The sequence below is a fragment of the Micromonospora sp. M42 genome (genome assembly GCF_000568915.1).
GTDB lineage: Bacteria > Actinomycetota > Actinomycetes > Mycobacteriales > Micromonosporaceae > Micromonospora > Micromonospora chalcea.
Map to the genome: position 1 here is coordinate 905,540 of NZ_KK037233.1, position 40,556 is coordinate 946,095.

A 40,556-nucleotide genomic window follows, 5' to 3' on the forward strand; every position below is an offset into this window, starting at 1 on the left:
CGGGCGGCGCAGCCCCGGCGGCAAGGACCGTGCGGTGGTCGCCGCGCGCGGCGTCGAGCTGCGACTGGTGCGTGAACAGGCACTCGCTCAGGTCGGCGCCGCGCAGGTCGGCCCCGCGCAGGTCCGCGCCGGTCAGGTCGGCCGCGCCGAGCCGTACGCCCCGCAGGTCCGCGCCGATCAGGCAGGCGCCGCGCAGGTTGGCCCCGGCCAGCGGGGTACGGCGCAGGTCCACAGCGATCAGCGTCGCGCCCCGGCGGTCCGGGCCGGCCTTCCCGGCGCGGGCCTGTTCGGCGGCGCGGGACAGGAGCCGGTTGGCCCGGTCCCGGTGCGCGTCGACGTCGAGCGCGAGCAGCTCGTCAGGGGTGCCGTCGGCGAGCCGGCCGGTCTCGTCGAGCGCGGCGGTCAGCTCGTCGCGCAGCGGGCCGGGCGGGGTCAGGCGTACCGCCTCGGTCAGATACCAGAGCAACTCGTGCAGGGGCCGCAACACCGCGAAGGTGTCGAACATCCGCGCTGCGGTGGCCGGGTCGGCGCGCCAGTCGCGGCCGGCGAACGTGTGCCGGGTGAGGTGCTGGCCGGCGCCGAAGCAGTCGAACACGGTGCATCCGGGGAAGCCGCGTTGCCGCAGCTCGGTGTGGATGCCGCAGCGGAAGTCGGCGCCCAGGTTCGGGCAGGGCCGTCCGGCGGGCTTGTCGATGGCGAAGTCGGCGGACGCGGTGAACGCCGGCGCGACGCAGCAGACCCCGGCGCAGCGCGAACAGTCCGCCCGCAGCTCCCGCCCGCCACCGACCGTGCGCGCCTCCACAGCACCCCCGTCCACCCGCACCATTCTCCGCACCCACCCCACCCCCACCCCACCCACCCCACCCACCCCGTCGATCATGAGGTTGACGGCGACAAAACGGACGGCAACCGCCGCCAACCTCATGATCAACCAGAACGAGAGGGGAGGGTCAGAAGGTGAAGAGGGAGGCGGTGGTGCGCTGCATCAGGCAGGGGTTGGTGAACGTACGCGTGTAGGAGACCGGGCGGGCCTGCCAGAAGCCCACGGCGCGGGCGACGACCGGGGCGTACTGGGAGGTGCAGGGCGCGCCGTCCACGTCGAGCGCGTCCAGGTCGCCGTCGACGCGGGCGACCAGCCGGCAGGCGGTGATCGGGTCGGGGTGCAGACCGCCGGTCGGCCCGCAGGTCAGCACCGTGGCGCGTACGCCGGCGCCGTCGTCGACGGTGAGCAGCAGCACCGATGGGGTCTGCGGGCCGGGGCGCGGCGCGGCCTGCGCGGGGGAGGCCGCCGCGCCGAGGGTGCCGAGCGCGGCGACCAGGGCCAGTGCGGCGGTACGTCGGGCGAAGGGCATGGGTGGTCCTTCCGTCGGGGCCCCGGGGTGCGGGGCCGATGGGTGGCCCGGTCCGTCGTGCGTAACCGGGCCGCCGAGAACCCTAGGTGGACGGTGTGAACGCGAAGGGTCACGAAGTGTTACGCCAGCCGACCGCGTCGCACGTTCGGTGTGACATCGGCGTACGGGAATGCCCGAACGGCTGACAACCGCTTCCGCGCCTCGCGTAAACGCATTCCGAATAAGCGTGACGCCTGCCTGAAAGGCTGACAACCAAATCGCCTCGTTATTGCGCCGATGCATTCCGTACGCCGGATCGTTGTCAATGGATGACAACCGGAACGGCCGTTACCGTAACGATTCTTTCCGGTGCTCCGTATCCCTTTACCGTCGGGTGGCAGGGCGTTTTCGCCCCCGTCGGAGGGACTGTTCATGAGCGATCTCTCACACCCGCCGCCCCGGACCACGGCCGCCGACGCGACCATTTCCGTCCCGGAGATCCAGGCCGGCCCGGAGCCCGCCGGCCGGACCGCCGAGTTCGTCGGCCGGTCACCGAACCAGCTCGCCTGGCTGCGGCTCAAGCGGGACCGTACGGCCCGGGCCAGCACCCTGACGCTCCTCGTCGCCGCGGTGGTGGCGCTCGGCGCGCCGCTGCTGGGGCGGCTCACCGGAATCGACCCGACCGACAAGTTCGTCGACCGTTTGAACGATTTCGGAATGCCGATCGGGTATGCCGGCGGGATCAGTTCCGATCATTGGCTCGGCCTTGAGCCGGGCAGCGGCCGGGACATCCTGATGCAACTGGTCTACGGTCTTCGAACGTCGCTGTTCATCGCGTTCACCTCGGCGCTGCTGGCCTCGTGCATCGGCGTCGCGGTCGGTGTGCTGGCCGGATGGGCCAGAGGCTGGCTGGACAGTCTCGTCAACTGGCTGATCGACCTCACGCTGGCGTTCCCGTTCCTCATCTTCGCGCTCGCGGTCATCCCGATCCTGCAGGATCGCTTCTACTCCGACCGGGAGGCGCCGTCGCCGGCGTTCCGGGTGGCGCTGATCGTCGCCACCTTCGGCCTGTTCAGCTGGACGTACACCGCGCGGCTGGTCCGCGGGCAGGTGATCTCGCTGCGGGAGCGGGAGTTCGTCGACGCGGCCCGGGCGGCCGGCGCCGGCACCGCGCACATCCTGCTGCGGCAGCTGCTGCCGAACATCTGGGCGCCGATCCTGGTCACCGTCTCGCTGATGGTGCCCCAGTTCATCGCCATCGAGGCGGCGCTGGCGTTCGTCAACATCGGCGTCACCGAGCCCACGCCCGACCTGGGCCGCATGATCTTCAACAGCATCGGCTACGTCGCGAGCGACCCCTGGTACACCCTGTTCCCCGGGTTGACGATCTTCCTGCTGGTCCTGGCGTTCAACCTGCTCGGCGACGCGCTGCGCGACTCGCTGGATCCCCGCTCCACCCGGTAGTCCCTACGGCCATCACACGCCCGGCCGGCGGGGGCCGCCGGGCACGAAGGGAGCACACCGTGCGCGCACGAACCCGGACACTGACAGGTGTCCTCGCCGCGGCGGCGCTGGCCGCCGCCGGCTGCAACCCCACGCCCGACGACAGCGGCGGCGACGACCAGAAGACCAAGACCCAGAGCGGCTCGATCTCGTACGAGGCCGCCGACAACCAGGGCCCGGCGAAGCCCGTCGACGGCGCGTCCCGGGGCGGCACCCTCACCGTCATGCAGCCGGCCGACTTCGAGCACCTCGACCCGGCCCGCAACTACGTCAACGTGCAGCAGGTCGCCGGCGGGATGCTCTACCGCCCGCTCAACGGCTACAAGGAGGACGGCACCGGCAAGCTGCTGCTCGTCGGCGACCTGGCCACCAACCCCGGCAAGGACGTCGACGGCGACTGCAAGGTCTGGGAGTTCACGCTGCGCGACGGCGTGCGCTACGAGGACGGCACGCCGGTGAGCAGCAAGGACGTCGCCCACGGCATCGCCCGCTCGTTCGCGGCGAACCTCAACGAGGGCCCGCACTACATCCAGCAGTGGCTCTACCCGGGCGGGGCGTACAACGCCACCTACAAGGGGCCGTACGACGGCGGCAAGCCGGTGCCCGACGGCGTCACCACCCCCGACGACCGGACCATCCGGTTCACGTTCCCGCAGCCGCACTGCGACATGCCGTACGCGGCGGCGCTGCCCACCAGCGCGCCGGTGCCCGCCGCCAAGGACACCCGCGCCAACTACGATCTGCGGCCGTTCTCGTCCGGCCCGTACCGGGTGAAGTCCTACCAGCGCGACGTGTCGCTGGAGCTGGAGCGCAACCCGAACTGGGATCCGGCGACCGACCCGATCCGCAACGCGTACCCGGACACGGTCCGGATGACGTTCGGCCTGGAGCAGGCCCAGATCGCCGAGCGGCTGGTCGCCGACGGACCGGCCGACCAGGCGGCGCTGAGCTGGTCGGACGTGCCGCCGTCGGTGCTGCCCCGCACTACCGGCGCCGGCGTCGCCGACCGGGTCGTCCGCGGCCCGACGCAGTACAACTGGGTGCTGAGCATCAACACCCAGCGGGTCACCGACCTGAGCGTACGGCGCGCGCTGAACTACGCGGTCGACAAGGACGCCCTGCTCAAGGTGCTCGGCGGTCAGGCCGCCGGGACACCCGCGACCACGCTGATGTCACCCACCACCGCCGGGTTCGTGCCGTACGACGTGTTCAACGCCCCGGTGACCGGCGACAAGGCGAAGACCGCCGAGCTGCTCGCCGGAAAGCGGCCGAAGCTGGTGCTCGCCCACTCCAGCCTGGAACTGCGTACCCAGCAGGCCGAGGCGCTGCGCAAGAACCTCACCGACATGGGGTTCGACATCGTGATGAAGCCGATCGACAACAGCAGCTACTACGACGAGGTGGGCCGCAAGGACAACCCCTACGACCTCTACCTCACCGGCTGGGGCTCGGACTGGCCCACCGGCTCCACAGTCATCCCGCCGGTCTACGACGGACGGGAGATCGTGGCCGAGGGCAACCAGAACCTGTCGTACCTCGACGAGGCGCCGGTCGGCGCGGAGATCGACCGGGTCCGTGCCCTGCCCGCCGCGGAGCAGGACGCCGGCTGGATGGCGCTCGACCGCATGATCATGGAGAAGTACGCGCCGGTGGTGCCCTGCTACTACGACGCCACCTACGAGCTGCACGGCTCGAAGGTCGGCAACGCCTTCCTCAGCGACGCGTTCGGGATCATCTCGCTCAACGGCATCTACGTGAAGAAGTGACAGCCGCGCGGGGACGGCTGCCACGGCGGCCGTCCCCGCGCCCCACCCGGGGGAGGTGCTCCCGTTGCTCCGTTTCGTCGTCCGGCGGTTGCTCGTCGCCGCCCTGACCCTGGTCGTCATCAGCCTCGTCACATTCGGTCTCTTCTTCGCGGTGCCGAGCAGCCCGGCGAAGGTGATGTGCGGCAAGAACTGCACGGCCGAGGACATCGCCCAGGTCGAGCGCCGCCTCGGCATCGACCAGCCGCTGCCCCGGCAGTACGCGGACTTCGTCGGCGGCGTCTTCGCCGGCCGTACCTACGGCGAGGGGGACTTCCGGCAGGACTGCCCGGCGCCCTGCCTGGGTTACTCGTTCCGCAACAACCAGCCGGTCACCGAGATCGTCGCGCAGCGCGCCCCGGTGACGTTCAGCATCGTCCTCGGCGGCGCCGTGCTCTGGCTCGGCCTCGGCATCTCGCTGGGCATGGTGTCGGCGCTGCGCCGGGGTACGGCGTTCGACCGCGCCGCCATCGGCGTCACCCTGGCCGGCGCGTCCATGCAGGTCTACTTCTTCGGTCTGATCCTGCTCTACCTGCTGGTCTACTCCACCGGGCTGCTGCCGTTCCCCAGCTACACGCCGCTGACCGAGAGCCCGGCCCGGTGGGCGGCCGGGCTGCTGCTGCCCTGGATGACGCTGGGTTTCCTCAACTCGGCGCTGTACGCCCGGCTGTCCCGGGCCCAGATGCTGGAGACCCTGTCGGAGGACTTCATCCGTACCGCCCGGGCGAAAGGGCTGCCCGCGCGGCAGGTGCACACCCGGCACGCGCTGCGCGCGGCGATCACGCCGATCGTCACCATCGCCGGGCTGGACATCGGCACCAGCCTCGGCGGCACGTTCATCACCGAGACCATCTTCGGCCTCCAGGGCCTCGGCAAGGCGACAGTGGAGGCGGTGCAGTTCCTCAACCTGCCGGTGGTGATGGCGACGGTGCTGCTGGCGGCCGTGTTCATCGTGGTCGCCAACATCGTCGTCGACGTGCTGTACGCGGTGATCGACCCACGGGTCCGGCTGGGCTGAGGAGGAGGAGACGGACATGGTGGAGCTTCCGGCGCCGCGACGCGGCGAGGACCCGTACCTGCGGGTCACGGATCTGCGGGTGCGGTTCGACACCGAGGACGGTGTGGTGCGGGCCGTGGACGGGGTGTCGTTCGCTGTCGAGCGGGGCCGCACGCTGGGGATCGTGGGGGAATCGGGTTCCGGTAAGAGCGTGACGTCGCTGGCGATCCTGGGTCTGCACAACGTGAAGCGGACGACCGTTTCGGGGGAGATCTCGGTCGGTGGGCGTCAGTTGGTGGGTCTGCGTGAGGAGGAGATCCGCCGGTTGCGGGGCCGGGACATGGCGATGATCTTTCAGGATCCGTTGTCGGCGTTGCATCCGTACTACTCGGTGGGCAGGCAGATCGCGGAGGCGTACCGGGTGCATCATCCGAGGGCTGGGCGGCGGGAGGCCCGGACGCGGGCGGTGGACATGCTGGGCCGGGTGGGGATTCCGCAGCCGGGGAAGCGGTTCGATCAGTTTCCGCATGAGTTCTCGGGTGGGATGCGGCAGCGGGCGATGATCGCGATGGCGCTGGTGAATGATCCGGATCTGTTGATCGCTGATGAGCCGACGACGGCGTTGGATGTGACGGTGCAGGCGCAGATCCTGGACCTGCTGGCGGATCTGCAGGCGGAGTTCCGGTCGGCGATCATTCTGATCACGCATGACCTGGGTGTGGTGTCTCAGGTGGCTGATGACGTGTTGGTGATGTATGCGGGTCGGGCGGTGGAGCACGGGAGTGTGGAGCGGGTGTTGCGGGCGCCGCAGCATCCGTACACGTGGGGGTTGTTGTCGAGTGTGCCGTCGTTGCACGGTGACGCGGACGCGGACCTGGTGCCGATCCCCGGCAACCCACCCAGCTTGATCAATCTGCCGTCGGGGTGTGCGTTCCATCCGCGGTGCCGGTGGGCCGGTGTGAACGGTGACCGGTCCCGCACCGAGATCCCGGAGCTGGGCCCTGCTGGTGCGCCGGGTCATCTGGTGGCGTGTCATCTGCCGGTCGCCGCGCGGGAGCGGATCTACCGGGACGAGGTCGCGCAGGTGGGGGTGGCTCGATGAACGGTGTGACGAACGGGCAGGCGGCGGTTGCGGGCGACGCCGGCCGGCTCGCGGGCGAGCCGCTGCTGTCGGTGCGGGGACTGACCAAGCACTTCCCCGTCCGGCAGGGCCTGCGTAGCACGGGTGCGGTGCGGGCGGTCGACGGGCTGGACTTCGACGTGCGGCCCGGCGAGACGCTCGGCCTGGTCGGGGAGTCCGGGTGCGGGAAGACCACGACCGGGCGGATGCTCGTGCGGCTGCTGGAACCCACCGCCGGCAGCATCACGTTCGCCGGGCGGGACATCACCCACGGCGGACGCCGTGAGCTGCGTGCGCTGCGGCAGGACCTGCAGATCATCTTCCAGGACCCGTACGCCTCACTGAACCCCCGCCACACCGTCGGGCGGATCGTGGCCATGCCGTTGCAGGTCAACGGCATCACCCCACCCGGCGGCGTGAAGAAACGCGTCCAGGAACTCCTCGAACTCGTCGGGCTGAACCCGGAGCACTACAACAGGTACCCGCACGAGTTCTCCGGCGGCCAACGACAGCGCATCGGCATCGCCCGCGCCCTGGCGTTGAAACCGAAGCTGATCGTCGCCGACGAACCCGTCTCGGCGCTGGACGTGTCGATCCAGGCGCAGGTCATCAACCTGCTCCGCGACCTGCAACGCGACCTGGACCTGGCGTTCGTGTTCATCGCCCACGACCTCGCCGTCATCCGCCACTTCTGCCACCGCGTCGCCGTCATGTATCTCGGCAAGATCGTCGAAATCGGCGACCGCGACGACATCTACACCCGGCCCCAGCACCCCTACACCCGCGCCCTGCTGTCGGCGATTCCGGACGTCTCCACGCTCGGGCCCGCCGGCCGGATCCGCCTCACCGGCGACGTCCCCACCCCACTCAACCCGCCATCGGGCTGCCGCTTCCGTACCCGCTGCTGGAAAGCCACCGACCACTGCGCCACCGAAGAACCGGCGCTGACCACCCGGGACGACGGCGGGCAGCTCACCGCCTGCCACTACCCGGAGAGCGGACCGGTCGGCGTGCCGACCGGCGAACCCGGCAGCAACGAACGCACCTGACCCACGACGGGGTCGGGGACGACCCTGCCCGGAGCAGGGACCAAGCCTGACTGCCCTGAGCCGGGCACGGTCGCCCCCGGCCGCCGATGCCGGAGTCCGCGCCGGTGACGATCGCGACCCCGGTCGTAGTGCCCGTATCGCTGGGGCATGACCGAGCACTACCCGCGCGCCGCGACCTCAACCGGGCGGACGACCTCGACTCGGCCGCCGGTTTCGTCGGAGGCGGTGGCTAGGGTACGGACGTGATAGCCGATGAGTCCGATGCCGTGACCGTTCGCTTCCTGCGCATGATGAGCGCCGAGCTGCACGCCGAGCGGGCGGGCGACGACTCGCTCGGCCGCACTGTCGAGCTGGCCCGGCAGTGGTGGGGCACCGCCGACGACCGGCTCGCCGACGCCCTGCGCGAGCTGCACGGCGAGCCGTCCGAGCCGGCGTCAGGCGGTCCGGACGGGCACGGCGAACTCCGGGGCCTGCGAGGTGAGCAACGCCGTCCGTGACGGCACGCGCCACTGCTCGGCCAGCGCCGCCGCCAGTTCGTCCAGCATCCGGCGTACGGTCGGCGCCGCCCCGGCGTGCATCGCCTCGATGACCACGAGGACCTCGACGGTGTCGGCCCGTACCGCCGAGGCGCCGCTCTGCCGGTGGCACCAGCGCCGGGCGTGCGCGTGTCCGCCCTCGTCGGCGAAGATCACCTCGCCGGGCGCGGGCTGCTCGGACTCCCCACCGAGGCCGAGATAGGACTCGGTGCCGTCGGCCGGGCGCACGGTCAGGTCGCCGTCGATCCCGGCCAGGTCGAGCACGGCGACCGGGACCGCGTACCCGACGGAGAGCGCGTTGCCGAGGTCCACCAGCGGGTGCAGCCGGGGCAGGTCGCCGTCGCGGCGCAGCCGGCGCAGCAGTGACTCGGCCGCGCAGCAGTAGCGCGTCGGCGGGCAGCCCATCCGGGTGAACGCGCGCCGCCACGCCTGGATCTCCGGGAAGCCGCCCTCGGGTGCGGCGGCGAGCCGGTCGCGGGCTACGTCGAGGTGACCGGCGAGGCGCGGCGTGACGTCGGCGTCGGGCGTGATCCCGGTGGCGTGCAGGACGCCGCAGGTCAGCTCGGGGAAGGACGACCAGATCTCGGGGGAGTGCCGGAAACGCACTGGTGAACTCCTTGTCGGCGAGTGCTAGGCGGCGAACGCGAGGCCGAGGCCCAGGGCGAGGAAGCTGCCGGCCACGGCGTGCCGCAGCAGCGCCCTCAGCCGGGGCCGGGCCAGCACGCGGCGGCGCAACGCGCCGGCGAGCACCGCGTACCCGGCGAACACCAGCAGCGTGACCAGCATGAACACCAGGCCGCAGGCGAGCATGCGGACGGGGGCGGCGGGCGTGCCCGGGGGTACGAACTGCGGCAGGAACGCCACGAAGAACACCGTCACCTTCGGGTTCAGCAGGTTCAGCAACACTCCGTCGCGGAACACCGCCGACGCCGGGCGCGGCGGCCGGTCCGCGTCGACGGTGAACGCGCCCCGGTCGCGCCACGCCGACCAGGCCATCCAGAGCAGGTACGCCACGCCCAGCCAGGTCACCACGCGGAACGCCGGGGTGCCGGCGCGCAGCAGCGCGGCCAGGCCGGTCACCGCGGCGATCACGTGCGGAACGAGGCTGAGCGTGGCACCGGCCGCGGCGGCCAGCCCGGCGCGGCGTCCGGCGGTCACGGCGGTGGCGAGCGTGTGCGTCACCCCGGTGCCCGGAGTGACGGCGACGACGAGTGCGGTCAGCAGGAAGGCGATGGTCACCCGTCCAGCCTCTGGCCATAATGGTCCGGTGGACAGGGCCAAAGCCGTCGTTTCCGAGAGGTCCAAATCGGTCGGCGCGGACTTCCTCCAGCTCGATGTGGGCGAGGCCCCGCCCGGCGGCCGCGCGGACTGGCTGGCCGCCCGGCTGCGCTCGGCGATCGCCGACGGCCGCGCGCCAGTAGGCACCCGCCTGCCACCCAGCCGGGTGCTCGCCGCCGAGCTGGGCGTCTCACGCGGCGTGGTGACCGAGGCGTACCAGCGGCTGGGCGAGGACGGCCAGGTCGCCGGGCGCGGCCGGGCCGGCACCGTCGTGGTGGCCACCCCGGCCGCCGTGCACGCCCGGCCACCCGAGCCGAGGAGAGCACCGGAGGTGTTCACCGGCCGGCCCGGCCTCGACGTCTTCGAGGCGCTGCGCGCCGCCCCCGCGCGGGTGGACCTGACGCCCGGCGTACCCGATCTGGCGGCATTTCCCCGCGCGGCCTGGCTGCGGGCCGAGCGGGCCGTGCTGCACCGGGCCACGCCCGCCGCGCTCGGCTACGGCGACCCGACCGGCACGCCCGCGCTGCGGCGGGCCGTCGCGAACTGGCTGGCCCGCAACCGGGGCATCCGCGCCGACCCGGCCGAGGTGGTGGTAGTGGCCGGGGTGTCCCAGGCGCTCGGCCTGCTCGCGCGGGTGCTGCACGAGCGGGGTACGCGCACCGTCGCGGTGGAGGACCCCGGCTCGCTCGGCGTGCGGCAGCATCTGACGTACGCCGGGATGGCGACGCCGCCGGTGCCGGTGGACGACAGGGGCCTGCGCGTCGACGAGCTGGAGCGGTCCGGCGCGCCGGCCGTGCTGCTCACCCCGGCGCACCAGTTCCCGACCGGGGTGGTGCTCGACGGTGAGCGGCGTCGCCGGCTGCTGCGGTGGGCGCGCGACGGCGGCCTGGTGCTGGAGGACGACTAAGACGCCGAGCACCGCTACGACCGCCCGCCCGTGCCGGCGCTGCGCGGCATGGCCCCCGACCGGGTCTGCTACACCGGCAGCATCTCCAAGCTGCTCGCCCCGGCCCTGCGGATCGGGTGGACGCTGGTGCCGCCGTCGCTGCACGCCGACGTGGTGGACGCGAAGCGGACGGCGGATCTGGGCAACGCGGCGCTGCCGCAGCTCGTGCTGGCCGAGCTGATGGAGTCGGGAGCGCTGGAGCGGCACCTGCGGAAAATGAACCACCGGCACGTACGCCGCCGGGACGCGATGATCCGGGCGGTCCGCGCGTACCTGCCGGGGGCGGTGGTGCACGGCGCCGCCGCCGGGCTGCACCTGACGGTCACGCTGCCCGGCGACGTGGACGACCTGGCGCTCGCGGCGGCGGCGCTGCGCCGGGGCGTCAAGGTCCACCCGCTGTCCTGGCACGGGCAGCGTCCGCAGCCGCCGGGCCTGGTCCTCGGGTACGCGGCCACTCCGCCCTCCGAGATCGACCGAGCCCTGTCCACAGTCGCCGAGGCCCTCCACACCCTCCCCTGAACCCGCTCACCGGGGGAGAGGTGGGGGGTAGAGGGCGGCCAGGGCGGTGGCGGTGGCGGCCAGGCGGGCGCGCAGCTCTTCCGGGGACAGGACCTCCACGTCGGCGCCGAGCCGCAGCAGGTCGCCGTGGGCGTGGGTGAGCGACTCGATCGGGATGACCGCGCGCACCCAGCCGCTGTCGTCGGGCGGGCCGGCGCTCGCCTCGGCGGCGGCCACCACCACGTCGCTGCCGATCTCGCGCAGCCGGGCGAACCCGCGCGGCGACAGCCGGATGTGCGCCTCGTCCCGGTGCAGGCGCGCCCGGAACTGCACCACGTGGGCGCGCCACCAGGCCGGCAGGTCGAACTCGGGCCGCTCGAACGTCTCGTCCAGCGGGGTGAGGTCGAGGATCTGGCTGACCCGGTAGGTGGCCGGTCCGGCGCGGTCCGGGCGGGCGGCCACGAGATACCAGCGCCCGCCCTTGAGCACCAGCCCGTACGGTTCGAGGACCCGGGTCGTCTCGCCGCGCCATCCCCGGTAGCGCACCCGGATCCGGTGCTCCCGCCACACCGCCTCGGCGGCCTCGGCCAGGTACGGCGACGGGTCGCCGTCGGAGTACCAGCCCGGCGTGTCCAGGTGGAACCGCTGTTCCAGCCGGGCCGCCCGGTCGGCCAGCGGCGCTGGTAGCGCGGCCCGCAGCTTGAGCTGCACGGCGGTGACGACCGACTGGTAGCCCAGTTCGGCGGCCGGTCCGGGCAGCCCGGCGAAGAGCAGCCGGTCGGCCTCCTCGGCGGTCAGCCCGGTCAGCCGGGTTCGCCATCCCTCCACGAGCCGGTAGCCGCCGTCGTGTCCGGCCTCGCCGTACAGCGGGATGCCGGCGGTGTGCAGCGCCTCGACGTCCCGGTAGATGGTGCGTACCGACACCTCGAGGCGGGTGGCCAGGTCGGCGGCGGTGAGCCGGCCGTGCGCCTGCAGGAGCAGCAGGATGGACAGGAGTCGACTGGCCCGCATTCCGCTGACACTAGCTGTCAGGGGACCACCCCTACCGTCCCGATCATGGCTTTCCACGACAAGGAGCTGACGGTGCCGGGGACGATCGAGGTCGCCGGCCGGCACGTCAAGCGCTACCACATCGACCAGCCGGACCGCCGCCTCGAACCACGTGTGGTCGAGGCCGCGTACGCGTACCTTCCCAAGCTGCTGCCCGGTCCCGACGGCGGCACCCCGCCGGCGAGCTGGGTGGTGCTGCACCGGGGCGCGGACAGCGGCGCGTACCTGCTGGCGTACACCTGGTTCTTCGACAACGTGGTCGAGTGCCGCATCGCGATCGCCGGACAGTCCGCCCTCGACTGCCCGGACGACGATCCGGCGCGCTTCGTGGACCTGGAGCGTCCCGGGGTGGGCTGCGTCTGGGAGCTGGGTGTGCTGGAGCACGAGCGCGCCGCCTGGATCCGGCACGTGCTCGCGCCGGACGAGCCGGACCTGGCTGGCTACCTGGCCGACGCCCGGCCCGAGGGGCCGGTGGGGTTCTGATGGGCGACTTCGACTTCCTCGTCGGCACCTGGGACGTGACCAACCGGCGTCTGCGGCAGCGGCACGTCGGCTGCGACGACTGGGACGAGTTCACCGGGGTCAGCGAGGCCCGCTCGTTCTTCGACGGCGCGGGCAGCTTCGACGAGATGCGCTGCCCCAGCCGGGGCTTCTCCGGCTCCAGCGTGCGCGTCCTGAACCCGGCGACCGGGCTGTGGTCGATCTACTGGATGCACAGCGCGCGGGGCGTGCTGGAGCAGCCGCCGGTGGTGGGCCGGTTCACCGGCGGTGTCGGTGAGTTCCACGCCGACGACACCGACGAGGGCCGCCCGGTGCGCTGCCGGTTCCTCTGGTCGGCGATCACCCCGGTCTCCTGCCGCTGGGAGCAGGCGTTCTCCACCGACGGCGGGCACGCCTGGGAGACCAACTGGGTCATGGAGTTCCGGCGGACGGCATGACCGGCGGGGTGGTGGTCCGGTAGATCGCGGTCAGCCAGACGTCGAGCAGCACGTCGACCACGTCCCGCTCGGCCACCGCCGGGCCGTCCCCGGCGAACGTGGCGTACCAGACCCGTTCGTTCATCGAGTTCAGCGCGATCGAGAGGTCCCGGGCGGGCAGCCCGTCCGGGGCCGCGCCGCGTGCGCGTTCGGTCTCGATCGCGGCCTGCACCGCGCGGACCCAGCGTTCCAGCACCTCGGCCCAGAGCCGCCGCACCTCGGCGTTGGTGCCGCGTACCTGGGCGCAGGCCAGCACCACGTCCCGGTGCCCGCCGAACGTGGCGTGGAACCGGGCGATCAGCTCCCGCCAGTGGGCGCGCGGGTCCTCGGCGAGCCGGTCGAACACGCCGCCGGCCGCCGCGTCGGCCTCCTCGGTGACCCGGTCCAGCAGCGTGAGCAGCACCGCGTCCTTGGACGGGAAGTAGAAGTAGAACGTGGGACGGGAGATGCCCGCGCCGCGCGCCAGGTCGTCGATGGAGATGTCGCCGAACGCGCGCTGCCGCAGCAGCCGCTCGGCGGTTGCCAGGATCGCGGTCTCCCGCTCGTCGCCGGTGGAGCGGCCGGTCCGCCGCCCGCGGCTGGGCGCGGCGCCGGCCGGCGTACGGGCGGTGGTCATGTCGGCTGATGTTACACCCGCTCAACACCCTGTCGATTAAGCTCGACACGGTGTTGACTGCGCTCGACGGCGATGGATAGTGTCCGGTCCACCGCCGGTGCGAACGGGAGAAACCGATGGCCGCAGACCACGTCGACGTCCTCATCGTCGGGGCCGGCCTGTCCGGCATCGGCGCCGCCGTCCACCTCGGACGCGAGTGCCCCGGCAAGACCTATGCGGTGCTGGAGGCCCGGGGCGCCATCGGCGGCACCTGGGACCTGTTCCGCTACCCGGGCATCCGCTCCGACTCCGACATGTACACCCTCGGCTACTCGTTCAAGCCGTGGACCGACCCGAAGGCCATCGCCGACGGCGACTCCATCCGGGCGTACGTGCGCCAGACCGCCCGCGAGTACGACGTCGAGCGGCACATCCGCTTCCACCACCGGGCCGTGCGCGCGGAATGGGACAGCGCCACCGCCCGCTGGACGGTCCACGCCCGCCGCGACGACACCGGCGAGGACGTCACCATCACCTGCGGGTTCCTGTTCACCAACTCCGGCTACTACCGCTACGACTCCGGCTACACGCCGCGTTTCCCCGGCGTCGAGCGGTACGCCGGCACGCTCGTGCACCCGCAGCACTGGCCCGACGACCTGGACTACACCGGCAAGCGGGTCGTGGTGATCGGCAGCGGCGCCACAGCCGTCACCCTCGTGCCGGCGATGGCCGAGCGGGCCGCCCACGTCACCATGCTTCAGCGCTCACCCACGTACGTGATCGCGCTGCCCTCGCGCGACCCGTTCGCCGACGCCGCGCGGCGCTGGCTGCCCCCGAAGGCCGCGTACACGGTGGCGCGGTGGAAGAACGTCGCGCTCGGGGTGGCCCAACTTCCAGCTCAGCCGGCGTGCCCCCGGCGTGGTGAAGCGGTTCCTGCGCCGGGCCGCGAAGGGCCGGCTGCCCGCCGGGTACGACGTCGAGCGGCACTTCTCGCCCCGGTACGACCCGTGGGACCAGCGCCTGTGCGTGGTGCCGGACGGCGACCTGTTCACCGTGCTGCGCGAGGGACGCGCGTCGGTGGTCACCGACACCATCGACACGTTCACCGAGCACGGGCTCCGGCTCGCCTCCGGCGAGGAGCTGCCCGCCGACATCGTGGTCACCGCCACCGGCCTGAACCTGCTCGCGCTCGGCGGCATGACCCTGGCGGTCGACGGCGCCGACGTCGACCTCGCCTCGACGGTGGCCTACAAGGGCATGATGCTGTCCGGCGTGCCGAACTTCGCCATGACGATCGGCTACACGAACGCTTCCTGGACGCTCAAGGCCGACCTCGTCGCCACGTACGTCTGCCGGCTGCTGCGCCACCTCGACGAGACCGGCCAGCAGATCGTCACGCCGCTCGCCCCGGACACCGACGACCTGGCGCCGATCATCGACCTGCAGTCCGGCTACGTGCTGCGCGCCGTCGACCAGCTGCCCAAGCAGGGGCCGCGCGCGCCGTGGCGGCTGCACCAGAACTACCCCCGCGACGTACGCCTGATGCGGCACGGCCCGCTCACCGACGGCGTACGCTTCGCCCGCGCCGGCGTACCCGCCGCCGCCACCTCGGGAGGATCTGATGCGTGACCTCGTCTTTCCCGGCGGCACCGCGGTGCTCACCGGCGCGGCGAGCGGCATCGGCGCGGCGCTGGCCCACGGCCTGGGCCGGCGCGGCGCCGACCTGGTCCTGCTCGACCGCGACGCAGAGTTGATGACTGTTCGACTAGCGATGTTCTCCCACTAACACCGAATTAAGATTGTGAGCGCGTGGACGATGCAAGAACAATATGGGAGAGACAATTACCCAAGAAAAACACAAAGGTTATCCCCCAACCGGCGCCGCCTTCATCAGTTCATGCATGAATGGGTATCGAGCTACTCGCCCGCAAGATACTTTCCGCATACGCAGTTTCAAGGCTGTTGTACTTTAGACCAGTGGCCGCGGCACTTTGTCGTTCTGCCGGGTAGCTTGCAATGAACAATTCCGAGCGAGCGCATTCGGTTTTGCTTGTTCGATCCCGTCCAAGATCCCTAAGTGTTCCGATCCGGGTACCCGCTGAAACAACGGGTCGAGACGCACGTGGTCGACCTCGCCGACGCCGAGGCCACCGAGCGGATCGCCGCCGAGATCCACCGCGCGCATCCCCGCATCCGGCTGCTGATCAACAACGCCGGGGTGGCGCTGGGCGGACGTTTCGACCAGGTCACAGTGGAGGAGTTCCTCTGGGTCGTCGAGATCAACTTCCGGGCGGTGGTGCGCCTGACCCACGCGCTGCTGCCCGCGCTCAAGGCCGAACCCGGCGCGCACCTGGTCAACGTCTCCAGCCTGTTCGGCATCATCGCGCCCGCCGGGCAGGCCGCGTACGCGGCGAGCAAGTTCGCCGTCCGCGGCTTCACCGAGGCGCTGCGGCACGAACTCGTCGACGACGGCGTCGGCGTCACGTCGGTGCACCCGGGCGGCATCCGTACCCGGATCGCCGCCAGCGCCCGGGTCGGCAGCGGCGTTGACCGGGCCGAGTACGAGACCGGGCTCAGGCAGTTCGAGAAGCTGCTCACCATCGACCCGGCGAAGGCCGCCGAGGCGATCCTGCGCGGCGCGAAGCGGCGTCGCGGCCGGTGCTGATCGGCTGGTCGGCGAAGCTGCCCGACCTGCTGGCCCGGGTCGCCCCCGCCGGGTACGGCCGGGTGCTCGCCCTGGGCATGCGCCCGTCCCGCCCGGCGGCGGCCGTCGCCGCGGCGCCGGCGCCGCGGGTCTGAGACGCCCGGTGAGGAAGGCCGCGCGGGAACCCGGACGCACGGCGTGACAGCGGCCCTCCCGCCGGCCGACGAGCGCACCGTCGACGGCCGGCGCGTGCGCTGCCGGATCAGCGGCGACGGGCCGCCCGTGGTGCTGCTGCACGGCATCGGCCGTACCCTTGACGACTTCACCGCCCTGCACGCCGCGCTGGCCCGCGACCACCTGGTGCTCGCGGTGGACCTGCCCGGGCACGGCGGCTCCGCGCCGCTGGACGGGCCGCACACGCTGCCCGCCCTGGCCGGCGCGGTCGCCCGGTTCCTCGACGTGGCCGGGGTGACCGGCCCGGCGCACCTGGTCGGCAACTCCCTCGGCGGGGCGGTGGCGATGCGCCTAGCGGTCGACGCGCCGCAGCGGGCGGCCAGCCTGGCGCTGCTCAACAGCGCCGGCTTCGGCCGGGAGGTGACGGTGGCGCTGCGGCTGCTCGCGATCCGCCCGCTGGCGCCGCTGCTGCTGCGCCCGCATGCGGGGATCGCCCGCCGCAGCGAGCGGGCCATCTTCTTCGACCCGGCGTACGTCACCGAGGAGCGGATCGCCACCGCGCTCGCCGTCGCCGGGCAGCCGCACGCCGCCCGGGTGATGCTGGAGCTGGTCCGCGACCTGGGCACCTGGCGCGGGGTGAAGCCGCGGTGGCGCGCCGAACTGCTCGACGCGGTGGCCGCGCTCGACCTGCCCACGCTGCTCGTCTGGGGCGACCGTGACCTGATCCTGCCCGCCACGCACCTGGCGTACGCCCGCAGCCGGCTGCCGCACGCGCGCCGCCATCTGTTCCGCGACACCGGGCACATGCCGCAGATCGAGCGGACCGCCGAGGTGGAGGCGCTGCTGCGGGAGTTGTGGGCCTGACCCGCGGTGGCCTGCGCCACTGCCCGGGCCCGCGATCGAGCGGCGGGACGAGCCGCAGAGCAAGCTTAGATACATGACGCATCCCAGCCGGACCGCGCCGTCCGCCGCCGAGCGGGCGTACCGGCACCTCAAGCAGGCCATCCTGGAACAGGTCTACCCGGGCGGCCAGCTCGTGAGCGAGGGCGAGATCGCCGACGCGACCGGCGTGTCCCGCACCCCGGTCCGGGAGGCGCTGCTGCGGCTGGAGACCGAGGGTCTGGTCAAGCTCTACCCGAAGCGCGGCGCGCTGATCCGGCCGGTGTCGGCCCGGGAGATCGCCGACGTCATCGAGGCCCGCCGGCTGGTCGAGCTGCACGCCGCCGAGCGGGTCTGGGACCGCCGCGCCGAGTTGCGCGCCGACCTGGCCCGCCGGCTGGAGGAGATGCGACGCGCGCACGCCGCCGGTGACATCAGCGCGCTGATGGGCGCCGACCGCTCGTTCCACGCCGCCGTGGTCGAGGCCGCCGGCAACGAGATCCTGGCCGAGCTGTACCACCGCCTGCGCGACCGGCAGCTGCGCATGGGCGAGGCGAGCTTCCGGCTCTCACCCGGCTGGGCCGAGGTCGCCCTGGCCGAGCACGCCGGCCAGCTCGCCGCGCTCGACGGCGACGACCCGCAGGCGTGGCGCGACGCGGTCGCCGGGCACATCGACACCGCCGCGCGGATGCTCGGGACGCTGCGGTGAGCGTGTCCCGCCGGCCCGCGGCCCTGGTGTACGCGGTGGCGCTGACCGCGTACCTGACCGCCGTGTTCCACCGCAGCTCACTCGGCGTCACCGGGGTCGACGCGGCGGATCGGTTCCACATCAACGCCTCCGCGCTCGCCACGTTCTCCGTCGCCCAGCTCGCCGTCTACGCCGCCATGCAGGTCCCGGTCGGGGTGCTGCTCGACCGCTACGGCTCGCGCCGGCTGCTGCTGGCCGGCGGCGCGCTGATGGTGGCCGGGCAGATCGTCTTCGCGGTCGCCACCGACGTGCCGGCCGCCGTCGCCGCGCGGGTGCTGGTCGGCCTCGGTGACGCCATGACCTTCATCAGCGTGCTGCGCATCGTCGCGTTCTGGTTCCCCGGCCGCCGCAACCCGCTGCTGGTGCAGCTCACCGGCACCGTCGGCCAGCTCGGCGCGGTGCTCGGCGCCGTACCCCTGGTGCTGCTGCTGCACCGCGCGGGCTGGACCCCGGCGTTCCTGACCGCCGCGGCGCTCGGCGCGACGGTGGTGCTGATGATCCTCGTCGCGGTACGCGACACCCCGCACGCCGAGCACGCCACCGCGCTCGCGCCCGACCTGGCGACCGTGCGCCGCCAGCTCGCCGAGGCGTGGGCCGAGCCGGGCACCCGGCTGGGCCTGTGGACGCACTTCGTCACGCAGTTCTCCGGCTCGGTGTTCGCGCTGCTGTGGGGGTACCCGTTCCTGGTGCAGGGCCAGGGCTTCTCGCCCACGGCGGCGGCCGGGCTGCTCACCCTGATGACGATGGTGACGCTCGTGTGCGGGCCGGTGCTCGCGCATCTGTGCGCCCGCTTCCCGTTCCACCGCTCGGTGTTGGTCTTCGCCATCACCGCCGGCACCGCCGGCATGTGGGCGGTGGTGCTGGCGTGGCCGGGCCGGGCGCCGCACCCGCTGCTGGTGGCGCTCGTGGTGGTGCTCGCGGTCAACGGTCCCGGCTCGATGATCGGGTTCGACTACGCCCGCTCGTTCAACCCGGTGCACCGCATCGGCAGCGCCACCGGCATCGTCAACGTCGGCGGTTTCGCCGCCTCGATCGTGCTGATCCTGGCCGTCGGCCTGGTGCTCGACCTGGCCACCCCGGCCGGGCACGACGCGCCGCCGCTGTCCGCGTTCCGCTGGGCGTTCGCCGTGCAGTTCCTGCTCTGGGCGCTCGGCGCGGCGCAGGTGCTGCGCTACCGCAACGCCGCCCGCCGGATCGCCGCCGACCGGGCCGCCGCGACGGCCGCGGCCCCCGTCTGAGTACGCGGCCGGCCCGGAGCGGCTTCGGCGCGGGCGGCTCAGCGCCGGTGCCGCACCAGCGAGTCGAGCATCAGCGTCAGCCCGGCGCCGACCAGCCACACGTCCTTGGCCAGCCCGATACCCTCCTGGCTCGGCCGCAGGCTGCTGCCCTCCCGCATGCCGGGCGTCTTCAGGTAGAGCTGCACCAGCCCAGCGCCGAACGCGGTGAGCGCGGCCCCGGCCAGCAACGACGGCACGAACGGGGCGAGCAGCGCCGCGCCGAGCACCGTCTCGCCCCGGGACAGCAGCACGGCGAACCGGTCCGGCGGGATCTGCCGCAGCTGCGGCATCGCGCCGGCCGCCATGCCGTGCATGCCCGCGGCGGCCTCACCCTCCAGGCCCCGCTTGCCCAGCCCGGAGTTCAAGATGTACGCGCCGATGGCGACCCGCAGCGGCGCATGCGACAGCCTCATGATCACTCCCGTCCCACCTGGTAGAACCGGCACACCGGGTACCCGGTCATGACCAGGACAATCCGGCGGGCTTCATTGGTTCGTGGGTCATGATCAGCGGTAGGTTCGGGGTGCAGAAGCACGCAACAAGGGAGGCACTGTGAGCCAGGAAGTCCGGGGAGTCGTGTCGCGGCGCAAGGGCGCGCCCGTGGAGGTCACCACCATCGTGGTGCCCGACCCGGGACCGGGCGAGGCGGTGGTCCGCATCCAGTCGTGCGGCGTCTGCCACACCGACCTGCACTACCGCGAGGGCGGCATCAACGACGACTACCCGTTCCTGCTGGGCCACGAGGCCGCCGGCATCGTCGAGCAGGTCGGCGACGGCGTCACCGACGTGGCGCCCGGCGACTTCGTGGTGCTGAACTGGCGCGCGGTCTGCGGGCAGTGCCGGGCCTGCCGCCGCGGCCGCCCGTGGTACTGCTTCGCCACCCACAACGCGACGCAGAAGATGACGCTCACCGACGGCACCGAGCTGACGCCCGCGCTCGGCATCGGCGCGTTCGCCGAGAAGACGCTCGTGCACGCCGGGCAGTGCACCAAGGTCGACCCGTCGGCGCGGCCGGCGGCCGTCGGCCTGCTCGGCTGCGGCGTGATGGCCGGCCTCGGCGCGGCCATGAACACCGGCAACGTGACCCGGGGCGACTCGGTCGCGGTGATCGGCTGCGGCGGCGTCGGCGACGCGGCGGTGGCCGGCGCGGCCCTGGCCGGGGCGACCACGATCATCGCGGTGGACACCGACTCCCGCAAGCTCGACTGGGCGCGCAAGTTCGGCGCCACCCACACCGTCAACGCCTCCGAGGACGACGCGGTGGAAGCCATCCGCGCCGCCACCGGCGGCTTCGGCGCCGACGTGGTGATCGACGCGGTCGGCCGCCCGGAGACCTGGAAGCAGGCGTTCTACGCCCGTGACCTGGCCGGCACGGTCGTGCTGGTCGGCGTGCCGACGCCGGAGATGACTGTCGACCTGCCGCTGCTGGACGTGTTCGGTCGCGGCGGCGCGCTCAAGTCCAGCTGGTACGGCGACTGCCTGCCCAGCCGCGACTTCCCGATGCTGACCGAGCTGTACCGGCAGGGCCGGCTGGACCTGGACGCGTTCGTCACCGAGGAGATCGCCCTCGACCAGGTCGAGGAGGCGTTCAGCCGGATGCACCACGGCGACGTGCTGCGCTCGGTGGTGGTCTTCCCGTGACCGCCCGCGTCGACCACGCCGTCACGTCCGGCACGTTCTCCCTGGACGGCCAGACGTTCGACGTCGACAACAACGTCTGGGTGATCGGTGACGACGCCGAGTGCGTCGTCCTCGACGCGCCGCACGACGTCGCGGCCATCCGCCAGGTGATCGGCGACCGGCGGGTGGTGGCGATCGTGGCCACGCACGCCCATGACGACCACGTCCGGGTCGCGCCCGAGCTGGCCCGGGCCACCGGCGCGCCGGTGCTGCTGCACCCGGCCGACCGGGTGCTGTGGGACATGGTGCACCCGGGCACCGCCCCGGACGGCGAGCTGACCGACGGGCAGACCATCACCGTCGGCGGGACCACGCTGCGGGTGCTGCACACCCCCGGCCACAGCCCCGGCGCGTGCAGCCTGTACGCGCCCGACCTGGGCGCGGTCTTCACCGGCGACACCCTGTTCGCCGGGGGACCGGGCGCCACCGGCCGGTCGTACAGCGACTTCGGCACCATCGTCGAGTCGATCCGTACCCGTCTGCTCACGCTGCCGCCGGAGACGGTGGTGCACACCGGGCACGGCGACGACACCACGATCGGGGCCGAGGCGCCGCACCTGGACGAGTGGATCGCCCGGGGCCACTGAGGACCACACACCCGCGCGGGTCCGGCCGGAGCAGTCCGGTCCGGGCCCGCGTGCGGCGTTTCCGGCCCGTCCGCGCCCGGGTGGCGCCGGGTGTCCGTCCGCTTCGGACGGATCCGGAAAGCCGTGTGGCCGGGCGACGTTCCGCCCCGATGACACTCGCGTCCGTGCTGGTCCGGTGCGGCGTCTCGCCCTGATCGTCCCGTTCCTCGCCCTTCACCCAGGATGCGGACCGGGTGCCCGGAATCGCGGGTGACCTGGACCGCAGCCTCGGCGCTGCCCGGCATTTCCGGAATGACCGACACTGCGGGCTCGTTGTGTCCCCCATACCGTCGGAACCCAAACACCTACCCGGCGGTAGTCCCCCGAGGGGCGCTCATCCCGGAGCGCGTCGTAACGATCGAAAGGGCAACCATCGTGAAGCAGCACTTCACTCGATGGCTCCCCGCCATCGCGAAGACCGCCGTCGCGAAGACCGTCGCCGTCGCCAAGAACCGCCGCGCCGTGCTGAGCGTGGCGGGCGTGGCCGTCCTGGGCGGGCTGGCCGTCGGCCCCACCGCCGTGGCCGCGCCCGTGACCAGTGGCCCGCACGCCGGCGCCAAGGCCGCCATCGACCTGGCCACCGGCAAGCAGACCTCGACCGAGGCGGTCAAGCCCGGCCAGACCACCGGCCTGGACAAGCTGCCGACCAGGGCCGACCGGCCGGCCAAGGAGAAGCTCGTGCCGCACGGCGTCGAGGGCGCGCAGTCGCGCATCCCGCTCGACGACGCGCAGCTCGCCAACGCCAAGGCCATCGTCGAGGCGGCCAAGGAGACCGGCGTGGGGGAGCGGGGCGCCGTGATCGGCGTCGCCACCTCGCTGCAGGAGTCGAAGCTGTACAACCTGGGTCACCTCGGCGCGTACAACGACCACGACTCCGAGGGCCTGTTCCAGCAGCGCCCGTCGTCCGGTTGGGGCACGTCCGAGCAGATCACCGACCCGGAGTACTCCAGCAAGGCGTTCTTCAACGCGCTGAAGAACGTCGGCGGCTGGCACGAGCTGCCGCTGACCACCGCCGCGCAGACGGTCCAGGTGTCCGCCTACCCGTACGCGTACGCGCAGTGGGAGGAGCAGGCGGCGGACATCGTCCAGCAGGTCTGGTGACCCACCCGTAGCGAACGGCCGGCCCTCCGGGGTCGGCCGTTCTCGCCGATCTTGGAATTGTGGTGCCTCGCATACCTCAGATACCGGACATCCTGGGCGCCACAACTCCAAGATCGGCGGGGCGGGGCGGGGGCGGGTGGGGGGCGTTGTAAGCCGGTGCGCGACCGGAGTGGCGCCGGCGAGCGCCCCCGGGGAACAAGCCCGGGTCGTCGGTCGTTGCAGATGCACCCGGCACGCCCCGCGCTGCCGGATCCCCCCGAGAACTTCGAGCGCCTGACGGTGCCCACGCATCCCCCGGATGCGTCGACCCCCGAACGGAGCCCACCATGAACACGATCCTGCGCAAGAGCATCCTCGGTATCGCCGGTCTCGCCTTCACCGGTGGCGTGTTCGCCGGTCCGGTCGCCCCCCACGCGGCGGAGACCGCCAAGCCGGCCGCGGCAGCGGTTCAGGGCGTGAGCCCGCAGGGCGAGCAGTCGCACGTGGACCTGAACGACGAGCAGATCGCCAACGCCAAGGCCATCATCGCGGCCACCAAGAAGGCGGGCCTGCCCGAGCGGGCCGCTGTCGTCGCGATCGCCACCGCGCTGCAGGAGTCGAAGCTGGAGAACCTGGGTCACCTGGGTGACCGCAACGACCACGACTCGCTGGGCCTGTTCCAGCAGCGGCCGTCCAGCGGCTGGGGTACGCCGGAGCAGATCACCGACCCCGAGTACTCGACGCTGGCGTTCCTCAAGGGCCTCAAGCAGGTCGACGGCTGGCAGGACATGCCGCTGACCGAGGCCGCGCAGACCGTGCAGGTCAGCGCCTACCCCGACGCGTACGCGCAGTGGGAGAAGCAGGCCGCCGAGATCGTCGCCGAGCACTGGCACAAGTAAGACCCGACGAAAGGCCGGTACCCGATCCGGGTGCCGGCCTTTCGCGTGCTCTCAGCCGCTGTGCGTGGCCAGCCACGACAGCACCGGTTCGACCACCGACGGGTCCAGCGGCTGCTTCGCCTCGTCCCGGTACGCCCGCAGCGACGGCGGACCGGGCTGGCGCCGCAGCACGTGGGTGACGTCCGGCAGCACGCCGGTCCGCACCGGCCCGCCCGCGTGCGCGGCGATGACCGGCAGGTCCGCCGGGTCGGTCTGGAGGTCCTTGTCGCCGGTGAGCGCGAGGATCGGCGCGTCGACGCGGGCCAGGTCCGGCCGCGGGTCGTAGCGCAGGAACTCCCGGAACCAGCGGGCGTTGAGCCGCTGCCCGCCGACCCACGCCACGTCCTTGTCGGTGGCGAGGATCTTCTCGTGGTTGCGGGCCACCTTCGCCACCAGGTCGGTGCGGGTGAGCCGGAGCACCAGGCGTACCGGCGCGGGCAGCGTGGGCAGCAGCCGTCCGGCCTGCCAGCGCAGCACCTCGGCGCCGGTGCGCCCGGGCGCGGACAGCAGGACCAGGCCGGCCACCGGTACGCCGCGCGCGGCGAGCGCGACAGCGGTGAGCGCGCCCTCGCTGTGCCCGACCAGGAACATCCGTCCGGCGTCCACGGCCGGGTCGTCGCGCAGCGCCGCGAACACGGCGGCCGCGTCGTCGACGTTGTCGAAGAAGCCGGTACGCAGGAACTCGCCGGTGCTCTCGCCGACGCCCCGCCGGTCGTACCGGGCGACCGCGATCCCGGCCCCGGCGAGCGCTGCGGCCAGGTGCCGCTGGATGCCCAGGGGCAGGCTGCGGTGGTCGCCGTCGCGGTTGATCGGCCCGGAGCCGGGCAGCAGCAGCGCCACCGGGTGCCCTCCGGCGCCGTCGGGCAGCGTGAGCGTGCCGGACAGCCGCTGCTCGCCCGAGTCGACGACGAGCGGACGGTCGATCGTCACGGCAGCACCGCCGCGGCCAGGGCGGAGGCGTCGTCGGCGCCGATGAGCAGGGAGTCGTACGCCTGGCCGGTGAGGGTGATGCGGACGGCCGGCTGGCCGCCGCGGACGCTGACGAACTCCTTGCCGGCCCTGCCGCGCCAGGTGCCGACGTTGCGCGTGCGGGGCACGCCGAGGCCGGGCGCCCGGATGCCGCGGGTGGCGCGCGCCCCGTCGGGCACGACGACGGCGCCCGCGACGGCGGAGCGGGGGAACGACAGGTCGCCGCGCAGGGCCCAGATCTTCTCGGCGGTGGTGAGCCGGACGTCGATGCGGTCGGGGGTGATGTCGATGGTGGCCATCGGCGCGCTCCTCGGTTCTGTTATCGTCGGTGAGAACATTACCGGAGGCGATAACAAAAAGGGGAGCGACTGTGGCACTCGACACCGTGGAGCTGCTGATGCACCCGGTCCGGCTGCGCATCGTCCAGGCGTTCCTGGGCGGTCGCACGCTGACCACCGCCGACCTGCGCAGCGAGCTGAGCGACGTGCCGCCGGCCACGCTCTACCGGCAGGTCGCCACGCTCGCCGAGAACGGCGTGCTGCACACGGTCGGGGAGCGGCGCGCCCGCGGCGCGGTCGAGCGCAGCTACCGGCTCCACGAGGCCGCCGCGTCGGTGGACCCGGACGAGGCCCGGGCCATGAGCCCGCAACGGCACCGCCAGGCGTTCCTCACCTTCGTCGCGGGCCTGCTCGCCGACTTCGACGGCTACCTCGACCGCGGCGACCCCGACCTGGCCCGCGACGTGGCCGGCTACCGGCAGAACGCGTTCCACGCCACCGACGCCGAGACCGCCGAGTTCGTCACCCGGTTCCGCGAGCTGTTCGCCGAGTACGCCGCGCTCGGCCCCGGGCCCGGCCGCACCCGGCGGCTGCTCACCACCGTGCTGCTGCCCGGCGCCGATCAGGGGCGGCCCGCCGAGCGCCGGTGACCGGCCACGATGTCCGCCACGGCGGCACCCAGCGCCAGCACGATGATCCCGGCGGCGAGCAGCAGTGAGTGGCGGAACGCCGTACCCCAGTCGCCGTGGTCGTCGGCGATCGTGGAGAAGAACAGCGCGCCCACCGCGGCGATGCCGGCGGCCGAGCCGATGCGCTGCCCGGTCTGCAGCATGCCCGCGCCGCTGCCGGCCATCGGCACCGGCACCTCGGACAGCGTGAGCGTCTGGTTCGGCGCGATCACCAGGCCGCTGCCCAGCCCCGCGACGAGCAGCGGCAGCGCGGTCCGCAGCGGCACGTTGTCGTGCGGCCCGCCCGCCAGCACCAGGTCGGTCGCGATCAGCCCGGCCACCACCGCCAGCAGCCCGATCGCGACGAGCGGACGGCCGTACCGGGTGACCACCCGGCCGCCGAGCGCGGAGGCGAGCGCCGAACCGAGCGCGAACGGCGTGATCGCCAGACCGGCCACGAGCGCGCTGTAGCCGAGCCCCATCTGCAGGTAGAGCGTGAAGATGAAGAAGATCGCGGTGAACCCGGCGAAGTAGATCAGGCCGATCAGCGCGCCCAGCGTGTACGAGCGCACCGTGAACAGCCGCAGGTCGAACAGCGGCTGGGCGCGCCGGGCGTACCGGTGCTCCCAGAGCGCGAACCCGGCGAGCAGCAGCAGGCCGACCGGGATCAGCAACCACTTGCCCGGGCCCCGCCACTGCTCCCGCTGCACCAGCGGCAGCAGGATCACCGTCACCCCGGCGCCGAGCAGCAGCACGCCGAGTGGATCGAGGCGGCCCCGCCCGGCGGGGTTCGTCGCCCGGGTCGGCATCAGCCGCCAGCCGAGCAGCATCGCCACGATCCCGACCGGGATGTTCACGAAGAACACCCACCGCCAGCCGTGCTCCGCGCCGCCCAGCTGGATGAGCAGGCCGCCGAGCAGCGGCCCCACGGCGGTGGAGATACCGATCGTCGCGCCCAGCAGGCCGAACGCGCGACCCCGGTCGGCGCCCCGGAACAGCTCCTGGATCATGCCGCTGACCTGAGGGTTCACCACACCGGCGGCGGCGCCCTGGACGAGCCGGGCCACCACCAGCCACTCCGGCGAGCGGGCCAGCCCGGCCAGCGCGCTGGTCAGCGTGAACAGGCCCACCCCGACCACGAACGCGGTACGCCGCCCGCGCGCGTCGCCGAACCGCCCGGCCGGCACCAGCACCAGGCCGAACGTCAGCGCGTACCCGGACAGCACCCACTGCAGGTCGCTCGGTGTGGCGTGCAGCGCCCGGTCGATCGACGGCACCGCGACGTTGACGATGCTGACGTCCAGCAGCGTCATGAACGCCGCGATCAGGCCGACGCTCAGCGCGCGCCAGCGACGCCGATCGTCGTACCCGGTGTCCGGCACGATCCGATCACGCCACCTGGCGCGCGCACCACCGCGGCCCGAAGTCCAGGCCGGACATGGGGGAGTCCTCGCGGTGCAGCAGCCCTCGCTCGGTGAGCGAGTGCAGCGGCTCGCGCAGTTCCTCCTCGGTCATCCCGGTCTCCTGGGCGATCAGGTCCGGGTAGGGGACGTGTCCCTGCACCTCCAGCGCGGACACCGCCTGGTACACCCGTTCCTCGACCGCAGACAGCTGGACCTGAGGCATCGCTTCCCTCCTCGGCGTGGACCGTCCGACCCGCGGACGGCCGGCGACCGGCGGTTACCCGGACGGGCCGCGATGATGCTCACCCGTTCGACTGTCGTGCCGGGCGGGGCGGGGGTGCCCTAGGCTGCACCAGTGATCATCTGGGATCTCGTCGTGGTCGGCGGTGGGCCCGCCGGACTCTCCGCCGCGCATGCCGCGGCCCGCTCCGGCGTCCGCACCCTCGTGGTCGAGCGGGCCACCCACCCCCGGTACAAGACCTGCGGCGGCGGCCTGATCGGCACCTCGCTGGCCGAGGTCGCCGACCGCCTCGAGGTGCCCGCCCACGACCGGGTCGACCGGATCACGTTCACCCGCGACGGGCGGCGCGCGTTCACCCGCCGGCACCCGTCGCCGCTGGTCACGATGATCCGCCGGGAGGAGTTCGACGACCGGCTGCGCGCCGCCGCCGTCGCCGCCGGGGCTCAGGTCCGCGAGGGCGTCGCGGTCCGCGCGGTCGAGCAGGACCCCGACGAGGTACGCCTGCGTCTGGCCGACGGCGAGGTGGTGCGCGCCCGTGCCGTCATCGGCGCGGACGGCTCCTCCGGCGTCACGGCACGCCACGTCGGTGTCCGTTTCCGCCAGGTCGACCTCGGCCTGGAACTGGAACTGCCGGTGGACGGTGCCGAACGGGAACGCTGGCGGGGCCGGGTGCTGCTCGACTGGGGGCCGCTGCCCGGCTCCTACGCGTGGGTGTTCCCCAAGGGCGACCGGCTCACCGTGGGCGTCATTTTTTGTCCGGGGCGACGGCGACCGCACCCGCGCCTACCTGCGCGACTTCACCGACCGGCTCGGACTGTCCGGGGTGACGCCGGAGCACGACTCCGGTCACCTCACCCGCTGCCGCGCCGACGACTCGCCGCTGCGCCACGGGCGGGTGCTGGTCGCAGGCGACGCGGCCGGGCTGCTGGAGCCGTGGAGCCGGGAGGGGATCAGCTACGCGCTGCGCTCCGGCCGGCTGGCCGGGGAGGCGGTGGCCGGCGGCGACCTCGGCGCGTACGCCCGGGAGGTCGGCCGGCGGCTGACGCCGGAGATGCGCGCCGGGCACCGGCTGCTGGAGACGTTCGAGCGGCGGCCCGACGTGTTCCACGCGATGCTCGCCAGCCCGCCCGGCTGGCGGATGTTCGTCCGGTTCTGCCAGGGCCGGGCGAGCTTCGCCGAGATGCTCGACCGGCGGCCGGTACGCGCCGGGCTCGCGGTGCTCGACCGTCTGCCCGCGAGGGCGCGGGCCGTGGCCGGTTAACCTGGCGCGGTGACCGACTGGGATCTCGTCTGCGAACGCGACTTCGCGGTGCCGGACGGCCGCGACCTGGACGACCTCGTCGCCGAACTCGCCGCCGCGCTGCGCGACCCCGACCCGGCGGTCCGGGACGGCGCGCCCTACGTGGTGCTGCGCACCTGGATCGCCCGGGACGTGATCGACGCCGGCCGCCGGGCGAAGCTGGGCGCGATCATGGCCGAGCGGTTCACCGACCCGGAGATCCAGGCCCGCACGTTCGCGCCGCTGGTGCTGGACATGATCGTCAGCCGGGGTGACCTCGACCCGGCCTGGCCGGCCGCGTTCCGCGCCTGGTACCCGGCCGAGACCGACCTGCGCGGGTACGACGCGACGCTCGGCTGGCTGCACGCGGTGGCCCACGGCGCCGACCTGCTGGCCACGTTCGGCCGCCACCCGTCGGTCGACCCGGCGAGCATGCTCGACCTGGCCGCGGCCCGCCTCGTCGCGCCGACCGGGCACCTCTTCGCCGCACAGGAGGACGACCGGCTGGCCCGCGCGATCGCACTGGTGCTGGCCCGGCCCGGCCTGTCCGGCGCCGACGCGCTCGGCTGGCTGGACCCGGTCGCGGCGAGCTTCGCCGCGCTGCCCCGGGGCACCACACCCGCGCACGCCTCGAACAGCATGCGGACGCTGCGGGCGCTGTACGTGCTGCTGGACACCGGCATCGGGCCGAGCCGGGACGCCCCGGCGCTGCCGCAGCCGCACCGCGACGCGGTCAAGGCACGCCTGGCCGAGGTGCTCGCCCCGGTCTTCCAGCACGGCTGAACGCCCCCGGTCAGGGGACGATGACCGCCCGCCCGTGCACGTCGCCCCGGCGCAGCGCCTCGTACGCCTGCGGCGCCTCCGCGAGCGGGAACGTCTGCACGTCGGCGTGCAGCCGGCCGTCGCGGGCCAGCGCGATCACCTCGTGCAGTTCGGCCCGGGTGCCCCAGAACGGCACCGCCACAGCGGCCTCGAACGGCACGGGCGGCGGCTCGTCGGCGACCGGCCGGACCGGCAGCGTACCGCCGGCCAGGCCGACCAGCAGCAGCTGACCGCCGGTGGCGACGACCTGCCGGGCGGTGTCCAGGGTCGCCTGCGCGCCGACGAAGTCGAGCACCACGTCCGCGCCGTCCGGGGCCGGCCCGACCAGCTCACGGATCTTCTCCACCGCGTCCGGGCCGGCCTGCACCACGTGGTGCGCGCCGAGCCGGCCGGCCAGGTCCAGCGCCGCGGTGCTGGTGTCCACCGCGACGATCCGTACCGCTGTGGTGGCGAGCAGGATCTGCAACCCCATGTGCCCCAGCCCGCCGATGCCGATCACCACGCAGGTGGTGCCGGGCCGCAGCCGGGGCCGGGCCAGCTCCACCGCGTGGTACGGCGTCAGCCCGGCGTCGGTGAGCGGCGCGGCCTGGGTCAGGTCCATGTCGCCGACCGGCAGCAGCCGGGACGCGGGAACCACGACGTACTCGGCGAGCCCGCCGTCGCGGCTGAGCCCGATGCCGCCGACCGGGGTTACCCGGCAGCGGTTCTCCTCGCCCCGCAGGCAGGCCCGGCACCGGCCGCAGCCGATGATCCCGTAGACCGCGGCCCGTTCTCCGGGCGACCAGCCGACCACCCCGGCGCCGACCGTGTCGACGGTGCCGGCGATCTCGTGCCCCAGGGTCATCGGGATCGGGAACACGCCGGCCGGAGCGTCGAGGATGTGCAGGTCGGAGTGGCAGGCGCCGACCGCGCCGACGCGCAGCAGCACCTCACCGGGGCCGGCCTCGGGCGTGGGCACCTCCGTGTGCTCCAGCACCCCGGGCGCTGTCATCCGTACTGCGCGCATGTCTCCTCCACCTCGTCACCGACGGTCGTCGCGGCGGCATACCCCTGCCGTGGTGGTTGATGCGCCGACGGGACGGGCGGGCGCACAATGCGGTCATGAGTGAGCCGGCCGAGTCGTTCACCGACGAGGAGTACGCGTTCCTGCGGCACGTCCGCTTCGGCGAACTGCCGGCCCGGGTACGCCCGGAGGACCTCACGGGGTCCGTGGAGACCGAGACCCCGCCGGACCGGCCGGACCCGGTCGGCGGGGAGTCGGAGTGGCACCTGCGCGCGGGCGGCTGACGGGGTCCGGGCACCGGCCCGGACCCCGTCGCCGCACGGTCAGAAGACCGGCACGCCGTCGCGCACCAGCTTCCAGTTGGGTACGAAGAAGTCGGCCGGGTCGATGACGCCCTTGGCCTGCGCCCAGTCGATGAGCAGCTGGCGGATCTCCTGCTGGGCGTTGTAGACCTGGGTCTTCACGATGCCCGGGAAGTTGCCGCCGCCGCTGCGCCGGTAGTTGTTCACCGCCACCACGAACCGGGCGTCCGCCGCGACCGGGGTGTCGGTGCCGGCCAGCACCAGCCGGGTGACCCGCTGGCCGACCGGCTTGGCGATGTCGATGTCGTAGTCGACGCCGGAGAACACGTCGTAGTTGTAGTCCGGCACCGCCGGGTCGCTGATCGTCTCCGGGTTCACCGGCGCGCCCGCCGGCAGCGTGACGAAGTACTTCGCCGAGTACTCCAGGTACGCCTTCACCTCGGCGCCGGTCAGCACGACCGCCTCCAGCGTGTTGTCGTACACGTAGAGGCCCGCCACGTCGCGGATGCGCACGTCGCCCTGCGGGAACACCGCGGTACGGCTGAACGGCGCGGCGATGGACAGCACCGGCAGGCCCGCGTACTCGCCGCCCGCGAGCGCCTCGGTGACGACTTCGGTCTGGACGTGGTTGATGAAGTCCAGGATCGGGGTGTCCTTGTACCGCGACTCGGCGGCCGACAGCTCCACGCTGGACTGCGCGACGACGCGGTTGACGTACTCGACGGTCTTGGTGTGCTGGCCGCGCACGGCCGCGAGCACCGCCGGGTCCTCGACCACCGTGTTGGTGTTGAGCGTGGTGGCCGACTTGGCGGTGACCGTCCAGCGGCCCTTCTCCCGGGTCAGCGTGAAGTCCATCCGGGTCAGCCGCTGGCCCCACTTCGACGGCTCCGAGGTGAGGACCCGCTCGCCGGTGGTGAGGTTGGTGACGAACTTCTCCGGCACCTCGTTGTGCGCGTGGCCGAACAGGATCGCGTCGATGCCGGGGACCTGCTCGGCGATCAGCGCGGTCGGGTTCTCGTTCGGCAGCTCCGGGCCGTAGCTGGAGGTGCCGCTGTCGCCGCCGTGCGCCGAGATGACGACCAGGTCGGCGCCGCGGCGGCGCATCTCCGGCACCCACTTCGCGGCGGTGGCGACCATGTCGGCGAAGACGAGGCGGCCCTCGACGTTGCCCTTGTCCCAGATGGCCACGCCGGGGTTGGTCAGGCCGAGGACGCCCACGCGCAGCTTCGGCGCGCCGTGCCCGCCGAGCTTGACCTCCTTGATCACGTACGGGAGGAACGCCGGCTTGCCGGTCTTCGCGTTGAGCGCGTTCGCGGCCAGGGCCGGGAAGCCGAGCTGCTCGATCCAGGTGGCCAGCAGCGGCAGGCCGTAGTTGAACTCGTGGTTGCCGAGCGTCACCGCGTCGTACTTGAGGATGTTCATGGCGCGGGCCATCGGGTGCGTCTCACCGGTGCTGGTGATCGGCTCCTGCTTGGCGTAGTACGTCGCAAGCGGCGTGCCCTGGATGGTGTCGCCGGCGTCGAGGACCAGCGTGGCCCTGCCCTTGCGCTCGGCGCGGATCTGGTTGACCAGGGTGGCGAGCTTCGCGACGCCGACGTCGTTCTGCTTGCTGTCGTCGAACTCCGCGTCCTTGTAGTAATCCCAGTTGTAGACGTTGCCGTGGGTGTCGGACGTGCCGAGGATCGTCAGGTCCCAGGTCTTCGGCTGCTTCGGCTTCGCCTCGGCGGGCGCGCCGGCCAGCAGGGGAGCGGTCGCGGCGGCGGCCGCGACGGCCAGCACCTGGCGCCGGGAGGCGCCGGAGGAGGAAGTCATGAGGTGCCTTTCCAATGGGGGGTACGCGCCTCGTGGGCGCCGTTGCGCACCATAACCACCACATGTCGCGTGCGCCACACCGGCCCGTTTTGTTTCCCCTACGGTCACGGTGCTGCTGTTTCCCCTCCGGTCACCGGGGTAGGGGCGCAGACATGAGCGAGGACCAGTTCACCCAGCAGCACCCGGCCGAGCAGTACGGACAGCGTGAGGGACAGCCGTCGCAACAGCAGACGCCGCCCGGCAGCGAACAGCAGATGGGGCCGAAGCCCGACCACGGCGAGCAGTCGTACCGGGGCAGCGACCGGCTCACCGGCAAGCGCGCGATCATCACCGGCGGCGACTCCGGCATCGGGCGGGCCGTGGCGATCGCCTTCGCCCGCGAGGGCGCCGACGTGCTCGTCACCTACCTCGCCGACGAGGAGGAGAAGGACGCCCGGGAGACGGTCGCCCTGATCGAGCAGGCCGGGCGCACCGGCGTCGCGGTCCGGTGCGACCTGCGCGAGGAGGCCAACTGCCGTGCCCTCGTCGACCAGGCGATGCGCGACCTCGGCGGCGTCGACATCCTGGTCAACAACGCGGCGTACCAGATGTCGCAGGACAACGGCCTGCTCGACATCACCACCGAGCAGTTCGACCGGGTGTTCAAGACCAACGTGTACGCCATGTTCTGGCTCTGCAAGTTCGCCGTGCCGCACATGAAGGAAGGCTCGACGATCATCAACACGTCGTCGATCCAGGCGTTCGACCCGTCGCCGCAGCTGCTCGACTACGCCACCACCAAGGCCGCCATCGCGAACTTCACCAAGGCGCTCGCGCAGAACCTCGCCGAGCGGGGCATCCGGGTCAACGCGGTCGCGCCCGGTCCGATCTGGACGCCGCTGATCCCGGCCACCATGCCGGAGGAGAAGGTGAAGCAGTTCGGCACCGACACGCCGCTGGGCCGTCCCGGTCAGCCGGCCGAGCTGGCGCCCGCGTACGTCTACTTCGCCTCCCAGGAGTCCAGCTACGTCACCGGCGAGATCCTCGGCGTCACGGGCGGCCGCCCGACGAAGTGAGCGTCCGGTGCGGCTGCGTCTCTGGTCCCGGCTCGCCCATCCGGCCGGTCCGGCTTGTCCCGGCTCGGTCGTCTGGTCCGGCGCGACTCGGGCGTCTGTCCGTCCGGCGCGGCGCGGCGGGGTCGTCTGGTTCCGTTGCTCAGCGGGGCCAGACGCCCATCCGGCGGCGCACCTCGGCGATGCGCGGCGCGTCCAGGCCGTAGCGGGTGAACCGCCGGTCGGCCAGCCCGTCCAGGTAGCGGCCGGCGGCGCGCACGTCCTCGTCGTCCAGCGCCGGGTCCACCTGCCGGGCCAGCTCCAGCAGCTCCGCGACCGTGTACCGGTCCAGCGCGGCGGACACGTCGATGTAGTCGCGTACCTCCCGCCGGTTCACCAGCGCGGCGGTCTTGTTGGCGATCAGGTCCCGCACGTCCATCACCGGGCCGAAGTCCATCACCACCGGGCTGCGGTGCCGGTCCAGGCGGGCCAGGCTGAGGCGGATCTGCCGGCCGTCCCGGCTCACCACGAAGTCCCGCAGGTCCCGGTCGAAGCCGTCGAACACCTCGCCCAGGCCGCCCGGATCCGCCTCGGCCACCTGGTAGCCGGCCCGTTCCAGCGCCGCGCGTACCCCGTCGGCCGCGGCCGCGGCGGCGCCCTCCACGTCGGCGAACAGGTCGACGTCCTCGGTGGGGCGGGTGACCAGGCCGTGCGCGGCCCAGGCGACACCGCCGCCGAGCACGAACCGGTGCGGGCCGGCGGCGGCCAGCGCCACCCGGGCCACCTCCCGGTAGAAGTCGTGCGGATGGGTCACGCCGGGCGCAGGCTCCGGTGCCGGCCCTCCCAGGCCAGGCGTACGCCCCGGGGCAGGTTCAACAGCGGCCACAACCGGCGCAACGTGCCCCCGTGGATCAGCTCGCGCAGATCCTCCACCCGGGTCGTCTCGCGCAGCACGTTCTCGTACATCCAGAGCAGTTCGTCCGGGTCGGCCAGGTCGAACGCGCGCTCGCTGCTCCACATGAGGCGTACCGGCAGTTCGACGATGCCGGTGGTGGGGCCGGTCAGCTCGTCCAGGGTGCGCGCCACCACGGCGGGTCGCCCGGGCCGGGCGAGGTACGCGTGCGCGGTGGCCGACATGGCATCAGGGTAACCCCAACCCGGCCCATCACCCCCCTCCCTTCCCGCCCTTGTCGCGTCGGGCGGGCCCACCCCAGCCCGTTGATCAAGGAGTTTGTGTCTGCCTCAGGCCTCACGGGTGACCCAAACTCCTTGATCAATGACTTCGGCGACAGCGGTTCGGCGGCCTGCCGCCGGCATCCGAGATCTTGGTACGAGGGCGCCCCCGGAAGGGCGGTTTCGTACCAAGATCTCTCCGCCGCAGGCCGTTTACTCGAGGCCTGATCGATCATGAGGTTGGCGGTGACAAAACGGACACGAGGTGCCGTCAACCTCATGATCGACGCTTCGGGGTCACGGGAGGGTGAGCCGGGGTGTCGGGTGGGGTGGGTGTCGGGTTTCGGGGTGGTCGGGGACACCCGGGTGGCGGAATCGGTGGCGGGGCGGGGGCGTTATACCTGGTGAACGACCGCAGCAGCGTCCCCCGGCGCCCCCGGAATGATCCCGGGGCGGCGGTCGTTGGACATGTCTCCGGCCCCCGCAGCCACGGGCAGCGAGCCGGATCCCCCCGAAGACTTCTCTGAGCGCCTGACGGTGCCCACGCACTCGCCCCCGGGTGCGTCGACCCCCGAATGGAGCCCCCTCATGAACACGATCCTGCGTAAGAGCATCCTCGGTATCGCCGGTCTGACCGTCGCCGGTGGCCTCGCCGCCGGCCCCCTCAACCACGACACCAGCACCCCCACCACCCGCGACGCCGCCGCGGTCACCACCACGCAGGCCGCGAAGCTGGACAGCGCCGCGCTGATCCCGCACGGCGTGCAGGGCACCCAGTCCCGCATCGACCTGGGCGACGAGCAGACCGCCAACGTCAAGGCCATCATCGCCGCCACCAAGAAGGCCGGCATGGATGAGCGCGCCGCGGTCGTGTCCATCGCCACCGCGTTGCAGGAGTCGAAGCTGGAGAACCTCGGCCACCTGGGTGACCGTAACGACCACGACTCGCAGGGCCTGTTCCAGCAGCGCCCCTCCAGCGGTTGGGGCACGGTCGAGCAGATCACCGACCCCGAATACTCCACCACCGCGTTCCTGAAGGGCCTCAAGCAGGTCGACGGCTGGCAGGACATGCCCCTGACCAAGGCCGCCCAGACCGTCCAGGTCTCCGCCTACCCCGACCACTACGCCCAGTGGGAGCAGCAGGCCGCCGACCTGGTCGCCGAGCACTGGAACAGCTGACCCGGCGGTGACCGGGGTCACGAGGAACGAGCGGAAGAACCGTGACCCCGGTACCGTTGTGCAGAGCGTCGGTGTGTCCAGTGTCCCCGGGCCTCACCTAAATTGCCTTCGCGGAATACCGTTCGGCTGGAGCCGCGTCGCGCCACTCGCCGAGAGGCGACATGCACACCGACGCCCAGAGCCGCCCCGGCCGAATGGCCGGGGCGGCTCTGTCTGTGGGCTCGACTCGCACGCCTCCGGCGGCTGGCCTAGGGTGAGAAGGAAGAGGTGAGAGCCGTTCTCGACGCGGAGGGGGTGCCCGGGTGGGTCTGAAGACCTTCATCCAGGGGTGGCCGGTCTACCGGCAACTCACCGGCACCGATCCGCTCGGTCGCGGCGCCGCCGCCCAGTCGGCGCGCTCCGCCGCGCTGACCGCCCGCACCGAGACCGCCGACGGCATGGCCCGCTCGGTCTGCCCGTACTGCGCGGTCGGCTGCGGGCAGCGCGTCTTCCACTCCGACGGCAAGGTCACCCAGATCGAGGGCGACCCGGACAGCCCGATCTCGCGCGGCCGGCTCTGCCCGAAGGGCTCGGCCAGCAAGAGCCTGGTGACCAGCCCGCTGCGCCAGACGAAGGTCCGCTACCGCCGGCCGTACGCGACCGAGTGGGAAGACCTGGACCTCGACGTCGCGCTCGACATGATCGCCGACCGGATCCTCGCCGCCCGCGCGGAGACCTGGGAGGACGTCGACGACGAGGGTCGTCCGCTGAACCGGACGCTCGGCATCTCCAGCCTCGGCGGCGCGACGCTGGACAACGAGGAGAACTACCTCATCAAGAAGCTGTTCACCGCGATGGGGGCACTCCAGATCGAGAACCAGGCCCGTATTTGACACTCCGCCACCGTCCCCGGTCTGGGGACCAGCTTCGGTCGCGGCGGCGCCACGGACTTCCAGCAAGATCTCGCCAACGCTGACGTCATCATCATCCAGGGCTCGAACATGGCCGAGGCCCACCCGGTGGGTTTCCAGTGGGTGATGGAGGCGAAGAAGCGCGGCGCGAAGGTCTTCCACGTCGACCCGCGGTTCACGCGCACCAGCGCGCTCGCCGACACGTACCTGCCGATCCGGGCGGGCACGGACATCGCGCTGCTCGGCGGCGTGGTGCGCTACATCCTGGACAACGAGCTGGACTTCCGGGAGTACGTGCTGGCGTACACCAACGCGGCCAACATCGTCAGCGAGCGGTTCGCCGACACCGAGGACCTGGACGGCCTGTTCTCCGGCTACAACCCGGACACCGGCTCCTACGACCACGCCAGCTGGCAGTACGAGGGCCAGGAGGACAACGCCAAGATCAGGGGTACCGGCAAGGAGCGTGACTCGGCTTCCGGGTTGGAGCACGAGTCGCACGGCGAGCCGGTGCCGGCGCAGGCCCCGCGGGACGAGACGTTGCAGCATCCGCGCTGCGTCTACCAGATCCTGAAGCGGCACTTCGCCCGCTACACGCCGGAGATGGTGGCCCGGGTGTGCGGCATCCCGGAGGAGAAATTCCTCGAACTGGCGCGTGCCTGGACGGAGAACTCGGGGCGGGAGCGCACCGGCGCGCTCGTCTACTCGGTCGGCTGGACGCAGCACAGCGTGGGCGTGCAGTACATCCGCACCGGCTCGATCATCCAGACGCTGCTGGGCAACATGGGCCGTCCGGGCGGTGGCATCCTGGCGCTGCGCGGTCACGCCAGCATCCAGGGCTCCACCGACATCCCGACGCTGTTCAACCTGCTGCCCGGCTACCTGCCGATGCCGCACCACGCCGACCACCCGACGTTCGACAGGTGGGTGGACAGCATCCGGCACCCGGGCCAGAAGGGCTTCTGGGGCAACTCGCGGGCGTTCGCGGCGAGCCTGCTCAAGGCGTACTGGGGTGACGCGGCGACGCCGGAGAACGACTTCTGCTACGGCTACATGCCCCGGATGACCGGCGACCACGGCACGTACCAGCAGGTCCTGAACATGATCGACGGCAAGGTGAAGGGCTATTTCCTGCTCGGCCAGAACCCGGCGGTCGGCTCGGCGCACGGCCGCGCCCAGCGCCTCGGCATGGCCAACCTCGACTGGCTCGTGGTCCGCGACCTGTTCATGATCGAGAGCGCCACGTTCTGGAAGAACGGCCCGGAGGTCGCCACCGGTGAGATCGTCCCGGAGGAGTGCCGTACCGAGGTGTTCTTCCTGCCGGCGGCCTCGCACGTGGAGAAGGAGGGCACGTTCACCCAGACGCAGCGGCTGCTGCAGTGGCGGGAGAAGGCCGTCGACCCGCCGGGCGACGCCCGCTCCGAGCTGTGGTTCTTCTACCACCTCGGCCGCGTGCTGCGGGAGAAGCTGGCCGGCTCCACCGAGCGCCGCGACCGGGCGCTGCTGGACCTGGCCTGGGACTACCCCACGCACGGTCCGCACGCGGAGCCGAGCGCCGAGGCGGTGCTCAAGGAGATCAACGGGTACGAGGTGGCGACCGGCCGCCCGCTGAACGCGTTCGGCGAGGCCCGGGACGACGGCTCGACGGCGATCGGCTGCTGGATCTACTCCGGCGTCTACGCCGACGGGGTGAACCAGGCGGCCCGCCGCCGGTCCCGCCACGAGCAGGACTGGGTGGCCGCCGAGTGGGGCTGGGCGTGGCCGGCGAACCGCCGCACGCTCTACAACCGCGCCTCCGCCGACCCCGAGGGCCGGCCGTGGAGCGAGCGCAAGAAGTACGTCTGGTGGGACCCGGATGCCGGCGAGTGGACCGGCTACGACGTGCCGGACTTCGAGAAGACGAAGCCGCCGTCGTACCGGCCGCCGGAGGGCGCCTCCGGGCCGGCCGCGCTCGCCGGTGACGACCCGTTCGTCATGCAGGGCGACGGCAAGGCGTGGCTGTACGCGCCGAGCGGCGTCCTGGACGGCCCGCTGCCGACGCACTACGAGCCGGCCGAGTCGCCGATGCGCAACCCGCTCTACGGTCAGCAGGCCAACCCGACCCGCAAGATCTACGAGCACCCGATCAACCGGATGAACCCGAGTCCGCCGGAGCCGCACAGCCAGGTCTTCCCGTACGTGTTCACGGTCAGCCGCCTCACCGAGCACCACACCGCCGGTGGGATGAGCCGTACCGTGCCGCGCCTGGCCGAGCTGCAGCCGGAGATGTTCGTCGAGGTGTCCCCGGAACTGGCCGGCGAGGTCGGGCTGGCGCACCTGGGCTGGGCGCACCTGATCAGCGGCCGCGCGGTGATCGAGGCGCGGGTGCTGGTCACCGACCGGCTCACTCCGCTGCGGGTGGACGGGCGGATCATCCACCAGGTGTGGCTGCCGTACCACTTCGGCACCGAGGGTCTGGTCACCGGCGACTCGGCGAACGACCTGTTCGGCATCACGCTGGACCCGAACGTGCTCATCCAGGAGAGCAAGGTCGGCACCTGCGACATCCGGCCCGGCCGTCGTCCCACCGGTCCGCCGCTGCTGGACCTGGTCGGCGACTACCAGCGGCGGGCCGGGATGACGCCGGACCGGAAGATCCCGCTGGTGACCACCGACGCGGCCGGCGGGGACGACGCCGCCGGCAGCACCGACGAGCAGTCGCCCGCCGCGCACCAGGACGGGGAGCCGGATGCCTGACGCCAACAGCCTGTACGGTCCGCTGGACCCGGCCCCCGACGCGGGCTGGGTCGAAGCGCCGCCCCGGATGGGCTTCTTCACCGATACCAGCGTCTGCATCGGCTGCAAGGCGTGCGAGGTGGCCTGCAAGGAGTGGAACGGCGTCCCGGACTCCGGGTTCGACCTGCTCGGCATGTCGTACGACAACACCGGCGCGCTGACCGCGAACTCGTGGCGGCACGTGGCGTTCATCGAGCAGCCCCGCCCGGCCGGGCACCGCACGCCGCCGTTCGCCGGTGACCCGACCGGCCCGGCGACCAGCCCCGCGTCCGCGGCGGTCGGCGCGGGCACGGCCCCCGACACCGGCACGAATCCCGGTCTGCCGCCGGGGCGGCCGGAGGCGGCGGCGCGGATGGCGGCCGGTCCGGAGTTCCTCGGCATGCCCGGCGCGCAGCCGCCCGGGCGGGACAGCGGCGCGGAGACCCGCACCGACTTCCGCTGGCTGATGATGTCCGACGTGTGCAAGCACTGCACGCACGCGGCCTGCCTGGACGTGTGCCCGACCGGTTCGCTGTTCCGCACCGAGTTCGGCACGGTGGTGGTGCAGGAGGACATCTGCAACGGCTGCGGCTACTGCATCTCCGCCTGCCCGTACGGCGTGATCGACCAGCGCAAGGGCGACGGCCGGGCGTGGAAGTGCACGCTGTGCTACGACCGGATCGGCGCGGGCATGACGCCCGCCTGCGCGCAGGCGTGCCCGACCGAGTCGATCCAGTACGGCCCGCTCGACGAGCTGCGGGAACGGGCCGCCACTCGGGTCGCCGCGCTGCACGAGCGGGGCGTGCCGGAGGCGCGGCTGTACGGGCACGACCCGACCGACGGCGTGGGCGGCGACGGCGCGTTCTTCCTGCTGCTCGACGAGCCGGAGGTGTACGGGCTGCCGCCGGACCCGGTGGTCACCACCCGGGACCTGCCGAAGATGTGGAAGCGGGCCGGGTTCGCCGCGTTGGCCATGGCGGCGGCTGCCGTCGCCGCGTTCGTCGGAGGATCGTCGTGAGCCCGG

Annotated in this window: 38 protein-coding genes and 4 pseudogenes; 27 read left to right on the top strand and 15 right to left on the bottom strand. The window is 72.6% G+C overall.

Features of this window, described 5'->3' with window-relative positions:
* Nucleotides 1-817, bottom strand: an 817-nt coding sequence (locus tag MCBG_RS03760) for a pentapeptide repeat-containing protein (RefSeq protein ID WP_369799262.1), incomplete at its 3' end; no start/stop codon positions are given.
* Between the two features lie 133 nt (nucleotides 818-950).
* Nucleotides 951-1,352, bottom strand: coding sequence for an SSI family serine proteinase inhibitor (locus MCBG_RS03765; RefSeq protein ID WP_043323899.1), 402 nt, complete (start codon nucleotides 1,350-1,352; stop codon nucleotides 951-953).
* Between the two features lie 411 nt (nucleotides 1,353-1,763).
* Here MCBG_RS03765 and MCBG_RS03770 point away from each other — a divergent pair, with 411 nt between their 5' ends.
* From MCBG_RS03770 to MCBG_RS03795, 6 genes are all read left to right on the top strand, one after another.
* Entirely contained in the window at nucleotides 1,764-2,795 is a 1,032-nt protein-coding gene (locus tag MCBG_RS03770) for an ABC transporter permease (protein ID WP_051610936.1), read from the top strand.
* Nucleotides 2,796-2,854: 59 nt separating this feature from the next.
* A complete protein-coding gene (locus MCBG_RS03775) occupies nucleotides 2,855-4,600 on the top strand; it encodes an ABC transporter substrate-binding protein (protein ID WP_043323901.1) in 1,746 nt (581 codons plus the stop codon).
* Nucleotides 4,601-4,664: 64 nt separating this feature from the next.
* Nucleotides 4,665-5,654, top strand: coding sequence for an ABC transporter permease (locus MCBG_RS03780; protein ID WP_043330115.1), 990 nt, complete (start codon nucleotides 4,665-4,667; stop codon nucleotides 5,652-5,654).
* 16 nt (nucleotides 5,655-5,670) lie between these two features.
* Nucleotides 5,671-6,735 (top strand): ABC transporter ATP-binding protein, encoded by a 1,065-nt coding sequence (locus tag MCBG_RS03785; RefSeq protein ID WP_043323903.1) that lies wholly within the window; start codon nucleotides 5,671-5,673, stop codon nucleotides 6,733-6,735.
* Nucleotides 6,732-7,802 carry an ABC transporter ATP-binding protein gene (locus MCBG_RS03790; protein ID WP_043323906.1) on the top strand — a complete coding sequence of 357 codons (1,071 nt, stop codon included), beginning with the start codon at nucleotides 6,732-6,734 and terminating at the stop codon, nucleotides 7,800-7,802. The genes MCBG_RS03785 and MCBG_RS03790 overlap by 4 nt, the downstream gene beginning before the upstream one ends.
* Before the next feature lie 266 nt (nucleotides 7,803-8,068).
* Nucleotides 8,069-8,299, top strand: coding sequence for a hypothetical protein (locus tag MCBG_RS03795; RefSeq protein WP_043323909.1), 231 nt, complete (start codon nucleotides 8,069-8,071; stop codon nucleotides 8,297-8,299).
* Here MCBG_RS03795 and MCBG_RS03800 read toward each other — a convergent pair.
* Entirely contained in the window at nucleotides 8,237-8,944 is a 708-nt protein-coding gene (locus tag MCBG_RS03800; protein ID WP_043323911.1) for a B3/B4 domain-containing protein, read from the bottom strand. The two genes, MCBG_RS03795 and MCBG_RS03800, sit on opposite strands and share 63 nt — an antisense overlap.
* A gap of 24 nt (nucleotides 8,945-8,968) precedes the next feature.
* The gene (locus MCBG_RS03805; RefSeq protein WP_043323912.1) at nucleotides 8,969-9,577 is read right to left on the bottom strand and encodes a LysE family translocator; all 609 of its coding nucleotides are present in this window, start codon (nucleotides 9,575-9,577) and stop codon (nucleotides 8,969-8,971) included.
* Between the two features lie 97 nt (nucleotides 9,578-9,674).
* Between MCBG_RS03805 and MCBG_RS35010 the strand changes: the two are divergent.
* A pseudogene (locus MCBG_RS35010) lies at nucleotides 9,675-11,081 on the top strand (PLP-dependent aminotransferase family protein).
* Between the two features lie 6 nt (nucleotides 11,082-11,087).
* Here MCBG_RS35010 and MCBG_RS03815 read toward each other — a convergent pair.
* Nucleotides 11,088-12,071, bottom strand: a complete 984-nt coding sequence (locus MCBG_RS03815; protein WP_043323914.1) for a helix-turn-helix transcriptional regulator — start codon at nucleotides 12,069-12,071, stop codon at nucleotides 11,088-11,090.
* A gap of 45 nt (nucleotides 12,072-12,116) precedes the next feature.
* Here MCBG_RS03815 and MCBG_RS03820 point away from each other — a divergent pair, with 45 nt between their 5' ends.
* Nucleotides 12,117-12,593 (top strand): hypothetical protein, encoded by a 477-nt coding sequence (locus MCBG_RS03820; protein ID WP_043323916.1) that lies wholly within the window; start codon nucleotides 12,117-12,119, stop codon nucleotides 12,591-12,593.
* Nucleotides 12,593-13,048: a hypothetical protein gene (locus tag MCBG_RS03825; RefSeq protein WP_043323918.1), complete on the top strand. Its 456-nt coding sequence runs from the start codon at nucleotides 12,593-12,595 to the stop codon at nucleotides 13,046-13,048. Before MCBG_RS03820 ends, MCBG_RS03825 begins: the two co-directional genes overlap by 1 nt.
* Here the strand turns inward: MCBG_RS03825 and MCBG_RS03830 are convergent.
* Complete coding sequence (locus MCBG_RS03830) at nucleotides 13,023-13,703, bottom strand: TetR/AcrR family transcriptional regulator (RefSeq protein WP_043323920.1); 681 nt, start codon at nucleotides 13,701-13,703, stop codon at nucleotides 13,023-13,025. The two genes, MCBG_RS03825 and MCBG_RS03830, sit on opposite strands and share 26 nt — an antisense overlap.
* Nucleotides 13,704-13,819: 116 nt before the next feature.
* Between MCBG_RS03830 and MCBG_RS03835 the strand changes: the two are divergent.
* From MCBG_RS03835 to MCBG_RS03855, 6 genes and pseudogenes are all read left to right on the top strand, one after another.
* Nucleotides 13,820-15,311: pseudogene (locus MCBG_RS03835) on the top strand (flavin-containing monooxygenase).
* Nucleotides 15,304-15,468 carry an SDR family NAD(P)-dependent oxidoreductase gene (locus tag MCBG_RS32300; protein ID WP_369799263.1) on the top strand — a complete coding sequence of 55 codons (165 nt, stop codon included), beginning with the start codon at nucleotides 15,304-15,306 and terminating at the stop codon, nucleotides 15,466-15,468. The pseudogene MCBG_RS03835 and the gene MCBG_RS32300 overlap by 8 nt, the downstream one beginning before the upstream one ends.
* Nucleotides 15,469-15,765: 297 nt before the next feature.
* A pseudogene (locus tag MCBG_RS03840) lies at nucleotides 15,766-16,481 on the top strand (SDR family NAD(P)-dependent oxidoreductase); the annotation flags it as partial.
* Nucleotides 16,482-16,524: 43 nt separating this feature from the next.
* On the top strand, nucleotides 16,525-17,364 hold the full coding sequence (locus tag MCBG_RS03845; protein ID WP_043323922.1) for an alpha/beta fold hydrolase: 840 nt from the start codon (nucleotides 16,525-16,527) through the stop codon (nucleotides 17,362-17,364).
* 73 nt (nucleotides 17,365-17,437) lie between these two features.
* On the top strand, nucleotides 17,438-18,088 hold the full coding sequence (locus tag MCBG_RS03850; protein WP_043323924.1) for a GntR family transcriptional regulator: 651 nt from the start codon (nucleotides 17,438-17,440) through the stop codon (nucleotides 18,086-18,088).
* Nucleotides 18,085-19,365: an MFS transporter gene (locus tag MCBG_RS03855; RefSeq protein WP_043323926.1), complete on the top strand. Its 1,281-nt coding sequence runs from the start codon at nucleotides 18,085-18,087 to the stop codon at nucleotides 19,363-19,365. Before MCBG_RS03850 ends, MCBG_RS03855 begins: the two co-directional genes overlap by 4 nt.
* Nucleotides 19,366-19,403: 38 nt before the next feature.
* On the opposite strand, the gene MCBG_RS03860 is transcribed toward MCBG_RS03855, so the two are convergent.
* Nucleotides 19,404-19,817 (bottom strand): hypothetical protein, encoded by a 414-nt coding sequence (locus tag MCBG_RS03860; protein WP_043330117.1) that lies wholly within the window; start codon nucleotides 19,815-19,817, stop codon nucleotides 19,404-19,406.
* Nucleotides 19,818-19,956: 139 nt separating this feature from the next.
* Here MCBG_RS03860 and MCBG_RS03865 point away from each other — a divergent pair, with 139 nt between their 5' ends.
* The 4 genes from MCBG_RS03865 to MCBG_RS03880 all read left to right on the top strand — a co-directional run bounded on the left by MCBG_RS03865 (nucleotide 19,957) and on the right by MCBG_RS03880 (nucleotide 23,689).
* A complete protein-coding gene (locus MCBG_RS03865; protein WP_043323928.1) occupies nucleotides 19,957-21,045 on the top strand; it encodes an S-(hydroxymethyl)mycothiol dehydrogenase in 1,089 nt (362 codons plus the stop codon).
* The gene (locus MCBG_RS03870) at nucleotides 21,042-21,671 is read left to right on the top strand and encodes an MBL fold metallo-hydrolase (protein ID WP_043323930.1); all 630 of its coding nucleotides are present in this window, start codon (nucleotides 21,042-21,044) and stop codon (nucleotides 21,669-21,671) included. Before MCBG_RS03865 ends, MCBG_RS03870 begins: the two co-directional genes overlap by 4 nt.
* A gap of 414 nt (nucleotides 21,672-22,085) precedes the next feature.
* The gene (locus tag MCBG_RS03875) at nucleotides 22,086-22,811 is read left to right on the top strand and encodes a hypothetical protein (RefSeq protein WP_181373797.1); all 726 of its coding nucleotides are present in this window, start codon (nucleotides 22,086-22,088) and stop codon (nucleotides 22,809-22,811) included.
* 326 nt (nucleotides 22,812-23,137) lie between these two features.
* Entirely contained in the window at nucleotides 23,138-23,689 is a 552-nt protein-coding gene (locus MCBG_RS03880) for a hypothetical protein (protein ID WP_043323933.1), read from the top strand.
* 51 nt (nucleotides 23,690-23,740) lie between these two features.
* On the opposite strand, the gene MCBG_RS03885 is transcribed toward MCBG_RS03880, so the two are convergent.
* A complete protein-coding gene (locus MCBG_RS03885; RefSeq protein WP_043323935.1) occupies nucleotides 23,741-24,658 on the bottom strand; it encodes an alpha/beta fold hydrolase in 918 nt (305 codons plus the stop codon).
* Nucleotides 24,655-24,996, bottom strand: coding sequence for a hypothetical protein (locus MCBG_RS03890; RefSeq protein WP_043323938.1), 342 nt, complete (start codon nucleotides 24,994-24,996; stop codon nucleotides 24,655-24,657). Before MCBG_RS03890 ends, MCBG_RS03885 begins: the two co-directional genes overlap by 4 nt.
* Before the next feature lie 71 nt (nucleotides 24,997-25,067).
* Between MCBG_RS03890 and MCBG_RS03895 the strand changes: the two genes are divergently transcribed.
* On the top strand, nucleotides 25,068-25,625 hold the full coding sequence (locus MCBG_RS03895; RefSeq protein ID WP_043323940.1) for a helix-turn-helix domain-containing protein: 558 nt from the start codon (nucleotides 25,068-25,070) through the stop codon (nucleotides 25,623-25,625).
* Here the strand turns inward: MCBG_RS03895 and MCBG_RS03900 are convergent.
* Entirely contained in the window at nucleotides 25,598-27,028 is a 1,431-nt protein-coding gene (locus MCBG_RS03900; protein ID WP_043323942.1) for an MFS transporter, read from the bottom strand. The two genes, MCBG_RS03895 and MCBG_RS03900, sit on opposite strands and share 28 nt — an antisense overlap.
* Before the next feature lie 4 nt (nucleotides 27,029-27,032).
* Entirely contained in the window at nucleotides 27,033-27,269 is a 237-nt protein-coding gene (locus tag MCBG_RS03905) for a hypothetical protein (protein ID WP_043323944.1), read from the bottom strand.
* A gap of 132 nt (nucleotides 27,270-27,401) precedes the next feature.
* Here MCBG_RS03905 and MCBG_RS03910 point away from each other — a divergent pair.
* A pseudogene (locus tag MCBG_RS03910) lies at nucleotides 27,402-28,548 on the top strand (geranylgeranyl reductase family protein).
* Between the two features lie 9 nt (nucleotides 28,549-28,557).
* Nucleotides 28,558-29,349 carry a DUF2785 domain-containing protein gene (locus MCBG_RS03915; protein ID WP_043323946.1) on the top strand — a complete coding sequence of 264 codons (792 nt, stop codon included), beginning with the start codon at nucleotides 28,558-28,560 and terminating at the stop codon, nucleotides 29,347-29,349.
* 10 nt (nucleotides 29,350-29,359) lie between these two features.
* Here the strand turns inward: MCBG_RS03915 and MCBG_RS03920 are convergent, their stop codons facing one another.
* On the bottom strand, nucleotides 29,360-30,394 hold the full coding sequence (locus MCBG_RS03920) for an NAD(P)-dependent alcohol dehydrogenase (protein ID WP_043323948.1): 1,035 nt from the start codon (nucleotides 30,392-30,394) through the stop codon (nucleotides 29,360-29,362).
* A gap of 95 nt (nucleotides 30,395-30,489) precedes the next feature.
* Here MCBG_RS03920 and MCBG_RS03925 point away from each other — a divergent pair, with 95 nt between their 5' ends.
* The gene (locus MCBG_RS03925) at nucleotides 30,490-30,675 is read left to right on the top strand and encodes a hypothetical protein (protein ID WP_223201055.1); all 186 of its coding nucleotides are present in this window, start codon (nucleotides 30,490-30,492) and stop codon (nucleotides 30,673-30,675) included.
* 39 nt (nucleotides 30,676-30,714) lie between these two features.
* Here MCBG_RS03925 and MCBG_RS03930 read toward each other — a convergent pair whose 3' ends face one another.
* Nucleotides 30,715-32,505 (bottom strand): bifunctional metallophosphatase/5'-nucleotidase, encoded by a 1,791-nt coding sequence (locus MCBG_RS03930; protein ID WP_043323952.1) that lies wholly within the window; start codon nucleotides 32,503-32,505, stop codon nucleotides 30,715-30,717.
* 152 nt (nucleotides 32,506-32,657) lie between these two features.
* Here MCBG_RS03930 and MCBG_RS03935 point away from each other — a divergent pair, with 152 nt between their 5' ends.
* Nucleotides 32,658-33,560, top strand: coding sequence for an SDR family oxidoreductase (locus MCBG_RS03935; protein ID WP_043323954.1), 903 nt, complete (start codon nucleotides 32,658-32,660; stop codon nucleotides 33,558-33,560).
* 139 nt (nucleotides 33,561-33,699) lie between these two features.
* Here the strand turns inward: MCBG_RS03935 and MCBG_RS03940 are convergent, their stop codons facing one another.
* Both MCBG_RS03940 and MCBG_RS03945 read right to left on the bottom strand, forming a co-directional pair.
* A complete protein-coding gene (locus MCBG_RS03940) occupies nucleotides 33,700-34,350 on the bottom strand; it encodes a nucleotidyl transferase AbiEii/AbiGii toxin family protein (RefSeq protein WP_043323956.1) in 651 nt (216 codons plus the stop codon).
* A complete protein-coding gene (locus MCBG_RS03945; RefSeq protein WP_043323958.1) occupies nucleotides 34,347-34,673 on the bottom strand; it encodes a hypothetical protein in 327 nt (108 codons plus the stop codon). The genes MCBG_RS03940 and MCBG_RS03945 overlap by 4 nt, the downstream gene beginning before the upstream one ends.
* Before the next feature lie 624 nt (nucleotides 34,674-35,297).
* On the opposite strand from MCBG_RS03945, the gene MCBG_RS03950 reads away from it, so the two are divergent.
* The 3 genes from MCBG_RS03950 (at nucleotide 35,298) to MCBG_RS03965 (ending at nucleotide 40,550) form a co-directional block, all read left to right on the top strand.
* A complete protein-coding gene (locus tag MCBG_RS03950) occupies nucleotides 35,298-35,888 on the top strand; it encodes a hypothetical protein (RefSeq protein ID WP_043323960.1) in 591 nt (196 codons plus the stop codon).
* Nucleotides 35,889-36,190: 302 nt separating this feature from the next.
* A complete protein-coding gene (fdh, locus tag MCBG_RS03960; protein ID WP_140946325.1) occupies nucleotides 36,191-39,514 on the top strand; it encodes a formate dehydrogenase in 3,324 nt (1,107 codons plus the stop codon).
* The gene (locus tag MCBG_RS03965) at nucleotides 39,507-40,550 is read left to right on the top strand and encodes a 4Fe-4S dicluster domain-containing protein (RefSeq protein WP_043323965.1); all 1,044 of its coding nucleotides are present in this window, start codon (nucleotides 39,507-39,509) and stop codon (nucleotides 40,548-40,550) included. Before fdh ends, MCBG_RS03965 begins: the two co-directional genes overlap by 8 nt.
* Nucleotides 40,551-40,556: the final 6 nt, after the last annotated feature.

What these genes read in the sequence shown, in the direction of transcription:
- MCBG_RS03765 (WP_043323899.1), bottom strand. Translation starts at nt 1,352, where the DNA reads ATGCCCTTCGCCCGACGTACCGCCGCACTGGCCCTGGTCGCCGCGCTC.
- MCBG_RS03770 (WP_051610936.1), top strand. Translation starts at nt 1,764, where the DNA reads ATGAGCGATCTCTCACACCCGCCGCCCCGGACCACGGCCGCCGACGCG.
- MCBG_RS03785 (WP_043323903.1), top strand. Translation starts at nt 5,671, where the DNA reads ATGGTGGAGCTTCCGGCGCCGCGACGCGGCGAGGACCCGTACCTGCGG.
- MCBG_RS03790 (WP_043323906.1), top strand. Translation starts at nt 6,732, where the DNA reads ATGAACGGTGTGACGAACGGGCAGGCGGCGGTTGCGGGCGACGCCGGC.
- MCBG_RS03815 (WP_043323914.1), bottom strand. Translation starts at nt 12,071, where the DNA reads ATGCGGGCCAGTCGACTCCTGTCCATCCTGCTGCTCCTGCAGGCGCAC.
- MCBG_RS03820 (WP_043323916.1), top strand. Translation starts at nt 12,117, where the DNA reads ATGGCTTTCCACGACAAGGAGCTGACGGTGCCGGGGACGATCGAGGTC.
- MCBG_RS03825 (WP_043323918.1), top strand. Translation starts at nt 12,593, where the DNA reads ATGGGCGACTTCGACTTCCTCGTCGGCACCTGGGACGTGACCAACCGG.
- MCBG_RS03830 (WP_043323920.1), bottom strand. Translation starts at nt 13,703, where the DNA reads ATGACCACCGCCCGTACGCCGGCCGGCGCCGCGCCCAGCCGCGGGCGG.
- MCBG_RS32300 (WP_369799263.1), top strand. Translation starts at nt 15,304, where the DNA reads ATGCGTGACCTCGTCTTTCCCGGCGGCACCGCGGTGCTCACCGGCGCG.
- MCBG_RS03850 (WP_043323924.1), top strand. Translation starts at nt 17,438, where the DNA reads ATGACGCATCCCAGCCGGACCGCGCCGTCCGCCGCCGAGCGGGCGTAC.
- MCBG_RS03860 (WP_043330117.1), bottom strand. Translation starts at nt 19,817, where the DNA reads ATGAGGCTGTCGCATGCGCCGCTGCGGGTCGCCATCGGCGCGTACATC.
- MCBG_RS03880 (WP_043323933.1), top strand. Translation starts at nt 23,138, where the DNA reads ATGAACACGATCCTGCGCAAGAGCATCCTCGGTATCGCCGGTCTCGCC.
- MCBG_RS03890 (WP_043323938.1), bottom strand. Translation starts at nt 24,996, where the DNA reads ATGGCCACCATCGACATCACCCCCGACCGCATCGACGTCCGGCTCACC.
- MCBG_RS03905 (WP_043323944.1), bottom strand. Translation starts at nt 27,269, where the DNA reads ATGCCTCAGGTCCAGCTGTCTGCGGTCGAGGAACGGGTGTACCAGGCG.
- MCBG_RS03920 (WP_043323948.1), bottom strand. Translation starts at nt 30,394, where the DNA reads ATGCGCGCAGTACGGATGACAGCGCCCGGGGTGCTGGAGCACACGGAG.
- MCBG_RS03925 (WP_223201055.1), top strand. Translation starts at nt 30,490, where the DNA reads ATGAGTGAGCCGGCCGAGTCGTTCACCGACGAGGAGTACGCGTTCCTG.
- MCBG_RS03930 (WP_043323952.1), bottom strand. Translation starts at nt 32,505, where the DNA reads ATGACTTCCTCCTCCGGCGCCTCCCGGCGCCAGGTGCTGGCCGTCGCG.
- MCBG_RS03935 (WP_043323954.1), top strand. Translation starts at nt 32,658, where the DNA reads ATGAGCGAGGACCAGTTCACCCAGCAGCACCCGGCCGAGCAGTACGGA.
- MCBG_RS03945 (WP_043323958.1), bottom strand. Translation starts at nt 34,673, where the DNA reads ATGTCGGCCACCGCGCACGCGTACCTCGCCCGGCCCGGGCGACCCGCC.
- MCBG_RS03950 (WP_043323960.1), top strand. Translation starts at nt 35,298, where the DNA reads ATGAACACGATCCTGCGTAAGAGCATCCTCGGTATCGCCGGTCTGACC.
- MCBG_RS03965 (WP_043323965.1), top strand. Translation starts at nt 39,507, where the DNA reads ATGCCTGACGCCAACAGCCTGTACGGTCCGCTGGACCCGGCCCCCGAC.